The organism is Pseudomonas sp. NFX183, from assembly GCF_047943075.1.
In the GTDB taxonomy this organism is placed as follows: Bacteria; Pseudomonadota; Gammaproteobacteria; order Pseudomonadales; family Pseudomonadaceae; genus Aquipseudomonas.
This window is the reverse complement of sequence record NZ_CP181333.1, coordinates 4,930,209-4,984,601: the sequence shown is the minus strand read 5'-3', so window position 1 is coordinate 4,984,601 and position 54,393 is coordinate 4,930,209. Positions and strand designations below refer to the sequence as shown.

The window sequence follows — 54,393 nt, the reverse complement described above, 5'->3', positions numbered from 1 at the left end:
CGGCAGCGCGCCGCTCGGTTGCGGCGCGGCCGTCGGCCTGGACTGGCACGCCGGCTTGCTGCGCGTGTTGGCGGCAGATGAGGTGCACGCATGAGTCGCGGTTATCTGCTGTCGTTGCCGGCCCTGGCGCTGTTCACCGGGCTGTTGATTCTGCCGCTGGTGATGACGCTTGTGCTGTCGTTCAACGTGTTCGACTACCAGGTGGGCGTGAAGGCGGATGAGTGGACCTTGGCGCATTACCTGTCGCTGTTCAGTGATGCGTACTTCTATGAAATCTTCTGGCGCACCTTCTGGATCAGCGCGCTGGTGACCTTGCTGTGCGTCGTGATCGGCGTGCCCGAGGCTTACATTCTGAGCCGCATGGGCACGCCGTGGCGCTCGATCTTCCTGATCCTGATCCTCACGCCGCTGCTGATTTCGGTGGTGGTGCGCGCCTTCGGCTGGAGCCTGTTGCTCGGCGCCGACGGGCTGGTCAACCAGGTGATCCAGGCCCTCGGCGGGCGTCCGGTAAAGCTGCTGTATACGCCGTTTGCGGTGATCATCGCACTGGTGCACGTGATGCTGCCGTTCATGATCATTCCGGTGTGGACCTCGCTGCAAAAGCTTGACCCGTCGGCAGAACAGGCGGCGCTGTCACTGGGCGCCAGCCAAGCCACGGTGATGCGCAAAATCGTATTGCCGCAGGTCATGCCCGGCGTGCTGTCCGGCACGTTGATTGTGTTCGGGCTGGCGGCCAGCTCGTTTGCGATCCCCGGCCTGCTCGGCGGGCGCCGCCTGAAAATGGTCGCCACGGTGGTGTACGACCAGTACCTCTCGGAACTCAACTGGCCCATGGGCGCGACCATCGCGGTGGTGCTGCTGTTGGTCAACCTGCTGATCATGCTGAGCTGGAACCGCATGGTTGAAAGCCGCTACAAAAAGTCCCTGGGGGTTTAAGCGCATGTCCAGAAACGGTCCTTTGGCCCTCGGCTTTCACGGCCTGGTGGTGCTGTTCATGATGGCGCCGCTGGTGGTGGTGTGCCTGGTGGCCTTCACCCCGGAAAACACCTTGAGCCTGCCCACATCGGGCTTCTCCCTGCGCTGGTTTCGCGCAGTGTTCGAGCGTGCCGACTTTATCCAGGCGTTCTATAACAGCCTGATCCTGGCGTTTACCGCCGCCACGTTGGCCACGCTGATCGCTGTGCCGGCGGCCTTGGCGATCAGCCGTTATCAGTTTCCGGGGCGCAACTTTTTCAGTGCGTTGTTCCTCTCGCCAATCATCATCCCGCACCTGGTGCTGGGCGTGGCGATGCTGCGTTTGTTCGCGCTGATGGGCGTGAATGGCAGCTTCACCTGGCTGATGCTCGCCCACGTGGTGATCATCACGCCGTACGTGCTGCGCCTGGTGCTGGCGGCGGCAATCGGCATTGACCGCAGCGCCGAACAGGCGGCGGAGTCGCTGGGGGCCGGCCGCTTTACGCTGTTTCGCCAGATCACCTTGCCGATGATTCTGCCCGGTGTGGCCGGCGGCTGGTTGTTGGCGTTCATCAACAGTTTCGATGAGGTGACCCTATCGATCTTCGTCAGCTCGCCGGCCACGCAAACCCTGCCGGTGCGCATGTACGTGTACGCCACCGAGTCCATCGACCCGATGATGGCGGCGGTGTCGGCGCTGGTGATTGCACTGACCGCAGCAACCATGATTCTGCTCGACCGGGTCTACGGCCTGGACCGCGTGCTGGTGGGGAAACATTGATGGCGTTGTTCAAACGATTGGCCGAAACCCAACGCCCGGCTGTGGCCTTCACCCTGGATGGGCAACCGGCCACGGGCTTGCTCGGCGACACGTTACTGACCGCCGTGCTGACCTGTGCCGAGCACCTGCGCGGCAGCGATTTCAGCGCCGAACGCCGCGCCGGGTTCTGCCTGATGGGCGCCTGCCAGGATTGCTGGGTGCGCCTGGCAGATGGGCGCCGCGTACGCGCCTGTGCGACGTTATTGGAAGAAGGCCAGGCGATCAGCCGTGACCCGGGGCGCCAGGCATGAAGCGAACAGTGATTGTGGGCGCAGGCCCGGCCGGCATCAGTGCGGCGCGCACCCTGCTCGACCACGGCGTCACGCCGTGCCTGGTGGATGAAAGCCTGCGCGGCGGCGGGCAGATTTACCGGCGCCAACCGGCCAACTTTCAGCGCTCGGCCAAGCAGCTTTACGGGTTTGAAGCCAGCAAGGCCGAGGCCGTGCACCGCACCATGGATGAGCTGGCGCCTTTGGTCGACTATCGGCCGGAAACCCTGGTGTGGAACGCCGAGGACGGTCGCCTGGACCTGTTGAATCGCGGCCACGCCGAGAGCATCGAGTACGCGCAGCTCATCGTCGCCACCGGCGCCACCGACCGCATCCTGCCCGTACCGGGCTGGACCTTGCCCGGTGTCTATAGCCTCGGGGCGGCGCAGATCGCCTTGAAGTATCAGGGCTGCGCCATCGGTGAGCGCGTGGCGTTTTGCGGCAGCGGGCCGTTGCTGTATCTGGTGGCTTATCAATACGCCAAGGCTGGGGCCAAGGTGGTGGCGGTGCTCGACAGCGCGCCGTTCAGCGCGCAATGCCGCGCCTTGCCTGCATTGCTCAGGCAACCGGCGACGCTGGCCAAGGGTGTGTATTACCGCGCCTGGCTCACGGCGCATGGCATTCCCGTACACCAGGGCGCGACGCTCACGCAGATCGACGGCGAACAACGGGTCAACGGTATTCGTTGGGGCGAGCACACGTTGGAGTGCGATGCCGTGGCCTTCGCCCATGCCTTGCGCAGCGAGACACAGCTGGCGGATTTGCTCGGCTGCGAGTTTGCCTGGAACAGCTTGAACCGCGCCTGGTTGCCCGCGCGCGACCGCGCCGGGCGCAGCAGTGTCCACGGCGTGTACCTGGCAGGCGATGGCGCCGGGATCATGGGCGCCGACGCGGCGCACATGGCCGGCGAGCGCGCGGCGCTGGCGGTGCTGGAAGACTCAGGCATTGCCGTCGACCCTCGCCGCACGGCCGTCTTGGAACAGCAACTGGCGAGCATCCAGCGCTTTCGCCACGGCCTGGAAACCGCATTCCCCTTCCCCGAACACTGGGCCGCGCAGGCGCCGGATGAACTGATGCTGTGCCGCTGCGAAGAAGTCAGCGTCGGCGAAGTGCGCGCGGTGGTGGATGAAGGCCACTGGGAAATCAATCGGGTCAAGGCGCATTGCCGCGTCGGCATGGGCCGCTGCCAGGGGCGCATGTGCGGGCTGGCAGCAGCGGAAATTGTCGCCGAGCGCAGTGGTCGCGGAATTGAACACGTCGGCCGCCTGCGCGGCCAGGCGCCGATCAAGCCGCTGCCGTTTGGCGTCGAGGTGCAGCCATGATCGACGTGATCGTGTTGGGCGGCGGTATCGTCGGTGCATCGGCGGCCTTGATGCTGGCGCAAAAAGGTCAGCGCGTGGCGTTGGTAGAGCGCGACTTTTGCGGCTCGCATTCCAGCGGTGTGAACTACGGCGGCGTGCGCCGTCAGGGGCGGCCGCTGCATCAGTTGCCGCTGTCGCAGCGCGCCCATCAGTTGTGGGCCGACTTGCCGGGGTTGATCGGCATCGACGGCGAGTACGTGCGCTCCGGGCATTTGAAGTTGGCGCGCAGCCATGCGGACCTCGACGCGCTGCAGGCCTATGCCAAGCAAACCCGTGGCTTTGGATTGGGTTTGCAGGTGTTGGATCACGCTGAACTGCGCGCGCGGTTCCCTTGGGTCGGCGATATCGCGGTCGGCGCTTCGCTGTGCCCTGAAGACGGGCACGCCAACCCGCGGCTGGTTTCGCCCGCGTTTGCCCGCGCCGCGCAGCGCCAGGGTGCTGAGGTATACGAGCAGGCCGAAGTGATGCGCATCGAACACGCTGGCCAGCAGTTCCAGGTGCACTGCGCCAACGGTCTGCACCTGCAAGCACCGTGGCTGCTCAACTGCGCTGGCGCCTGGGCCGGGATCGTCGCAGCGCAATTCGGCGAACCGGTGCCGATGACGTCGGCGCACCCGGCGATGCTGGTCACCGAACCGCTGCCGGTGGTGATGAACGTGAGTACCGGCGTTGAAGGCGGCGGCATTTATGCGCGCCAGGTCGCCCGTGGCAATTGCATTCTTGGCGGCGGCCGGGGCTTTGCGCTTGGCCCGCTGACGGCGCGTCCGGGGCAGGCGGCGGTGTTGGAGATTTTGCGCAACGCCGGCGAACTGTACCCGTTTCTCAAAGGTGCCCAGGCGATACGTACCTGGAGCGGTACCGAAGGTTACTTACCCGATCACGAACCGGTGATCGGCCCCAGCAGCACCCAACCTGGCCTGCTCCACGGTTTCGGCTTTGCCGGCGCCGGGTTCCAGCTCGGCCCTGCGGTCGGTGAAGCCCTGGCAGAGATCGTCTGCAGCGGGGCCAGCCGGCAGCCCATCGAAGCGTTTTCCATCCGTCGTTTCCAAGCCTGAGAGGAAAAACACCCATGCACACACGTATCGCGCTGTCCTGCTTGTCCCTCGCGTTGCTCGCCTCCACCGCGCATGCCGCGCCCACGCTGTACCTGGGCATGAACGGCGGCACCATGGAGCGGGTGTACGCCGACAAGGTGCTGCCCGCGTTCGAAAAGGCCAACAACGTCAAGGTGGTGATCGTGCCCGGCACCTCGTCGGACATCCTCGCCAAGGTCCAGGCCAACAAAGACAACCCGCAAATGCACGTGATGTTCCTCGACGACGGCATCATGTACCGCGCCATCTCCATGGGCCTGTGCGACAAACTCGCACCGAGCGCGCCTCTGGACCAGATCCCGGCCAAGGCCAAAATCAAGGACGAAGCCGTGGCCGTGACCCTGGGCGTGACGGGCCTTGGCTATAACGCCAAGATGTTCAAGGAAAAAGGCTGGGCCGCGCCCACCTCGTGGATGGACCTGGCCGACCCGCGCTTCAAAGACAAGGTGGTGTTCCAGTCTCTGGCCTCCTCCACCTTCGGCCTGCACGGTTTCCTGATGTTCAACCGTATCCAGGGCGGCTCCGAAACAGACGTAGAACCAGGCTTCAAGGCCTGGCCGAAAACCATCGGCCCCAACGTGCTGGAATACATCGCCAGCTCGGCGAAGATCTCCGAGATGGTGCAAACCGACGAGGCTGCGATTTTCCCCTTGACCCCAACCCAGGTCACCACGCAGAAATTGCTCGGCATCCCGATGGAATACGCGCAACCCAAGGAAGGCGCGGTGGTGTTGAACGTGGCCGAGTGCGTGATCGCGCGTAACGACCAGCCGGAGCTGGCACAGAAACTCGCAGCCTTCTTGCTGACCGCGCAAGCCCAGGCACCAGCGCTTGAAGAAGGCGATCAGATCCCTTCCAACCCAACCACGCCGACCACCGATAAAACCCGCGCGCGGGTGGAGGCCATGCAGGGTTACTTGCAGACGGCGATTTCGATTGATTGGGACCAGGTGAACCAGGCGCGGCCGGAGTGGAATGCGCGGTGGAGTCGCTCGATTGAGCGCTAGAGCCTCATAACGCCGCCTAGCGCCGAACTTTTTGGCGCTGGGTGCGGATTATTCTGCTGATGCGCTGGCGTTTTTGCCGCAGCTTAACCCATTCGTGGCGGGCTTCGCGGTGGCGTTTGCTGTTGAGCAGGAGCAGAGCCAACAACGGGAACAGAATGCCTAGTACATAGAAGACTTTGTGAGGGCGATATTCGATGGTGGGTAAAACGCCTAGCAAGCACAAAAACATAATGACCACCGAAATCCATAGCCACGAGGGATAACCACGGACCAGCATGAGGTTGCAGTGGGCAACTATCAAAACGGAACCAAGCATTGAAAAGAAGGAGTATTTGAGGTTTTCGCCGACTGGAAGTGCATCAAAATAACTGTCGAACATCATCGGAATGCCAATTCCCAAAGCAAGTATCTGGGCAAAATTCGCCGCCGCAAACACGGGGAAATAACGCTTCAGGAAGCTCCAAAGTTCTTCAAACGTCATCAGGTACATCATTCGTCAAATTCCTCATACAAGCCCACGGCAATTGTTCTAAGGTTTCCCGACATGCCGCTACCCGTCACAGCCATAGAGGCTCCAATCACATCCTTGATCTGTAGGAGCGTTGAATGCCGCAGCTCGGCTTGCGAAAACCGCTTGGGTAAGTCTGCGGACAGCTGCTTCAACTTAAGAAGTTTTGAGCTTAAGTGCGGGTGATTGAGGCTAAGTAACTCCTTCGTCAGCTTTGCTCTCTCTTGTCGATTCAACCCTCGGAGCACATCGCGCCAAGTCTTCCCGGTAGACGTTTTGGTTGCGCGTGCCAACTTGACAGTCGCCAGGAACGAAGTGCTCGTCCCAATCAACGAAACAGCATCCAGAATAGCCGTCGTGTGCTGATACCAAGGTTCGCTATCCAACCAATCGATCAGCGATGGTTCTGTAGCTTCCTTGTATGTTCGATAGAGGCCGTTGGCGCATTGACCGAAGCTTGCAACGAATGCGGCTCTGCCAATCACCGTTACCACACCACTCCAGCCAGCAGTAAACGGAGTCAGCGTTGAACTGCCTACCATCACCAACCAGCTCAGTAATGCGCTACCGCATGCGAATCCCATCCCCAACGCCTCGAATACCAGCTGCGACTCCCGCGGCTCATGCTCCAATCGCCGCACAAAATCCAACCGTGCCATCGACGCTGGCATCTCGCGCAAAATCACGCGCTTGGGCAAAACGCTGCAAATCGGCTGAAACTCGCGCAACGTCACCGGCCATAACTGTGAATCGAGATACACCACCCCTGCCCCGGCAATCGCCGGGTCGGCATCAATGGCGGCAAACAGCCGACGCAGGTCCATGCTGCGTTCTACCCGTTCACGGGTGGTGCGGTGGGCGCTGGGGAAACCGTCCTTGAATACGCTGGAAGCCATTCCGTTTTTGCTCCTGATTTCGCAAGAGCGCAGAGCGTATCTGCCAAGAATGTCGGAAAGTTTCCTTTTTCCAGAAGGCCGCTTCCTGTTGTCACCTTGGAGCCTTGTGGACAATCGTAGGAATCGGAAAAGTACGCCCGCGCCAGTTCCGGCGAACGATCAGACATGGGGCGAGCATGGCAACGGATATGTTTTTAAAGCTTGGCGATATCAAGGGCGAGTCCAACGACCAGACACATCGTGATGAAATCGATATATCGCGCTGGGGTTGGAGGATCACGCAAGCAGGGTCGATGCACAGCGGAACTGGCGGCGGAGCCGGCAAGGTCGATATGGGCAATATCGCTATCGAAAAGCCCCTGGATAAATCCACGCCGAATCTGATGGCCTGCGCAACGGGCAAGCACTATCCGGGAGCCCGAATTGTGGTGCGCAAAGCGGGAGGCGCCAGCAATGTGGAGTATCTGGTGATCACCTTGAGGGACGTCATGGTGGCCTCCTATGAGACGCGCGCAGCAGCAACCAATGATGTACTGACAGAGGAAATCAGCCTTAACTTTGCCAAGGTTGAAGTCAGTTACCAGCCGCAGAAAGCCGATGGCGGCAAGGAGGGTGGACCTGTCCGGTTCGGCTGGAACATTCGCGAAAATATCAAAATTTAGATAACGAGTGATCCCCGACTTAGTCGGGGATCACGGGCAGCGCACGTTTGTGCGCTGTCTTGCGGTAGGCCCCTTCAACAATCGCGCGCACCCGCTCACTCACCGGCTCGCCCATCAGGTAGGCGTCGATTTCTGCATAAGTGCAGCCGTAGGCCTGCTCATCCGCCTTGCCCGGCGCCAATTCTTCGAGGTCGGCGGTCGGTAATTTGTGCACCAGGTTACCCGGCGCACCGAGGGCGTTGGCCAGCAGACGCACCTGGGTCTTGGTCAGGCCCGACAGCGGCGCGAGGTCGCAGGCGCCGTCGCCGAATTTGGTGAAGAACCCCATCAACGCTTCGGCACCATGGTCGGTACCGACCACCAGGCCGTTGTGCAGGTTGGCCACGGCGTATTGCGCGATCATCCGCGTGCGGGCCTTGACGTTGCCCTTGATGAAGTCGACATGCGCCGCGCTGGCTTCAGTGGCCGTCAAGCTGGCCATCAGGCCGTCGACGCTGGCGGCGATATTCAAGGTGTCGATGTGGTCCGGCTTGATGAAATCCAGGGAGGCCTGAGCATCACTTTCATCGGCCTGGGTTTTGTACGGCAGGCGCATGGCGATAAAGCGCGCAGCGTAGTCTTCGCTGCGTAACTGCTCCACCGCCAATTGGCACAAGCGCCCCGCCGTCAGGGAATCGACACCGCCGCTGATGCCCAACACCAGCGCCTGGCAGCCGGAGCTACGCAAGGTGCTTTTGATGAAATTGATGCGCCGCTGAATCTCCTGCGGTTCGCCGCCCTTGACCAGCTCGCGGTTGATGTTCAGTTCTTGGGCGATACGTGCCTGAGTTTGCATATCACACCTCTCTCTATGACTTGGATTGACCTGTGGGAGCGGGCTTGCCCGCGAAGACGGCGTGTCAGTCAACACCGTCAGTGCTGATCCACCGCTTTCGGAAGCAAGCTCCCTCCCACCGAAAACACTTTTGCCGCGTACTGCAAAAACGAGGCGTCTTCACAGACGTTCTTGATCGGGTCATCGGAAAACTTCACCACCGGCTCGCCGTGTACGCGCACCAGTTTCATCACGATGCTCAGCGGTTCCACACCCTCCACATCGCAGGCCAGGCTGGTGCCCATGCCGAAACCGAACTTGGCCTTGCCACGGATGTGCCGCAGGATCGGCAGGCATTTTTCGAAATTCAGACCGTCGGAGAACATCAGGTCCTTGGTCATCGGGTCGATGCCCAGTTGCTTGTAGCGCGCCAGGACTTTGTCGGCCCAGGCGATAGGGTCACCCGAGTCCTGACGCAGGCCGTCGTAAAGCTTGGCGAAGTACAGGTCGAAATCCTTGAGGAAAAAATCAGTGCTGATGCAGTCGGTCAAGGCGATGCCGAGGCGGCCGCGGTATTCGCGCACCCAGTTTTCCAATGCGGCGTTCTGGCTCTCGCGCAGGCGCCCCAGTTGCTGGTGCACCATCAGCCATTGGTGGGCCATGGTGCCGATCAGCGGCAAGTCGAATTCGTAGGCCAGGTGCGCGTTGCTGGTGCCGATGAACTGCCCGGGAAAGTCGCGGCGCATGATGTCCACCACTTCGCGCTGGGCCTTGAACGACAGGCGCCGGCGTGTGGAAAAGTCCGAGACGCGCAGGTCGGCCAGCTCTTCACGGCTGAGGTTTTTCTCCAGCCAGTCGAACTTCTGGTAGAGCTTGCGGGTGACATCTTCCAGGCTCACGTCGGGGTATTTGTCGCGGTTGCGCAGCTCACTGACCAACGCCAGCACCGGCTGTTCGAACATGATGCAGTGCAGCATCGGCCCGACCACGCGGATGTTCAGTTGGCCATCGACTTCGCTGACGTGGATGTAGCGCAGGTTGAAGCGGAACAGGCCCAGGAAGCGCTCGTAGTCCGGGGTCAGGTATTCGCGAAAGCGCGGGTTGAACAGAAAGCGTAGTTCGCCTTCGCGCATCTGCAGGCCGGCGAGTTTCTCCAGCTCGTCGCGCAATTGCGGGATCAGGTGGCCGAGTTTTTCCTTGGCGCGGACGATGAAGTTGTATTCCACGTCGACATTCGGGTGCTGGTGCAACACGGCCTGCATCATGGTGAAGGTGTAGTAGTCGGTGTCGAGCAAGCCCTGGATGACCGGGGATTCGTAGTCGTAGGCACTTTCCATGGTGTTTCTCCTTAGCGCGTGGCCATCGCGGCCAGTTCTTCGCGGGTGCTGCTGATGGCAGCACCGGCCTTGAGCAACTCATTCACCGCCTGTACGCCGCCCTCTTCGCTGATACCTCGGCAGGCCGGCAAGTGCAGGACCACCTCCAGGCCAGCCTTGAGCAGTTGCAACGCGGTGGTCTTGACGCAGTAGTCCAGGGCCAGGCCACCGACGATCACGCGGCGCACGCCTTGGGCGTTCAAATACTCGATGACGCCAGTGGACAGTTTGTCGTGCAGGTCGTGGTAGCAGGCACCGTAGGGGTGCAGATCGGGTTCGACGCCTTTCCAGATGAAGTAGTCGTAGTCATACGGCGTGGGCAATTCGTCCAGCAGCGTAAAACCCTCGGTGCCCGGCACGCAGTGGCTGACCCAGGTGACATCGGCGTGGGCCAGGCCGGTGGGTTGCAGCATCTTACTGTGCTGCGTGACCACCCACGGGGCGTGCGGGGTGTGTGCGTCTTTGCTGCCGACACGGTGGCCGGCGAGGCTGGCCATGTAGTTGAGTTCGGCACCGATCTGGTCTCCGCCAACCACCGGCAATTCGTTGGGGCACAGCGGCGTGAAGCTCTTCTGGGCGTCGACGTCGAATGAAGCAATGGCAGTTTTCACGAGGGTCATAGTGATTCTCCGGTGGCCTGGAAACAAAAGTACACGTCATGTACTTTCATTGCAAGAAACATTTAGTTATCTATGCTGGAGCAAGTACATGACATAGCTGTTCGATCCGTTAGACTGTGCCCCACCGCTGTTCAGAAGGATTTCCCATGCCACTCAGTGCCTACCTCCACACCGTCGACCTGTGCGTGTTGTTCTATTGCCGTGCCGCCGGAGAATTGAAGCTGCTGCTGAACAAGCGCGAAGCCGAGCCCTTTGCCGGCCATTGGGCGTTACCGGGCGTGGTGGTTAATGGCGGCGTGCAAGATCTGAGCCTCAAGGATGCCGTGGAGCGCTTGCGGGCGAGCGACAAGGTCGGTTTTGATTTGGCCTGGAGTGAGCAAGTCGGCACGGTGGGCGATGCGTTTCGCGACCCGCGCTGCTGGTCGTCGTCCACCTACTACTTGGCGATCGTGGCCGATGACGTGGCGTTGGGTGAGCATCAGGCCTGGTTTTCGCTGAATGCAGTGGCCGATGGCAGTATCAAACTGCCCTTCGATCACAACCTGATCGTCGCCGCCGTGCAGGAGCGGCTGTTTTCCAAGTCGCTGTACAGCAACTTGCCGTTGATGTTTTTGGGCAACGAATTCAGCGCGCCGCAAGCGACCACGATCTTCTCGCGGGTGCTGGCGCGGCCGGTGTTGAAGACCAGTATCCGCCAGCGTTTGTTGAAGCTGACTGAGGCGGGGTATTTGCGTGAGACGGGGCGCAAGAAGAATGGCGAAGGCGGCCGGCCCCAGGCGACGGTGGAGAACCTGAAGCCTGGGGAAGTGTATTTTTTTGATCGCAGTTTTGCTGAGTAGCCTGGCACTTAAGAACAACAAAGATCCAATGTGGGAGCTGGCTTGCCTGCGATAGCGGTGGGTCAGACCCTAAAGCTGTCACTGACAGACCGCCATCGCAGGCAAGCCAGCTCCCACATTCTTAATCGATGCTCGGCTTTAGTTCATCCAGTTGCCGCCATCGACGTTATAGGTCTGGGCCACCACATAGTCGGCGTCTTTGGAAGCCAGGAAGACAGCCATCCCGGTCAAATCCTCCGCCGTGCCCATGCGCCCAAACGGCACTTCGGCCCCCACCCGCTTCTTCTTCTCGCCGGGCGCCAAGCCCTCATGCTGGGCAAACAACGCGTCCACGCCATCCCAGTGCTCGCCATCCACCACGCCGGGGGCGATGGCGTTGACGTTGATGCCCTGCTTGATCAGGTTCAGCCCCGCCGATTGCGTGAGGCTGATCACCGCCGCCTTGGTCGCACAATAGATCGCCACCAATGGCTCGCCTCGCCGCCCGGCCTGGCTGGCCATGTTGATGATCTTGCCGCCGTGGCTCTGGCTGATCATCTGCCGGGCGGCGGCCTGCAGGGTGAACAGCGTGCCGGCGACGTTGATCGAGAACAGCCGCTCGTAGCTGTCGCGGGTAATGTCGACGATGGGCGCCAGGTCGAACAGTGCAGCGTTATTGATCAGGATATCGAGCTTGCCGGCATGGGCCACCACGGCGGCAAGCGCGGCGTCGATGGAGGCTTGGTCGGTGACGTCCATCGCGACGGCATACGCCTGTGGGCCCAGCTCAGCCGCCGTGGCCTGGGCGCGTTGCAGGTTGATGTCGGCGATGGCAACCGTTGCGCCTTCGGCGATATACGCCTGGGCAAAGGCGCGACCGATGCCACGCGCCGATCCGGTGATCAGCGCGCTCTTACCTTCGAGTCGTTTCATGGGGCTGTCCTGTAGAAATTATTTCGGGTAGCCGGCGCGTTTCATCTCGCGCTCGGTGGTGGACTGAGCGTCGAGCAGCGCCTGATCAACCGTCATGCCGCCGGTAAGCGCCGCCGAAAACAACTTGCCGACGGAGGTGCCGATGGCCTGGAACTCAGGAATGGTCACGTACTGAATGCCCACGTACGGCACCGGCTTGGCCGACGGGTGCGCGGGGTCGGCGTGCTTCATCATTTCCAGGGTCACCTGGGCAAACGGCGCGGCCTTCAGGTAAGCCTCGCTGTAGGTGGACTGGCGGGTGCCCGGCGGCACGTTGGTGATGCCTTCTTTGTCGGCGACCAGTTGGATGTAGTCCTTGGACGTTGCCCAGGTGATGAAGGCCTTGGCAGCGTCTTTGTGCTTGGAGGTCGCCGGGATCGCCAGGGACCAGGCGTACAGCCAGGAAGAGCCTTTGTCGGTGACCTCGGTGGGTGCCGCAGCAAAACCTACGTCGTCGGCGACTTTGCTTTGGCTTTTGTCGGTGGTGAAGGAGCCGGCGACGCTGGCGTCCACCCAGATCGCGCACTTGCCGCTGTTGAACAACGCCAGGGTTTCATTGAAGCCATTGCTGGAAACACCGGGCGGGCCGTAATTTTTCAGGGTGTTGACGTAATAGTTGGCGGCGGCGGTCCACTCGGGACTGGTCAATTCCGGCTTCCACTGTTCGTCGAACCAGCGCGCGCCGAAGGCGTTGGCCATGGTGCTCAGCAGCGCGATGTTCTCGCCCCAGCCGGCCTTGCCGCGCAGGCACATGCCGTATTGGCCTTTGTCTTTGGCCGTGAGTTTGGCGGCGAACTCCCCCAGCTGGGTCCAGGTGGGATGCGCGGGCATGCTCAGCCCGGCTTGCTTGAACAGGTCGGTGCGGTAGTAGGTCACGGTGCTTTCGCCGTAGAACGGCAAGGCGTACAGGGTGTTATTGACCGACAGGCCCTGGCGCACCGACGGGAAAATATCCTCGGCGTCGTAGTCAGCCGGCAGTTGGGTCAGGGGTTCCAGCCAGTGCTTGGCGCCCCATAACGGCGTCTCGTAGGTGCCGATGGTCAGCACGTCGAACTGGCCGCCCTGGGTGGCGATATCGGTGGTGAGGCGTTGGCGCAGCACGTTTTCTTCCAGTACCACCCAGTTGAGCTTGATGTCCGGGTGCTGGGCCTCGAAGACCTTGGACAGGCGTTGCATGCGGATCATGTCGCTGTTGTTGACGGTGGCGATGGTGACGGTATCGGCGGCGTAGCTGGGCAGGGCCAAGGCCAGGCCGGACAGCAGGAAAAGCGCTTGCGGAAGCTTGAACATGGCGGTTTCCACCTGTTGTTTTTGTTGTAGAGCGCCGATTACAGCAGCTTGGCCAGGCCCTCACAAACGCATGGCGAATGCTCGGCTGATACTTTTTTAACCTGGGCTCGCGGATCAAAAAAGTATCAGTGCCAGGCAAAACCGGGGTAGCGTGCCTGTTGTCAACCGGCGTATTTTGCAGAGATTCCATAAGTAAAAGAGGCATCAGCATGCCCATCAACCGCGCCAAGCTGTTCGAGCATCGCCCTGCCGAACTGGAAGTCATCCTGCCCGAGCCGGACCACTGCTTCCGCTGGTTCGAACACGATTACCCGTATGACCTGGCGCGCTGGAACCACCACCCCGAGTTCGAAATCCACCTGATCCGCCAAGGCAGCGGCAAGCTGGTGGCCGGCGACTACATCGGCGCGTTCAGTGCCGGGCATGTCGCGCTGATCGGCCCGGACTTGCCCCACGACTGGATCGGCGAGCTGGCCCCCGGCGAGTACCTGACCGGGCGCGACGTGGTGCTGCAATTCGACGGCGCAGCCCTCCTCGCCCTGCGCAAAACCCTGCCGGAACTTGGCGACTTGCAGCCGCTGTTCGAACACGCCCGGCGCGGCCTGCAATTCAGCGGCGACACCGCCGTGCACGCCGCGCGCTTGCTCGAAGACATCGGCAAGGCCCACGGCCTGCAACGGCTGATCCTGTTCCTGCAACTGCTCGACACCCTGAAAAACGCCCCGACGCCAAACGTGCAGGCGCTGGCCAGCCCCTGCTACGCCCCCACCCTGGATGCGCGCAGTGCCGAGCGCATCAACAAAGCCTTCGATTACCTGATGACGGAACTGACCGGCGACCTGCGCCTGTCCGTCATCGCGCAACGCTTGGACATGAGCGAGCCGGGCTTCTCGCGCTTCTTCAAGCGCAACACCGGTCACGGGTTTATCGACCTGATGCGCAAATTCCGCGTACAGCGCGCCTGCCGGCTGTTGCTGCAAAGCGACATGTCGGTGGCGGATATCTGTTTTGAAGTGGGCTACGCCAACCTGTCCAACTTCAACCGGCATTTTCGGATCGAGATGAACCAGACGCCGAGTGAGTATCGGCGGGAGACGGCAATGCATTTGTTTAACCGCATCGAGAAAATGACACCCAGTCATTTTTGATCAAACCGTCGATTAATTTCGGTTTTTTCCCTTTTATTCAAGCCATTGAGCAAAGTTGGTACAGCCTGTGCAAACGTTTGCGGAACGAACTTGGTAGGCAAGTTCTCCTTAACCCGAGGAATCGGGTCTAACCGCGTACGAATAGGGATTTTCAATGCACCCCACCTCAAGGCGTCCTGCTTCCTTTGGTGTTTCCTTGCTACTGGCCGCCGTTACGGGAGTACTCAGCGCACCCATTTTGGCGCAGGAAAAACCCGCCGATGATTCAGCACAGGGCGAAACCCTGGCCCCGGAAGCCAGCCCGACGAAAAAAGGCGCGTACCTGTCGGAATGGTTCAACCAGGACCTGACGCTGATCGGCAGCAAAGACATCAGCTTCGGCCCCAAGCCGCAAGATGACGTGTACCTGGAATACGAGTACTTCGGTCGTAAAGGCCCGTTCGAGTTGTACGGCTATATCGACGTGCCGAAAATTCTCGGCATCGGTAACAGTAATGACAAAGGCGCGTGGGACCATGGCTCGCCGGTGTTCATGGAGCACGAGCCGCGCATCTCCATCGACTACCTGGCCGGTCGCAGCCTGGCCATCGGGCCGTTCAAGGAATGGTACGTGGCGTTTGACTGGATCTACGACCATGGCAGTAACAAAGCGAACCGCGCCAACACCCTCTACAGCGGCTTGGGCACCGACATCGACACGCACTCGCGGGTCAACCTGTCGGCCAACTTCTATGGGCGTTACCAGTGGGAAAACTATGGGGCGAGCAATGAATACCAGTGGGACGGCTACCGTGCGCAAATGAAGTACATCGTGCCCATCAGCAAGTTCGACAACGGCGCGTCGCTGACCTACATCGGCTTTACCAACTACGACTTCGGCTCGGACCTGCACAAGGACAACCCGGCACGCACCGCCAATTCGGTGGTGGCCACCAACGTGCTGCTGTACTCGTTCACCCACCTGCGTTTCACCCTGGTCGGCCGTTACTTTCACAACGGCGGCAACTGGGAGGACGGCAGCGAGCTGAATTTTGGCGAAGGCAACTTCCGCGCCCGCTCGGATGGCTGGGGCTACTACGCCGGTGTCGGCTACCAATTCTGATCAAGGAGTATTAGATGAACGTATTAACCCGTCTTTCGCTGGCCGTCGGCCTGGCTGTGTTGCCCCACGTGGTGCTCGCGGACACCGCGCCGATCAAGCCTAAAGTGATGCTGATCACCATGTTCGCCCCCGAAGCGCAAACCTGGATCGATCGCCTGGAACTCAAGCAGGAAGTGCGCGTGCCCGGCCTCTCCGCCGAATACCCGGTGATCCGCTGCAACACTCAGGACGTGTGCCTGTTGGTGACTGGCATGGGCCAGACCAACGCTGCCGCCTCGACCCTTGCCCTGGCCCTGTCACCCAAGTTCGACCTGCGCCAGAGCTATTTCCTGATTGCCGGGATTGCCGGCATCAGCCCCAAACACGGCACCATCGGCACCGCCGCCTGGGCGCACTACCTGGTGGAGTTCGGCACCCAGTGGGAAATCGACTCGCGCGATGCGCCTAAAGACTGGCCGACCGGTTACATCGGCATCAACACCAAAGGCCCCAACGAAAAACCGCCGCTGGACTACAAGACCGAAGTGTTCGAGCTCAACCCCAAGCTGCAAGCCAAGGCATTTGCCCTGTCGCACAAGGTTGAGCTGAGCGAAAGCAAGGAATCCAGCGCCTGGCGCAAACACTACCCGGCCGCCCCGGCCAACCAGCCGCCGCAAGTCACCCAGTGTGACACCCTGGCGGGCAACACCTGGTTCTCCGGCACCCGCCTGAGCGAGCGCGCCGAAGTCTGGACCAAGCTGCTCACCGACAACAAAGGCGAGTACTGCACCACCCAGCAGGAAGACAACTCCACCTATGAAGCCCTGCTGCGCGCCAGTCGCGAAGGGTTGGTGGATATCCAGCGCCTGGCGGTGGTGCGTGCCGGGTCCGATTTCGACCGGCCGTACCCTGGCTACAGCGAAGTGGACAATTTGCTGAAATACGCCGATCAAGGCGGGTTCGTGCCGGCGTTGGAGAACCTGTATCGCACCGGCAATCCGCTGGTTCAAGCGATCCTGAAAAACTGGTCCGCCTGGGAAAAAGGCGTCCCAGAAGCCTAGTGAAAATCAAACTGTGGGAGCGGGCTTGCCCGCGATAGCGATCTGTCAGCCAGCGAATTATTGACTGATCCACCGCCATCGCAGGCAAGCCAGCTCCCACATTTTTTGACCGTGTTAACAATCCTTATGCCGCCGGGTGGGCCACATTCAGCGCCTTATCCACCAACAACTGCACCCCTTCCAGCATTCGGCAGATGCCCAGCGCGACATTACGTTGCGACCCTTCGATTTCAAACGCCATATGGTTAGCAATCTGGCTGATGGACGCCAAATCCTGGGAAGCATTGACCAGCAAGGTTTCCGTGCCCAGGTCGGCGCGCACGGTGAAAAGCCCGTCGGTGGGTTCGGGGATGGGTTTTGCGGGGCTGAGGTAGTGGTTGATCGCGCGGTAGGCCACTTCGTGCAGGGTGCTAGTATCGAAGTCGGGTTGGCCGGGTGGATTTGGGCTGTCTTTGATCATGGTGGAACTCCGTCGACAAGTGGAGCTGCCAACGCTCGCGGTCAAGCGAGTTAAGGTGGCAGCTGTACGCGGGTTGACCGACCGGTTGTCAACGAACCCGGCATACCCAAAGGTATCCCGCGCACAACTGCCGCGACACAATACCTCAGGCATAAAAAAAACGCCTGAGATAGGTACAGGGCGTAGCGTTTCGTTAACAAGGTCGGACGGTCAAATCCGGTCGCTGAATGGTCAGCGACGGCAGTGAGGTTAGTCAGCGCCCTTCCGACCGACAACCTGAAACCCTTGTGGGAAACGTCCGAGTCAAACCCGTTCCCAAAGCCTGATGAAGATCAAACTGTGGGAGCGGGCTTGCCCGCGATGGCGGTGTGTCAGTCAGCTTATTTGTCACTGGCCCACCGCATTCGCGAGCAAGCCCGCTCCCACATGTTGAGCTCAGTACATCAGGTAAAGGTGTGTACTCGGTCAAATGTGGGAGCTGGCTTGCCTGCGATGCAGACAACTCGGTACATCAGCCATAACCAGTTGATGCCATCGCAGGCAAGCCAGCTCCCACCTTTTATCAGCGCATTAAGGCAGGAAGATGATCTTGTCCGCGCTGCCCGTGTTCACTTCTTCGTAGCACTGCACGCCATCCGCCAACGCCACTTCGCGCAAGCCGGTGGGCAGCGGCAACGACCCTTCATCAAAGAAGCGCCCGAACTGCTCCAGCATCACCGCGCACTGCTCGCAGTTGTAGAGCAATGAGTTGATCCCCACCACCGAACCGCCTTTGCGATACAACGCCAGGGCCGGCAGTTGCACATGCCCATCCACCGGCGCGGCGATGATTGCGATACGGCCGAACGGCGCCAAACCAGCGACAGCCGCCGGCAACCAGAAACCGGTGGTGTCGAAGATCACATCCGCGCCGCCCTTGAACACCGTGTTGACCTGCGCGCCCAACTCTTCCGGCTGGCCCAGCGTAATCGCGTCAAACCCTTGAGCCTGCAGCACCTCAACCTGATCCGCCTTGCGCACCGCCCCCAGTACCTGCGCACCCCGGATCTTCGCCAACGCCAACGCCGCGCTGCCCACGGCGCCATTGGCACCAATCACCAACAACCGCGTGCCTTTGGCCACACCGCTACGTTCCAGTGCATCCCAGGCGGTGGTATAGGGCACGCCAAGGCTGGCGGCTTGGGCAAAACTCAAGTGGCTCGGCTTATGCGCCACGCCCTTGGCCGACACGGTGAGGTATTGAGCGTGGGAGCCATCGGCGAAAAAGCCCAGGTCGCGTCCGGTGCCCCAGACCTCTTGACCGACCAGTGCCTGCGGCCCCTCGACCACAACCCCGGCGAAATCCCGGCCGGGAATCCGCGGCAATGTGGTGTAGGGAAAACGGCCGAGCACGTTTTTAACGTCGCTGGGGTTCAGGCCGGCAGCTTTGACCTGCACCAGTACTTCACCGGCAGCCGGCACCGGCTTGGCAACGTCAACGAAACTCAGGGCGGCGAGGTCGCCGGTGGCGGAAAATTGCAATGCTTTCATGGCCAATATCCATCGAAGGGAAAAAGGAAATCAGGACAACCAACCGCTGACCCACTCGCGCCCCATGGGCCAGAGTTTCTCGCCGAGCAACATGCCCATCAGGCCCACCAGGGCAATGGCAGGCGGCGCGGGTGAGCGGAAGTCCAAGGCGCCGTAGATCACGCCGACAAACAGGCCGATGGCGAGGGAAATCAGGTAGTTCATGGGGGCGGCGCCTTGTAGGTTGATGGGCTCAGTGTAGTGAGCGCCTGCCTGAAACATCGGCCAAGTGCTTCAGGATTTCGGCCAACCCCTCAACCCGCGTAGTGCGACGGCGCCACGCCGAGTTCACGCCGGAACATGTCGCTGAAGCTGCTCGGCGAATAGCCCAAAGACCGCGCAATGCCACTCACCGACTGGCCCTGGATCAGCTCCGCCACCGCCGTGGCCAGTTGCACCTGGCGGCGCCATTCGGCAAAGCCCATGCCCAGGTGGTTCTGGAACAGCCGCGCCAGGGTGCGCACACTGGCCCCGGCCGCCTCGGCGTGTTGCTCGAACGGGATCTCCAGCGACGGCGCCGCCATCACCGCCTGGCAGGCGTTGATCAAGCGACGGTCGGCGCCCACCGGCATGGCGATGCGGATCTGCGAACGACGGGCCCGCTGCAATTCCAGCAGGGCCAGGCCGACAACGGCGTCGTAGTAGGCCGTATCGCCGTTGTCGCCCTGGTCGACCAACGTGACGATCAGCTCGCGCAACAGCCCGCCGACTTCAATCACCTGCACCTGGCTGTCCAGCGTCGCCGCCAGGGCCGGGCGCAGGTAGATATTGCGCATCTGCAGGTCGGAGACCACGCGAATGCCATGTTCCACGCCCGGCGGCAGCCACACCGCACGCTGGGGCGGCACAACCAGCGCTTCGCGAGGCGTTTCGACCCACATCACGCCGCTCATGGCGTACAGCAACTGGCCCCAGTCGTGGCTGTGCGGTTCTACATACAACCCACGCGGGTAGGTGCGCGCCAAGGGTTGCACGGGCACAGCGTGATCACTGAGGTCGGGGGGCGCGGCCAGGGCCATGGGCTACACATCATCAAGGGTGAGCCGCCATGGTAATGACCGCCGCGCCACAATCCGAGTGAATTTTTACTGCCCGCAACGATCACTTGCTTACACATTGAGAGTAGGGAGCTCTAACAATGGACGGATCAGAACCGGTCAATGGCAAGGCGCGCATTGACTACACCCAGGACACATTATTCGGCCCGATGGCCAAGCATGCCGAGTGCCAAGTGAGTGTTCAGCGCACACCGGAACGCACCGTGTTGCGGGTGTTCCAGCCGCTGCCGGAGGATCTGCACGCGGCGCAAACCGTGGTGTTTGCGCTGGAGGGGCGGCGGATCAGTGCGGTGGTCAAAGGTCGTCAGCGCATGGCCGACCACAGCGTCAGGTTCGAACTCAAACCCCAATAAAAAGAGGCCGGTAACACCGGCCTCTCGCTGACACGCTTAGCCGTGAGCCGACTTGGCGCACTCACAGCCCGTTGGCGCCATACACGGCTCACCGTGGGCATGGTGCTCGGCACAGCCTTGGCAGCAATAGCCTTTACCGTCCTTCATTACCGCGTCGGCGCCCAGTACACATTTGCAGTGTGGGCAAGCACAGGTTTCATCTGGCATGGTCAGACTCCTTTTCATGGTCGTCCAAGTGCTGCGAACGCAACACCTTAAGCAATGACTCCCGGCAACGCAGCAAGGTTCAGCCCATTAATCGGCTTGACGGGTATTGCTGCGGTACATGAACACCAGCGCCAGCGCCAGACAGAGCATCGCCACGATACGGCTGCCCGACAGTTCAATCGCCGGGTTACCCAGCCAGCCGAAGTTGTCGATCAGCATGCCCATGCCCAACTGCCCGACGATCACCGCCACCGTCGCCACCGCCGTGCCGACGATGGGCACCGCGCCGACCATTACCATCATGTACACCACGCCGAACAGCGCGCCGGTCAGTTGCCACTTAGGCACCTCGAGCAGGCTGACGGACTGGGCCGGCTCAAAAAAGAAGATCAACAGCGCCGTGGTGATTGCGCCCACCGCAAAGGTCAGCAGACTGCTGCGCAATACGCCCACCGCCTGGCCCAGGCGGCCGTTGATGGCCGCTTGCACACTCAGCACCGCACCGGCGGCAATCACCAGTACCAACAACAGAATCAGATTCATCGCCTTACCCTCGTGCAATCAGAACAAGTGCCGCCACAATCAGCGCCAACGCAATCCAGCGCTCACCGTTGACCCGCTTGCGCGCCGTGCCGAACCAGCCGAAATGGTCGATCAACACACTCTTGCCCACCTGGCCCGAGAGGATCGCGATCATGGTCATGGCAATGCCGATATGCGGCGTGGCCAACGTCAGCACCACCACGTACATCGGCCCCAGGAAGCCGCCGATCAACTGCCAGCGTGGCAGGTCGGTCAGCGCCGGGCCTGTCTGCGGGCCGCTGAACAGCAGCAGCAAAAACAGGATCGCCGTGCCCACGCCGAAGATGCTCAAGGTCGCCCACAAGTGGCCCACCTGTACGCCCAGCGGCCCGAGCAAACCAGCCTCCACCGACAGGCCCATGCCTGCCAGGATCACCAACGGCAACAACAGCAACCGTAAAAGGTTTTTCTTCGGCGTGGCCTGGGCCACACCTTCGATCGAACGTGCCTGCATACATCACCTGCGCTTTATAAAAACATGGCGCGCATTATCCGGTGGCCGTGCTGTGCGATAAATGGGAGCATACGGATAACACCTTTGCGCATAACGCACAGCTTGGAGGCCATGATGCAGGGCTTGAATGAATTGAGTTTCAAGGCGTTGCGCCTGTTTGTCGCCGTGCTGGATCACGGCAGCTTTTCTGAAGTCGCGCGCCGTGAAAGCCTGGCGCCCTCCTCCATTTCTCGGCAGATCCAGTTGATGGAGCAGGCACTCGGCCAACAGTTGTTGTACCGCCACACCCGCGCCGTGAGCCCTACCGAGGCCGGGCGCCTGCTCGGGCACCATGCGCGCTTGATGCTGGAACAACTGGAAACAGCCGGCCAGGCGTTGCAGGAACAGGAAAGCGAACCCAGCGGCCTGGTACGCATCAATGCGCCGATGGTGTTCGGCCAGCGCCACCTTTCACCGTGGCTGGGCGAGTTGTGCCGCCGCTATCCAAAGTTGCAACTGGATATCCAGCAAACCGACACCTACGTCGACCCACTGCAAGACGGCACCGACCTGCTGTTTCGGATCGGCGTGCTCAACGATTCCGGCATGCAGCCCCGCATCTTCGCGCCTCAACGCTTTCGCATCGCCGCCAGCCCTGCCTACCTGGCCCGGCATGGCACACCGCGCCACCCCGATGAGCTGGTCAACCATCAATGCCTGGCCTACAAGGGCATCACCGGCCAGCAACGCTGGTTTTTCCGCCGCGACCAGGGCGACTGGACGCCCTACAGCGTCAAAGGCCCGATCACCGGCAACCACGCCGACACCCTCACCCACGCCGCCGAACAAGGCCTGGGGCTGGTGGTGTTTCCGTCCTGGCTGATCGGCGAAGGCTTGCGCGCCGGCACCTTGCAGGCGGTGCTGAGCGAGTACGACGTGGCCACGACGCTTGAGCCGCAGCAGATTGCCGCGTTATGGCCCGGCAGCCGCCGGCTGTCGCTGAAGGTTCGCACGGTGATTGATTATTTTGTCGAGTGTTTTGGCGCGGTGCCGTATTGGGATCGGTGAGCTGGCTCGGGGTTAGGAGGTAAAAATTCCTCGGCGAAAAAGTAGGCTCGTTCTGATTTTGCGGGCCACCATTCCCCGGCACAGTATGCTGCGCCAGACTCTGGTCACTTCCGCACAGGAGAGACACCATGAAGTCACCGCGCACCGCAATCCCTGTCTCGTCGGACCAGGCCAGCGCCGATCTTTCAAAGCGGTTTCATCAAGCCAGTACCGGCCAAACCATCATTATTACCGAGGATGGATGTGCCCTTGCCCGGCCTGCGCCAGCCGGGCAATTTCACGGGAAGCGAATCGGTTCCATGAGAGGAAAACTGGTTATTCCGGACGACCTGGATGCGCCACTGCCTGACGAGTTGCTGAACGCGTTTGAGGCAGGCTTATGAACAGAACTCTGATCAAAACAACCACTGCCCAATCAACCACGCATTCGCCCCACTGATCAGCGCAAACAGAAACCACGCCAATAGCCGCGTGGGCAGCCTGTTAACAAACGGCCCCATCAATTGCTTGTCATCGGTCATGCGAATCAGCGGATAAAGAGCGAACGGCAACTGCAGGCTGAGCACGACCTGGCTCAGAATCAGCAGCTTGCCGATAGCATCGTCGCCCATCAGCCATACCCCGAGAAATGCCGGGATCAGTGCCAAGCCACGGGTGATCAGGCGGCGCTGCCAGCAAGGGATACGCAGGTTGAGATAACCCTCCATGATCACTTGCCCAGCGATCGTGCCGGTAAACGTCGAGCTTTGCCCGGAGGCCAGCAACGCGACACCGAACAGGACACTGGCAAAAGCCCCGCCCACCAGTGGGTCAAGCAGGTGGTAAGCATCCTGGATCTCGACCACGTCGGTGTGGCCGGTCTTGTAGAACGCGGCGGCGGCCAGCACCAGGATCGCCGCATTGACCAGCAAGGCCAGGGCCAGGGAGCCGATGGTGTCGATGCGTGCCAGTTTCACCGCGTCCTGTTTGCTGGCGAGGTCTTTGCCGATCAGGCGGGTTTGCACAATCGAGGTGTGCAGGTAGAGGTTATGCGGCATGACCGTGGCGCCGAGTATGCCGATGGCCAGGTACAACGGCGCCGCATCGCTGATGGCCGACAGTGACGGAGTAAAACCGCTCAGTACGTCGGGCCAGTAGGGTTTGATCAGCACCAACTCGATGAAGAAGCACACGCCGATGGTTGCAACCAACGCCAGCATGATCGCCTCGAGGCGGCGGAAGCCCCGGTTTTGCAGGGCAAGGATCAACAGTGTGTCGAAGGCGGTAATGACGATGCCGGTGGTCAGCGACACACCCAGCAGCAAGTGAAACGCCAGGGCGCAGCCAAGCACTTCGGCAAGGTCGGTGGCGATGATCGAAATTTCCGCCAGCAGCCACTGCGTGCGGGCCGAGCGTTTGCTGTAGCGCTCACGGCACAGTTGCGCCAGGTCTTTGCCGGTGGCGATGCCCAACCGTGAACACAGGCATTGCACGGCCATGCCGGCCAGGCTGGCCAGCAGCACCACGAATAACAGGCTGTAGCCGTAGCGTGAACCGGCCTCAATGGCCGTGGCCCAGTTGCCGGGGTCCATGTAGCCGATGGAAATCAGCAGACCGGGGCCGGCGAACATCAGCGCCCGTTTGAAAAACGAAGCCTTGGGGTCAACGATGACGGAGCCGGCCACTTCCGGCGGGCAGAATGGGGCGGTAGCGATTTTCGGCAGGCTGAATTTCACGCGGTATCCCAGGCAAACATACAAGTCAGAGCCGCAGCTTATCAGTCCGACACGACCGTGCGCATCACCGTCTCCCGGGGCAGGTCAAAGGTGTCGACCACTTGCACCACCAGGTCCAGCTCCTGGTTCAGCGCTTCGCGTTCCATACGCTGGCGAATCATGCCGATCATCAGCACCGACAAGGTGGTAATCGAGTACGCCGGGCCGGAGAACGCTCGCACACCCGTGACGAGCAACATCGCCGCCGCCAATGCCTGGCCCACTACCGGAATCGCTGAGGCGGCGCCACGGCGCACGATAAAACCGGTAAACCCCGCCAACGCCGTGCCACTCAAGGCGGTGGTGGCCGAGCGGCTGATATCGATACGGTTGAACACGCCCTGCTCTTTTTGCGCGGCGGCCTTGAGTTCGGCGTCGAAGGCTTGGCGGTCGGCACGGCTGAGTTTGTCCTTGTATTGCTCGATCAACCTCTCAGCAACCAGCGCCTCAATGTCCGCCAGTGCCACGGTTTCAACCGGTTCATCGAACTTGATCCCCAACCGCTGCGCCACATCTTCGGCGATCTGGCGGTAACTCACGCCGTGGCCACGGGCAACGTTCATAAAGCTGTCACCGCCCATGCGTTGCAACTCGATGGCCAGTTTCAGCGGTTCGCGCACACTGGCATCGATTGACGCACTGCGCTTTTGCGCCATCAACTCGGCTAGGAACTTCAACTCGTCCGGCCGCGCCTGCACCAACGCGGGGAACAGTTCTGCGTCCTCTTCGGCAAAGCGCACTTCAGTGCTGCGCTGATCGGCGCGGATCATGCCGCGCCGTTCCTGCAACAGGTCGGTGTATTGCACCACCGTTTTCAGCTGCGGCCAGTAGGCGGCATGGTCGAACGTCGCCAGGTGCACATTGGTGACCTTGGCCTTGAGCGCGGGCGTGACCTCAATGGCATAACGGCCAATGCAACGTTCGGTGTCCGGTTTCATGGCCAGCGCCCAGTCCTTGCTGGAGTGGCAATTGATCACCCGGCCCTTGAGCGGCGCCGACACTTCATCCCACGGGCTCGACGTACAAATCGCCCCGCCCATCAGCAACAAGTTGTTCAGCGGCAGTTCACGAGCCACCTCGGGGCTGGCCAGCACGCTCTTGACCAGGATGCGCGCGCCCAGGGAATGCCCGATCAGGTTGATGTGCCGTACCTGCAGCGACTCGGCGTGCAGGTAACTGGCCAGTTCAGGCAACAGGGTCTTGGCCACTTCATCGACGCGCGCCTCGACACTTTTGTAATGGTCGAGGAAATAGGCAATCGCCTTGCCCACGCCCACCGTCGCTGCGCCCAGGCCGCCACCGCCGAGCATCGAGGTGATCACATCCTTGAAGGGCGCAAACAGGTTTTCGAGAAAATGCCCCGCCGGCCAGAACAGCATCAGGTTGGTCGAGCCTTCGATGCTCGCCAGTTGCTGCTTGAAATTGCCCAGTTGCTGGCGGTTGAAGAAGGCCGAATAACCGTGAACGTAGAGATTGAGCACATCCCCCTGAGGCTCGCCGCACAGTACAAACGTGGGCTTGCGGGTGCGGTGCATTTCATCCCACTGGTGTTGCATGGGCCGGTGACTCCTGGTGACGATGGACGGCGATAGTAACAAAGCATGACGCTGGGGAAGGTGAATCCTGACCGACGTGTGCCGTTTTCAGAACGCTGACGCCGCCCTGGATTTGGCCAGGTAGCGCGCGGGCGCCTCTCCCAGGTTTCGGCGGAACACCGCGGTAAAGGCGCTGGAACTGCTGAAACCCAACCCCAACGCCACCTCGGTAATGGAGGCGCCATGACTGAGCCGCGCAGTGGCTTCAAGCAGGCAGACCTGCTGACGCCAGGCCACAAACGTCATGCCGGTGCCTTCGTGAAAATGGCGGGTGAAGGTGCGTCGGCTCATGTTCGACCAATGGGCCATCTGATCAAGGGAGATGGTCTGCGCAGGAGCCTGCAGAAAACGCTGGCAAGCCTGGGCCAGACGTGGCTCGGCAGGCAACGGCGCGCTGAGGGGCACTTCGGGCATGGCGCTGATTTCATCGATCAGCAGCGTCAATACGCACTGCTGACGGACCGTGGTCGCCGCCGACGGCGCGATAGCCAGTGCCGCTTCCAACAGATGCCTGAGCAACGGCGACACCTCGAATACCTGACAACGATCCCGCAGCCCTGCCCGTTCGGCAGCCTGGTCATCAAGGTAGGTATTGAGCATCACCACATCGCCGCGCATGTGCATTTCATGGGGCACGCCGCCCGGCACCCAGATCGCCCGCTGCGGCGGCACCACCCAATTGCCGAGGTCGGTGAACATCCTCAATGCACCGGTGGAGGCATAGGCGAATTGCCCGCGCGGGTGTGTATGCCGCGTGAACACGGTGCCAGAGGGGTATTCACGCAGAGTGACCAGCGCTTCGGGGTCGTTGTCATCAAAGGTCGGCAGCATGGCCCGATATTGTCAAAGTATGACCTGACAAAGCAAGCGGGCCATCGCCCTGCGCCCTAGCATTCACGCCTTTGAAGAAATCTGCTCAAAGGAACGTCCATGCAGAAGAAACACTTGGCGCTTGCCCTGTTGGTCACCTTGGTCTGGGGGCTGAATTTTCCCATTACCAAACTGGGCCTGCGCTCAATCGACCCCTTTGCCCTCACCGGCATCCGCTTTGCCCTGGCCGCCCTGCCGCTGGTGTTCATTATCAAGCGGCCGGTCGTCCCATTCCGCTACGTGGCCGCTTACGGCGTGATCTTCGGGCTGGGCATGTGGGGCGTGATCAACTACGGCATCCATATCGGCGTCAGCCCGGGGATCGCCTCGCTGATCATTCAACTCAGCGTGTTTTTCACGCTCGGCTGGGGCTACCTGCTGTTCAAGGAAAAAATCCGTGCTGCACAGTGGGTCGGCGCTTTTCTCGCGTTGATTGGCCTGGCGGGAATCATCGCCAGCCAGACCGGCGAGCACGCGGTACTCGGGGTTTTGTTCATTGTGTTCAGTGCCCTGGCATGGAGTATCGGCAACGTCATCATCAAGGCATCAGGGGTGAAGGAAATCTTTTCGTTCATGGTATGGGCCAGCCTGTTCCCGCCGATCCCACTGTTCCTGATGGCGTGGTGGCTGCACGGCAACGCCGCCTTCGCTCACCTGCCCGAGCGCCTTGACCTGACCGTCGTGTTGTCGATCCTGTTTCAGGTTTACCTGGCGACACACTTTGCCTACTGGGGTTGGAATTCCCTGCTCAAGGTCTACCCCGTATCGACCGTGGCGCCGCTGTCGCTGTTGATTCCGGTATTTGGCATTGCCAGTTCAGTGCTGATGCTGGACGAGCACGTATCCCTACCCAACCTGATCGCGATCGCTTTGATTATTGTCGGCTTGGCAGTCGGGCTTTACCGCAAGCCTCCAAGGCGATGCTGATATCCGGGAACCTTGCGCAGCTCGTGCAGCGGCATTTGTTGCAGATGCTGGCGGAACAGGCGCTTATTTCCAGATAGCCCCCCCCCTCGTGGCGAGCGGGCTTGCCCCGCGTTGGGTTGCGAAGCAGCCCCATCAAGGAAAATGCGGTGTGTCAGGCGTACCGCAGCGTTTGGCTTTGGGGCTGCTGCGCAACCCAGCGCGGGGCAAGCCCGCTCGCCACAAAGAGCGTGCAGCAGCAAGTCTTCTGTCCACGTCCAACTCCTTCGTGGTCCAAGCCTTCATCCATGAATGCGCAGAAGCCCAACGCTATTGACCCACACGCATCGAATTCGAAATACCTGACCGTGGTGACAACTGATTTAGTTTGTCGAAACGGCAGTAGACCTACAGAAAAGTCATTGAATTAAATGGTATTAATACTTTCGTAAGCCCCCGGTAAGAACGGGACTACAGCCAACACCCATTGCCTGTCGCGTCAAAAATACAAGTTTCAAAATGTAAAAAAGCGCTCTAATGGCGCCCTGTTGATTGGCTTTAAAGATCCTGGAGTTCGCAATGCCCCATGAAGGCAACCTGTTACAAGCAGCCGTGGTGTTCCTGCTCGCCGCCGTGCTGACCGTGCCGTTGGCCAAGCGTCTGCAACTGGGCGCAGTGCTGGGTTATCTGTTCGCGGGGGTGATCATCGGCCCCTCTGTGCTGGGCCTGATCGGCAACCCGCAAAGCGTGGCGCAGTTCTCTGAATTGGGCGTGGTGTTGCTGCTGTTCATCATCGGTCTGGAGCTGTCGCCCAAGCGTTTATGGGTGATGCGCAAGGCGGTGTTCGGCGTGGGCCTGGCCCAAGTGTTGCTGACCGGGCTGGTGATGGCGGTGGTGGCGTTGTGGCTATTTGGCCAAGCCTGGAACAGTGCGATTGTGCTGGGCCTGGGCCTGGCGCTTTCCTCCACCGCGTTTGGGCTGCAAAGCCTGGCCGAACGCAAAGAGCTGAATCAGCCGCACGGGCGCCTGGCGTTTGCGATTCTGTTGTTCCAGGACATCGCCGCGATCCCACTGATCGCGATGGTGCCGCTGCTGGCCGGCAGTGATCACCCCACCACCGAAGCCCAGGGCTTGCAACACGTGTTGCAGATACTCGGCAGCATCGCGGTGGTGATCATCGGCGGACGCTACCTGCTGCGTCCGGTGTTTCGCATTGTCGCCAAGACCGGCCTGCGCGAGGTGTCCACCGCCACCGCGCTGCTGGTGGTGATCGGCACGGCCTGGTTGATGGAGCTGGTGGGCGTGTCGATGGCCCTCGGCGCCTTCCTCGCCGGGCTGCTGCTGGCGGACTCCGAATACCGCCACGAACTCGAAGCGCAGATCGAACCGTTCAAAGGCCTGTTGCTCGGCCTGTTTTTCATCAGTGTGGGCATGGGCGCCAACCTCAGCCTGCTGCTCAGTTCGCCGCTGGTGGTGATCGGCCTGACGCTGCTGTTGATCGGCTTGAAGCTGCCGCTGCTGTATGCGGTGGGCCGGATGGTCGGCGACCTCAATCGCGAGAGCGCGCTGCGCCTGGGCGTGGTGCTGGCCGCCGGCGGTGAGTTTGCCTTTGTGGTGTTCAAGATCGGGCGCGACCAGGGCCTGTTCGAACCGCACCTCTACGATGTGCTGGTGCTGACCATCACGCTGTCCATGGCCGTGACGCCGCTGCTGCTGTTGGTGTGCCCAAAGCTGTTCAAGCCCAAGGTCAAGCCGGTGGAAGTGCCGGAGGAATACCGCGCCATCGAAAGCGATGCGCCGCGTGTGGTGATTGCCGGCATGGGCCGTATGGGCCAGATCGTGGCGCGGATTCTGCGTGCGCAAAACATCTCGTTTATCGCCCTCGACACCTCGGTGGAAACCATCGAACTGACCCGCAGTTTCGGCGGTATGCCGGTGTTCTACGGCGACCCGCAGCGCCCGGAAATCCTGCACGCGGCCAAGGTCGATCAGGCCGAGTTCTTCGTGATTGCCATGGACGACCCGGAGATCAACATCAAGACCGCCGAACTGGTGCGCAACCTCTACCCGCACATGAAAATCATCGCCCGTGCACGTAACCGCCAACACGTCCACCGCCTGGTCGACCTGGACGCGTCACCGGTGCGCGAGACGTTTTACTCCAGCCTGGAAATGAGCCGCCGCACCCTGGTGGGTCTCGGTTTGAGCCAGGCCCAGGCCGATGCGCGCATCACCCGTTTCAAAAACCACGACCTGCAGGTGCTCGCTGCGCAACACGCGGTATATGACGATGCCGCCAAGGTCATGCAAACCGCCCAGGAAGCGCGTACGGAACTGGCGCGGCTGTTTGAGATGGACCGGCTTGAGGAAGAGTCCGACAAAGTGTGAGGACAGGGATGAACGATCTGGCGAGTTTTCTGACAGAATACGCCGCAATTTCGTTCATCCACTGGAGCGCTTCATGGCCACTTTCACCAAGACCGCCGTGCTGCTGGCCCTGGCGCTTACCGCCGGCGGCGTGTTTGCAGCAACCAAGCCAACCGCGACACAAACCATCTCGACGTTGGGCGGCAAGTTCACCTTCAACTTGCCCAAGGCTTACGTCGCCGACACGCTGCCGACCGGCAAGGTTGAGGACGGGACCGCCGACACCCAAGGCACGCTGTACGCCAACTCGACCACGAAAAGTGTGGTGATCGTGGCTGAAACGGTGCGCAACGATGGGGCCACAATTAAAGACAATGACGCGCAGTTTCTGGATGGCGCCGTGGCTGATTTCGTCAAGGACCAGAGCGCTGCCCTGCCTGATTTCAAGAAGCAGAACGAGAAGAAACTGACCTTCAAAGGTCTTGGCCTGCGTCAGGTCGACAGCACGGCCACCCAGGGTGGCGGCAAGACTTTGAACTCGACATTCCTGGGTGGCTCGGGCAATCACTTGCTGGTGATTCAGGCGATTTCGCGGGCGGATGATGTGAAGGGGCATGCGGAGTTGGTGAAGCAGATTACTGGGGGTAAGTAGTCTGGTTTTGCGGGTGATGGGGGACTGGGTACATATCCGTTGTGGGGGTGATGGCTGATAGCGGTTCCGCTCTTACAGCGGGTCACTTTTGAAAAGCGCAAAAGTAACCAAAACGCTCTTGCCCCACCACTCGGCACCTCGCCTAGGCTCGGTGTGCCCTCACGCAGGCATTACTCCGCGGGCCGCCGCGACGGGCCGTCCCTGCCCCGTCGCGGCTAAACCGGCGTCCTGCCGGTTTACCCGCTCCGTACTACCTGCGTTCGGCCAGCGTGGTTTAACGGGGCGCTGAGATCAAGATCAAAAGCACGGCGGCCTAGTAGCCGACCTGAGTGGTTAGATCAAAAGCGGAAGCGAGGCGGCCTGACAGCCGACCTGATTCTGGAAGCTGAACTCAATCAACTGTGGGAGCTGGCTTGCCTGCGATAGCATCAACTGGGTGTCACTGATAGACCGAGGTGCCTGCATCGCAGGCAAGCCAGCTCCCACAGAAAAGCAATGCAGTGCGGTGCTGGCAGATGCACTCGCTCCCACAGTTGGATCTCTGTGCATTAGATAGATGGGTGTCGTGTGTACTCGGTCAAAGGTGGGAGCTGGCTTGCCTGCGATGGCATCGACTGGGGATGTCTGATGTACCGAGGCACCCGCATCGCGGGCAAGCTAACTCCCACAGAAAAGCCACTAGTGCAGCAACGGACAGGCACTCAAGCTACCAAACGAAAAATAACCATCGCAGCAACATTCACCCGCTAGTTCACTTCAGGCTTTTCTCCAGCCAGGCCTTAAGGTCCTGCACTTCGGTCTCACTGACGGTATGCGGCATGCCCGGATACCCGTGAAACTCCGGCGTCAACCCAAGGCCCACCAGTACCTCGTTCGCCCGGGTCGCCGAGGCATACGGCAGTGCCTGGTCGAGAGTGCCGTGGCCGATAAAGATCGCCAATTTGCCCAATGATTCGCTGGGCTTAAGCTCAGCCTTGAGCACCGGCAATACACTGCCACTCAAGGCCGCGATGCCGCGCACCAATGCGGGCTTTCGCAGGCCCACCTCGTACGACATGATCGCGCCCTGGCTGAACCCCACCAGAAACACCCGATCGCTTTGCGTGTGGTATTTAGCAGTGGCCTTGCCCACAAAGTCTTCGATCAGCGCGGCGCTGCGTTGCAGGTCGGCGGTTTCGCCATTGTAGTCGCCGTCACCCGGTGTCTTGGTAAACCAGCGATAACCCTGTGGGTCCACGGGCATCGGCGCACGTGCCGACAGGTAGGTCCAGGTGGACGGCAGCGCGTCCTTGATGCCAAACAGGTCTTCCTCGTTGCTGCCAAAACCGTGCAGGAAAATCACCAACGGCTGATTGCGCGCATCGCTCTGGGTCTGTTCCAGATAAGACAGGGGCAAATCGGTGTGCAGCGTGGAGTCGGCGTGGGCGGCGCTGGCCATCAGGGTCAGTGCCAGGGCAAACAGTTTGAGCATGGGAAAGTGACCTCAGGGTTTGCGCAACAAGTAAGTGTCCATGATCCAGCCATTTTCCAGGCGCGCCGCCTTGCGCACCTGTTGGATTTGCTCAGCCACTTCGCTGACTTTGCCGCTGATGAGGATTTCGTCCGGCGTGCCCAGGTAGGCCCCCCAGTAGATGTCCATGTCCTGATCGGCCACGCTGCGGTAGGAATCTTCGGCGTCGAGCATGACCACCAAAGTGTCCGCATCACTCGCCTGCCCCGCCGCCAACCGGCGCCCGGTGGTGATCTCGATGGAGCGACCGATGCGGTTCAGCGGCACTTTGTGCTGGGCCGCCAGGGCTTGCACGCTGGTGATGCCGGGGATCACTTCGAACTCGAATACGCTGCGGCCACTGGCCAGGATCGCCTGCAGGATGCGGATGGTGCTGTCGTACAGCGCAGGGTCGCCCCAGGCCAGGAACGCGCCCACTTCACCGTCAGCCATCTGCTCATTGATCATGTGCTCGAAGGTCTGCTGCTTGTCGCGGTTCAGGTCCTGCACGGCGGTGGTGTAGTCGATATCGCCGCGCACGCGCTCGGGGCAGTCGGCCTCGACGAAACGGTAACCAGGCTCGGTGATGTAGGTTTCGCAAATCTCGCGGCGCAGGTCGATCAGCTTGTCTTTGCTCTGGCCCTTGTCCATCAGGAAAAACACGTCGGTGCGGTTCAGCGCTTTGACGGCCTGCATCGTGATGTAGTCAGGGTTGCCGGCGCCAATGCCGATGATCAGGATGCGTTTCATGGGTTGCTCTCATTGCGGGGCGTGGATTTTGCCATGTTCACGCGCTCAGGCGTGAGTTTCCAGACGCAGGCGCCACACCTTGTTAAAGCGCAGTTCGGTGGCGGACAGCGGCTCGACATCAATCAGGTAGAACATCGAGACAGGGAACTGCAACACGTACAGCATCGCGGCGCGAATCACAAACGGGTGGGTGATAGCCACCACATGCCCGGGTTGGGTTTCGAGACTTTTCATCCAGTCAGCGACGCGCACGCAAATCTGCTCCACCGACTCACCGCCGTGAGGCGCGCTGGCGCTGTTGGTCAGCCAGTCACTCAATGCATGGCTGTCGAGCTGGGCGATGGCCTGGCCTTTCCAGGCGCCGAAATCACCGTCGCGCAACGCGTCTTCGACCTGCGCGTTATCGCCGAACAAGCCGGCGGTTTGCCGGGTTCTGGCCTCGGGCCCACATACCAGTCGCGGGCTTTTCTTGAAACGACCCGCCAGGGACAAGGCCGCGGGTTGCCATTGCATCGCTACCGATTCGTCATCGGGAAACCGCCCCTGTTTTTGCAACGGCGTGGCGGCATGGCATATCAAGGTCAACCGGGTGGCCTGCATCACAATTCACTCTGTTTCGACGCGCAGTCGGCGTAGACTGGCAAAGTTGTTTCAACATGTTACAACGAACATGAAAGAGGAAGCCGGTTCGAATCCGGCGCGGTCGCGCCACTGTATTCGGCCTTTTAGCCGTAAGCCAGACCCTGTTTCAGCCCAATCGCAATCCATTTCGGGACGCGTCATCCCTGGAGGTTTTCATGGCTAACACTGCTGCAACGAATCCTGATGTGCATTTACCCACCCTGCCCTTGGGCGACATTCTGCCTTGGGCGATCTTCGGCGGCCTGTTGTTGCTGCTGGCGCTCTATTTTGTCGGCGCAGAGCAAGGCGCCACCGCGGTGTTCAAAGGCATGTATGTGCATGAGTTTGTGCACGACGGCCGCCACCTGCTGGGTTTCCCCTGCCATTAATCGATAAGCGAGACACGACATGACAGGGCATTTACTCCTGCGCGGGATGCTGGTGGGCTTGCTCGCCGGCGTGCTGGCTTTCGGCTTCGCCAAGACCTTTGGTGAACCGCAGATCGACAAGGCCATCGCCTTTGAAGACCACATGGCACAGATGCACGGCGATGCGCCGGAAGAGGAGCTGGTGAGCCGCGAGGTGCAAAGCACCTTCGGCCTGTTCACCGGCGTGGTGGTGTACAGCGTGTCACTGGGCGGCCTCTTCGCCCTGGTGTTCGCTTACGCCCTGGGGCGCATCGGCAAGGTCGGCCCGCGTGGCCTGGCGGCGCTGCTGGCACTGGCGGCATTTGTGGCAATTACCCTGGTGCCAGGGCTCAAGTACCCGGCCAACCCGCCCTCGGTGGGCGACCCCGAAACCATCGCGCAGCGCACCAAGTTGTTTTTCCTGATGCTGCTGGTGTCAGTGGCGGCCGCGGTGATTGCGATCAACGCCGCGCGCAAGCTGATTGCCCGCCGTGGCATCTGGGCCGGGGCGATCCTGGGTGTGGCGTTGTACATCGTGATTGTGTCGGTGGCCGGCAGCCTGTTCCCGGTGATCAACGAAGTGCCGGAGGCGTTTTCGGCCGCGCTGCTGTGGAAATTCCGCGTAGCGTCGCTGGGTATCCAACTGGTGCTGTGGACCACCCTAGGCCTGGTGTTTGGCGCGGTGGCCGAGCGCAAGCTCAGCCAGCCAAAAGCGCGTTTCAACCCTTGAACTGAACCCCGGGACGGGCCAGGTACAACACCTCATAGCCCGTTCCGGGATGCGCCGCATCCAGCGCCTTGCTTGACAAGGTGATGCGCACCAGCCGCCACGCCTGCACATCCAGCGCCAGGCATACTGCAAACGTGTCACCGCTGTCAGCCAACTGCTGATTGCGCCGTTTTTCCTCGGCGACGATCCCCGCCCGATCCGCCCCCGGCACCAGCGGCCACTCCTCTCGGTACAGGCTCAACGCGTGCTGCGCGGGCCCACGCTGCACATCCAGCGGCAACCAGCTTTCGATGTGCGGACGGCCAAAGCTGTCGAGCACCTTTTGAAAACGCTCGCCGAGTAGAAAGTCGGCGGCCTGCAACGGGTCGGCCCACAGGTACACCGACGCATACACATTGCCCGGCGCCTGCCCACGGGTCTGCGCGATAAACGCCTTGAACAGCAGCCCTTGCGTGTCATCCCACAACGGCCCCAATTGCGCGGCGCGCCGGCGTATCACGTCCATGTCGTAGTCGGCAGGCAGGCGGTGTGAATACTGTTTGGCAAACATGGCAAAGCTCCTGTGCAAGATGTGGACAGAGCTTGCGCACTGGCAATGATTTCAACAAGATATGACCGAATATAAGTGCGATAAGGATTGGATATGACTGACGCGCTCAAACCCCTCGACATCGACACCGTGCACGCCTTTGTGCTGGTGGCTGATTTCGCCAGCTTCACCCGCGCCGCCGAGGCGCTCGACACCTCCCAGGCCGCCATCAGCCTGAAGCTCAAGCGCCTGGAAGAACGCCTCGGTTATCGCCTGTTGGTACGCACGCCTCGCCATGTGCAGCTGTCGCCCCAGGGCGAGCGCTTCATCGTGGCCGCGCGTGCCCTGCTCAATGCCCATGAGCGGGCGCTGGCTGACCTGGGCGCCCACGCGCCTCGGCGTTTGGTGATTGGTATCAGCGACCACGTGGCCGGGCCGGACTTGCCCACCTGGCTCAGCCGACTCGCGGCCTACGACCCGCTGGTGATTCTTGAGGTGCGCATCGCCTCGTCCCGCGACCTGGTGGCCGCGTTTGATCGCCATGAACTGGACGCGGTGATCGTGCGCAACGAAGGCGATCGCCAGGACGGCGAAGTGCTGGCCGTGGAACGCTTTGGCTGGTTCGCGGCGCCACACTGGCAACACAGCCCCGGCGCACCGCTGCGCATGGCGACCATGGCCGCGCCCTGTGGCGTTCGGCACCTGGCGGTGAGGGCATTGGAGGCCGCGCGTATCGACTGGACCGAAGTGTTTGTCGGCGGTGGCGTGATGGCAGTAGGCGCGGCAGTGAGCGCCGGATTGGGGGTCGCCGCCCTCGCCCACCGCGTGGCCCCGGCCGGGGCGGTGGACGTGAGCGAGCAATACGGCCTGCCCGCATTACCCGTCAGTGAAGTGCTGCTGTATAGCCGGATCAGTGATGCGCGCTCGCGCGAAACGTTGCGCGCGTTGAGTGCAACGTTTCGTGGCGTGCTGCAGCGCTGAGTGTCAGGCTTTTTGGGGTAACGCTGTTGAGCAGTTCACTCATGGTCAGGTCTTTCTTGTTGATCAATGATGAGACCTGAAACAGCGTAGCCGGGTTTGCGAAAACCGCAGTCGATCAGGCGGCTGGGGCCAACACGGCCCCCGCCGGCGCCACCATCGGGCTGCCACTGGCGACGAAATCTTCCTTGCGCAGCACCACCAGTGCGATCAACGACACCACACCGGTTGCCACGTAGAAATACCAGGGTGAAGTGATGTCGCCCGTCACCTTGATCAGCCAGGTGGAGATCAGCGGCGCGCTGCCGCCAAACACTGCGACCGGGACGTTGTACGCCACGGCAATCCCGGTGGAGCGAATGCGCGTGGGCAGCAGCTCGCTCATCAGCGCATAGGTCGAGGAGGCATACAGCCCGAACAGGATCGCCACCGCCATCAATGGCGCGAAGAACGACGCGGCAGTGGCGGTTGGCGCCGACTTGAACAGCCAGAACATCGCCAGCGTGGCCAGGGTGCCGATCACCATCAGAAACGGCTTACGTCCGTATTTATCGGTGAACGCGCCGCCAAACGGCATCACGAACGCAGCCGAGAAACTCGCGACGAACACATAGAGCAGCGTGGTGCCGCTGTCGAACTTGAGGATCTTGGCCATGTAGGTCGAGGCGAAGGTCAGCACCAGGTAAAAGATCGAGCTGTGCAAGGTGATGATGAAAAACACCAGGGCAATCGCGCGCTTCCACTGCCAGACTTCGCGCAGCGGTGCACGGGAAGTCTGCCCGGCGCGCTGCAAGGCGAGAAATTCCGGGCTGTCTTCCAGCTTGAGGCGGATGTACATGGAGATAAAACCCAACGGTGCGGCGATCAGGAACGGCACGCGCCAGGCCCATTCCTGCATCACCTCGGCGCCCAGGACCCAGGTCATGCCATTGGCCACAGCGCCGCCCAGCAGCAGGCCGAGCACGGCGGTGACCATCAGCCAGCACGTGGCAAAACCGCGTCGGCCGGGGCCGGCGTATTCGGAGATAAAGCTGGTCACTGTGCCGATCTCGCCGCCCGCCGAGAAACCCTGCACGCAGCGCACCAGAATCAGCAGCATCGGCGCAGCAATGCCAAGCGTTGCATAAGTGGGCAACAGGCCGAGCATGACGGTGGAGCCGGTCATCATCACCAGCGCCATGATCAGGGTTTTGCGGCGGCCGATCTTGTCCGCCAGCGGACCGAAGAACAGCCCGCCCAGAGGCCGGATGAAAAAGCTTAGGGCAAACGCCGCGAAGCTGGCCAACAGGCTGGTGGTGGGGTCATCGGAGACGAAAAAGGCCTGGCCGATGTACACGGCGAGAAAGCCGTAGACGCCGTAGTCGTACCACTCGATCAAGTGACCGGAAGTGGCACCGAGAAACGCACGGCGCCGCTTGCGGACCGTGTCTTGCGCTTGATTGCCCATCAAAGGGACTCCTTGTCTGATGTTCTGTCCATGAAAAACGGGTCTAGGAAAGCGCGGCGATACTCGCTGCTTTCAGCCACTGCCGCAAGTCAGTCTTGAGGATTTTGCCGTAACTGTTCTTTGGCAATTCGCCGGGAAACAGGTACTTCCTGGGTTTCTTGAACGAGGCCATGCGCTGTAAAAACCAGGCCGTCAGCTCGGCTTCATCGAGCGGTTGCCCGCTGCGCGTCACCACAAACGCCACCACCGATTCGCCCCATTGCGCATCCGGCTCTCCCACGACGCACACCTCGAACACCTCGGGATGTTGCGCCAGCACTTCCTCGACTTCACGCGGGTACACGTTGCTGCCGCCGCTGATGATCACGTCCTTGGAACGGTCCGTCAGGGTCAGGTAACCCGCCGCGTCGAGAAAGCCGACGTCACCGGTCAACAGCCAGCCCTCGACCAGGGTCTGACGCGATGCCTCGGGGTTGCGCCAGTAGCCTTGCATCACCGTGGCACCGCGCACGGCGATTTCGCCGCGCTCGCCCGTCGGCACCGGCTGGTGCTGTGGGTCGAAAATGCGGATTTCAACACAGGATTGCGCATGGCCGACGGAGGCGGCCAATGTGGCCCAGTCTGCGCGTTGGCGGTCGGCGATCAGCGCGCGAGGCAGCACGCTGATGGTCATCGGGCTCTCGCCCTGGCCGTAGATCTGCACCAGCCGCGGGCCGAAGGTGTCGACGGCCTCACACAGATCGGCCAGGTACATCGGGCCGCCACCGTAAACGATGGTTTTGATGCCTTCGCCGCGATAGCCCTGGCGCCGCGCCTGTTCGACCATGCGCTTGACCATGGTCGGCGCCGCAAACAGTGAAACATTGCCCAGCTCGGCCGCCAGGCCAAACAGCTCGGCGGCGTCGAAACCGTGGGAAGCCGGCACCACATGCCGCGCGCCGCAGCGCACATGAATGAAGTTGTAGAGCCCGGCGCCATGGGACATTGGCGCGGCATACAGCACTGCGTCATCGGCGCTGACCGGATCCACGTCTGTGGGGTAACACAACGACATCGCCATCAGGTTGCCGTGGGACAGCATCACGCCCTTGGAGCGCCCGGTGGTGCCGGAGGTGTAAAACAGCCAGGCAAGATCCTGGTCCTGGCGGGGCTCCGGCTGCGCCAGGGTCGGCCAGCCACGCGTCGGCGGCAGCGTGTGGCCGTCCAGTTCCTTGCAGTGCTGAGGCAAGTCGCGCGACGCCGAAAATACCCGGCCGCCGTCGGTAAAGATCAGGCGCGCCTGGGCGTTATCGGCGATCCACGCGGCCTCAGCCGGGTGCAATTTGGCGTTGATCGGCACAGCCACTGCGCCCAGCCACCAGATGGCGTAGAGCACTTCCAGGTAGTCGCAGCTGTTCTTCATCAGCACGGCGACCGCATCACCGGCGACCACGCCGTGCTGGTCCACCAAGTGCGCGGCGCGCTGGCGAACATGCGCAGCAAAGGTCGCGTAGTCGGCCACTTGCCGCGTGCCTTCGAACAATGCCGGTCGCTGCGGGTCGCGGCGCTGGGTGTCGTGCAACCAGTTGGCAATGTTCATGGGTCAGTACCGGCGCGCGTGCAGGACCGAGGCGTAGTTGGCCACTGCCATGCCGCCCATGTTGAACACCAGGCCAAACTCCGGGTTGGGCACCGCCAGGCCAATCGGTTCGCCGGTCAATTGGCGGAACGCCAAGGCGTGCATCGACACGCCGGTGGCACCCACCGGATGCCCCTTGGCCTTGAGCCCACCCGAGAGGTTCACCGGCAGCCGCCCGCCGGCGCGCACCACGCCACTGTCGAGCACGCGATGGCCCTCGCCCTTGGGCGCCAGGCCCATGGCTTCGTAGATCAGCAGTTCGGCGATGGTGAAGCAGTCGTGCACCTCGGCGAAACTCAGGTCGGCCAGGGTGATATTCGCCCCGCGCAGCGCCGAGTGGATGGCCCGTTGCGGGCCTTCAAACGCCAGGATGTCGCGCTGGGCAATGGGCAAGCAGTCGTTGACCTGGGTCATCGCACGAATCTGCACATCTCGACGAAACGCGCGCGCTCGCTTGGGTGAGGCCAGGATGATCGCGGCGGCGCCGTCGCTGATCAACGAGCAATCAGTCAGGCGCAGGGATTCGGCCACAAACGGGTTGCTCTTGGACACGTTGTTGCAGTGTTCGAAATCCATCACCCGGTGCATTTGCGCCAGCGGGTTGGCCATGGCATTGGTGTGGTTCTTGGTGGCGATGGCGGCCATCGAGCCCAGCGGGCAGTGGTAGCGCTCGGTGTATTGGCGCGCCGCACGGCCGAACAACTGCGGGAAACTCAAGCCGGCTTCGGCCGGGTCGTTCTGATAACCGGCGCCGGCCAGGGCCTGGGTGACCTCGGCGGTGGACGTGTGGGTCATCTTCTCGGCGCCGACCACCAGCACCAGGTCGGCGCTGCCGGAGAGGATCGCGTTGATCCCAGCCTGAATCGCGGCCGAGCCCGACGCACAGGCGTTTTCACACCGCGTGGCGGGTTTGAAGCGCAAGCCCGGGTCGGCCTGCAACAACAAGGAGCTGGCAAACCCGTCAGGCACCAACCCCGAGTTGAAGTGCCCCAGGAACAACGCATCGATTTGCGACGCATCAATGGCCGCATCGGCCAGGGCTTCGCGGGTAACCTGCACGATCAGGTCTTCAAGGGTGGTGCCTTCCAGGCGACCAAAACGCGAATGACCGGCGGCAACAATGGAGACGCAATCAGCTGGCATAATCAATTTCTTCTATTTTTGATGCGGACATTTACCTACAATGACGCACCGCTGAGCGCTCGCCAATTCGTGTAACTACTTACATGGATAAGTAGCCCGGTGAGAAAAGCAACGAGGCAGGATGCCCAATGAACGCGTTTACCCAGCAACTTCAAGATATCGAACGCCTGGCGTTCCAGCTCTCCCCGGCCCCGCAACTGGTCACGCGCAACCGCGTGATGGTCGATTGCAATGAGGCCTTCCTGCAGTTGTTCGGCTATTCGCGCGACGAATTGGTCAACCAACTGACCCTGCTGATCTACCCGTCCCAGGCCGATTATCACGCCATCGGCAAGCGTAGCCACGACTGGCTGCTGGAGAGCGAGAACGGCTTCTACTCCGATGAACGCTTCATGCAGCACAAAAGCGGCGAGGTGTTCTGGGCCAAGTCCCACGGCTACACCCTCACGCCCAGAGACCCGTTCAAGCTGATGATCTGGCACTTCGAGCGCCTGGACCGCACGCACCAGGGCACCGGCGACCTGACGCCACGGGAGCGGGAAATCGCCATGCACATCGTCAACGGTCTTAAATCCAAGGAAATCGCCCAGCGCCTGGCGATCTCTCACCGTACGGTGGAAGTGCACAGGGCACGGCTGATGAAGAAACTTGAGGTGAAAAACATCGTGGAGCTGGTGTCAAAAATGATTTTCGTCGGCGGGCGCGCCTGGTTATAGCCAACCATTACAAACCCCGGTCCCACGCTAGCTACGCTGAGAGTGCTCAAAAGGAGCTTTCCCACGCAGTTACGTTTAAAGAACTAATGATATGGCGCACTCCGATCGTTCTTCGCCCGCTACCCAACCTCGCAAGACTCCGTCGCCCTCGCCGCCCAGCGCGTCGGCATGGTGATCCACGGCGCCGACGTCGGCCAGAGCGTATGGAGCGCCGCCCACCGGTATTTGAAGGGCGTTAACGGAATTTTCATATTTGGCTGTCTATGATGCGCCCCTTCGTTGGGGAGTAACCGGCTTCTGACCCGCTCAGAAGCGTTCGTATCAACATATTCGGCAACCTGCCGTGGTACGAACACCGTTGAGGTTGGTGAGACCAGCGACACATCCATGCCTAAAGTCGGGCGTGTGGTTGTGTCGTTGACTCATACAGCCCGACTGGAAGCCTCACCGTGAACCCCATTTCCCTGATTTTTCTCGCCCTGGCCATGTCCACGGACGCCTTTGCGGCGGCCATCGGCAAAGGCTCCAGCCTGCACAAACCGCGTCTGATCGAAGCACTGCGCGCCGGCCTGATCTTTGGTGTGATCGAAGCCATCACGCCGATGATCGGCTGGGCCATCGGCCATGCAGCCACGCGTTGGGTGGAGGACTGGGATCACTGGATCGCCTTTACCCTGCTGGTCGCACTGGGCTTGCACATGATCTACAACGGGCTCAAGGCGGACGATGAGGAGGCGGAAAAGCCGACCCAGCATTCCTTCATGATCCTGGCCATTACCGCCTTTGCGACCAGCATTGATGCGATGGCCGTCGGCGTGGGCCTGGCCTTTATCGATGTGAATATTCTGGTGGCGTCGGCAGCCATCGGCCTGGCGACCATGACCATGGTAACCATCGGCATGATGCTCGGTCGGGTGCTGGGCACGGTGGTGGGCAAGCGCGCCGAAATGGTCGGCGGCGTGGTGTTGATGCTGGTGGGTGCGACGATTCTCTACGAGCACTTGTCGGCTTAACGGCTCGCACTGAACAAATGTGGGAGCGGGCTTGCCCGCGAAGGCGATGGATCAGTCGATGACTCTGTTGACTGTCAATGCGCTTTCGCGAGCAAGCTCGCTCCCACCGTAGGCCTGCCGCGTTTCAAGCCGCGTGACTTTCCTTCTTCAAGCTCTCCATATCAATCACGAAGCGATACTTCACATCGCCCTTGAGCATCCGCTCGTACGCCTCGTTGATGCCCTGGATGTCGATCATCTCGATGTCCGAGACAATCTTGTGCTTGGCGCAGAAGTCCAGCATGTCCTGGGTTTCCTGGATGCCACCAATCAACGAACCGGCCAGGCTGCGGCGTTTGAAGATCAGGTTGAACACCGTCGGCGACGGATGCGGGCTGTCGGGTGCGCCGACCAGCGTCATGGTGCCATCGCGCTTGAGCAGATTGAGAAACGCATCGAGGTCGTGCGGCGCGGCAACGGTGTTGAGGATGAAGTCCAGGCTGTTGACGACCTTGGCCATCTCGTCCGGGTTCTTTGACACCACCACTTGGTCGGCCCCCAGGCGCAGGCCGTCTTCGCGCTTGTTCGGCGAGGTGGTGAACAGCGTGACATGCGCGCCCATGGCATGCGCGATCTTCACCGCCATATGCCCTAGCCCGCCGAGGCCGACGACCCCGACTTTTTTGCCGGGCCCCACCTTCCAGTGGTGCAGCGGCGAGTAAGTGGTAATGCCCGCGCACAGCAGCGGCGCCACGGCCGCCAGGTTCGAATCGTGGGAGATGCGCAGCACGAACTTCTCCTTGACCACGATATTGTCCGAGTAGCCGCCAAAGGTGTTTTCGCCGCCGAACACCGGGCCATTGTAGGTGCCGGTAAAGCCGTTCTCGCAGTATTGCTCCTCGCCCTCGGCGCAGGATGCGCAGTGCTGGCAACTGTCGACCATACAACCGACACCGGCCAGGTCACCGACCTTGAATTTTTTCACGTTGGCACCGACGGCCGTGACGCGGCCGACGATTTCATGGCCGGGCACCGACGGGTACAAGGTGTTGTGCCATTCGTTACGCGCGGTGTGCAGGTCGGAGTGGCACACGCCGCAATAGAGAATATCGATCTGGACGTCGTCCGACCCCGGCGCGCGGCGCTCGAAGGTAAAAGGCTTGAGTGCATCCTTGGAATCCCGAGCGGCGTAGCTGTAAGTCTTGGCCATTTGGTTCACCTGTTGAACTGACGGTAGAGGTCAGTGGACCAATGCAGACGCGCAAGCGTTCAACCGAGCACATCCGTACAAGCCCCTGGGCCGGTTTAACGCGATAGTGAGACTGAGCTTTTGCCCCCTGACCCCAAGGAGTTTTCCATGAGCACATTCGTTGCCAAAGACGGTACCCAGATTTATTTCAAGGATTGGGGCAGCGGTAAGCCCGTGCTGTTCAGCCACGGTTGGCCACTGGATGCCGACATGTGGGAATACCAGATGGAATACCTGAGCAGCCGTGGCTTTCGCACCATCGCCTTCGACCGCCGGGGCTTTGGCCGCTCGGACCAACCGTGGACCGGTAACGACTACGACACTTTCGCCGACGATATCGCCCAACTGATCGAACACCTGGACCTCAAGGAGGTGACCCTGGTGGGCTTCTCGATGGGCGGCGGCGATGTGGCGCGCTACATCGCTCGCCACGGCAACTCGCGTTTGGCCGGCCTCGTGCTGCTGGGCGCCGTCACGCCGATCTTCGGCCAAAAACCGGATTACCCGCAGGGCGTGCCTACCGCGGTGTTTGATGGCATCAAGGCCGGGCTGCTGAAGGATCGCGCGCAATTTATCAGCGACTTCAATGCCTCGTTCTATGGCATCAACAAGGGCCAGAAAGTCTCCCAGGGCGTGCTGACGCAGACCTTGCAGGTCGCGCTGCTGGCGTCGCTTAAATCGACCGTGGATTGTGTCACCGTATTCTCCGAGACCGACTTCCGCCCGGACATGGCCAAGATCGAGGTGCCCACCCTGGTGATCCACGGTGACGGCGACCAGGTCGTACCGTTCGAAACCACCGGTAAAGTCGCGGCCGAGATGATCAAGGGCGCACAGCTGAAGGTGTACAAGGATGCGCCGCACGGTTTTGCCGCCACCCACACCCAGCAGCTGAACGAAGACTTGTTGGCGTTCCTCAATCGCTGAAGCGAGTGAATCACCCTCTCCTTATTTTGCCGGGCTTGCCCGGCTTTTTTTCGACACGCGCTGACCCTGGGTATGATGCGGCTGAACCGGCGACTGCCCGACGCGGTCCCAACTCATACGCTCATCGTTGCAGGTAATCGCACATGTCACTGCCAAAAGAAATGACCCTGATCGAAATCACCGCCCCTGGCGGCCCCGAGGTCCTGCAACCGCGCCGGGCCGATGTGCCGGTGGCAGGGCCCGGTGAAATCCTGATTCGCGTGCACGCGGCCGGCGTCAACCGCCCGGATGCGTTGCAGCGCGCCGGCAAGTACCCGATGAAACCTGGCATGAGCCCCATTCCAGGCTTGGAAGTGGCGGGTGAAGTGGTTGCATTGGGCGAGGGTGTCAGCGAGTACGCGCTGGGTGACAAGGTGTGTGCCCTGACTAACGGCGGTGGGTATGCACAATTTTGCGCGGTGCCTGCCAGCCAGGCCTTGCCGATTCCGGATGGCATGGACTGGATTCAAGCCGCCGCCGTGCCGGAAACCTTCTTCACCGTCTGGGCCAACCTGTTTGGCCTGGGTGATGCTCATACTGGCCAGAGCGTGCTGATCCACGGCGGCACCAGCGGCATCGGTACCACCGCGTTGATGCTGTGCCGCGAATACGGTATCCAGGCGTTCGCCACCGCCGGCAGCGCCGACAAATGTGCGGCGATCGCCAAGCTGGGCGCCGAGCCGATCAACTACCGCGAGCAGGACTTCGCCGAGGTCATCGCGCAGAAGACCGACAACAAGGGCGTGAATGTGATCCTCGACATCATGGGCGCCTCGTACCTGAACAATAACCTCAAGTCCCTGGCCATGGACGGGCACCTGGTGATGCTGGGCTTCCTCGGCGGCGGCAAGGCCAATGACGTCGACCTGCTGACCATCCTCGGCAAGCGCGCCGTGATCACCGGCTCCTTGCTGCGCGCACGCACCAAGGACGAAAAGGCTGCCATTGCCGAACAGCTGCGCGAATACGTGTGGCCGGTACTGTCCGCCGGACGCTGCCTGCCGATGATCGACAAGGTGTACGAATACACCGACGCCGCCCAGGCCCATGCGCGGATGGAAGGCGGCGATCACATTGGCAAGATTGTGTTGCGCGTGGAATGACGCTCATCCGCCCTGCTGAAGATCAACGCTGGCAGTTGTAGAGCTCCAGCGAGGCTGCGATGGCGGCGGCACGGTCACCATGTTGTTGCCTGCCCCACCGCCTTCACCGCCGCGCCACTGCTCGACGGCCCCGACAACGGATCCGCGCCGGGGCATCGACTAGTTACTCGGCGAACGCCGGGTAATCGGTGTAGCCCTCTTCCGAGCCGCCGTACATGCCCTGCGCCCGCAACGGGTTCAGCGGCCAGCCGTTGAACAGTCGCTGCGGCAGGTCCGGGTTGGCAATGAACGGACGGCCGAAGGCAATCAAGTCTGCCAGCCCCGCCTCCACCAATTTTGCCCCGCGCTCAGCGGTGTAGCGACCGGCGTAGATGATGCGCCCGCTGAACGTGCTGCGCACCGCCTGACGGAAGGTTTCGGGCAGGTCGGGAGCGTTGTCCCAGTCAGCCTCGGCGATAGACACATAGGCAATGCCCGATGCCTCGAGCACCTTGATCGCTTCAATGTAGGTGTGATGCGGATCTTCCTCGACCAGGCCGATGTACACGCGGTCCTGATCCGTGCCGCTGAACAGCGGAGAAAAACGCACACCCAGGCGCTGCGGGCCGACCACGGCGGTCACGGCCTCAACGATCTCGCGCAGAAAGCGCAGGCGGTTGTGCAGCGAGCCACCGTATTCGTCGTCACGCTGGTTGGCGTGAGCCGAGATGAACTGGTTGACCAGGTAACCATTGGCGGCGTGGATTTCCACCCCATCAAAACCGGCATCCAATGCATTGCGCGCCGCCTGTGCGTAGTGCCCTACCAGTTCTTCAATTTCCAGCCTGCTCAACGCACGCGGCACGGGCGGCTGCATCAGCTCGCCGACGCCAGGCCCGGTTTCGATAAAGGCTTTTGCCTGCTCCGCCGCAATGGCCGACGGCGCGACCGGTGCGGCGCCCTCCGGTTGCAGCGCGTTATGGGACACGCGCCCCACATGCCACAGCTGGGCGAAGATCACGCCACCTTCGGCATGCACGGCGTCGGTGACTTTGCGCCAGCCGTCGATCTGCGCCGGGCTGTAGATACCCGGCGTCCAGGCGTAACCCTGGCCGCGCGGTTCGATCTGCGTGCCTTCGCTGACCATGAAACCGGCCGTGGCGCGCTGGCGGTAATACTCGGCCATCAGGTCGGTGGCGATATCGCCGGGTTGCGCGCTGCGTTGACGCGTCAGAGGCGGCAAGACAACACGGTTATTGAGCGTGTGATGGCCCAGTTTTACCGGGGTATTTAAATGATGAGTCATGTGAAATTTCCAAATTCAGGGCGAGCAAAAGCATTGGCGGCTCCAAGGAGCCGCCAATCAATAACGTGTGTGATTAATTCAGGCGGTGAGTGTGAGCAGGGCCTTGGCCACAGCACTGGAACTGGCAGGATTCTGCCCGGTCACCAGCAAGCCGTCTTCGAGCACAAAGGACTGCCAATCAGCGCCCTTTTCATAGTGGCCGCCGAGCGCCTTGAAATCATCTTCAATCAGGAACGGCACCACATCGGTCAGGCCAACCGCAGCTTCTTCAGCGTTGGAAAAACCGGTAACACGACGGCCCTTGACCAGCGGCTCGCCATTCACGGCCTTGACATGACGCAGAGCGCCCGGCGCATGGCAGACAAAACCGATCGGCTTGCCGGCACGCTCAAACGCTTCGATCAGTGCGATCGACGTTTGCGATTCGGCCAAGTCCCACAGCGGGCCATGGCCGCCTGGGTAGAACACGGTGTCGAAGTCGTCGGCGTTGACCGTGTCCAGCTTGACGGTGCTGGCCAGGGCCTGTTGGGCCGCCGGGTCGCCAGCAAAGCGACGGGTTTGCTCGGTCTGTGCATCCGGCTGATCGCTGACCGGGTCCAGCGGTGGCTGGCCGCCGGCCGGGGATGCCAGCACCAGTTCGGCACCCGCGTCTTTGAAGGTGTAATAGGGCGCCGCAAATTCTTCGAGCCAGAAGCCGGTTTTACGACCGGTATTGCCAAGCTGGTCGTGAGAGGTCAGTACCATTAATACTTTCATTTTCCAGTGCCTCGATCGATGGTTTCAGTAGGTGTATGCATCAGCAGGTTCAGGGCAACCCAATAACTGTCGGGTCAGCAGCAGCGCCTCGTCAAAAGGCGCGGATGTTCGGGTGATCTTGCTCATGACGCTGGTCCCCAACCACAGCGCGTACAAGCGCCGAGCCAGGCTTTCGGGGTGTTGCTGAACCGCCAGCGAGCCGTCCTGGATGCCGTGCTGCAAGGCCTCGGCCAGCAAGGCGATGGTGCGAGTGGTGCCGCGCTGCAGGGACAAACGCATTGGTTCTGAAAGGTCTGACACCTCGGCACCGAGTTTGACGGCAAGGCATTTGCCCGCGTCGGTGCAGCCGGTCTGGTTGTCGATCCAGGTGTGCCAATAGCGCATCAACCTGGCGGCCCAGGGCAGCCCGGGTTGCTGGAACAGTTGCTCCATGCCTTTGAGGTATTGGTCGAAATAGGTATCGAGCAAGACCACGCCGAATGCATCTTTGGAATGGAAGTAGTGATAAAACGACCCCTTGGGTACATCGGCGGCTTGAAGTATTTCGTTCAACCCCACGGCAGAAAATCCTTTGCGGCTCACAATCAATTGCGCCGTATCCAGAATGGTCTGCCTTGTACTGTTAGTCGCGTTAGTCATCATTCATCTCGTCCCGATTAGACCAGTCGTCTAGTTCGTTGAGGAGATGTTAGGCGTCGAGAAAAACTTCAACAATGTCATATCCGCAAGGATTTCGGACATGGCACAAAGTCGGTTGCCGTTTGCCTGGCACCCGTCGACAATCCCCTCTCCCACGCCCCTTGGAGAATGACGATGCACAGCGTTGCGCTGATGGTTTACCCGAACTTCCAGTCCCTGAGCCTCAGCCTGGGTTCGGTGTTCGAGTGCGCGAACCTGCTGCGCGGTGAACCGGCTTATGAGTTTCATCTGGTCTCGGAGAGCGGCGGCGCCGTCATGACCTCTCAGGGTTTTTCGGTGAATACCAGCCCGATTCGGCCACAGGGTTATGACACGCTGATCGTCAGCGGCTACCTGGAATTTCGCCTGCCCGAGGCCAACCTGCTGGAAGTGGTCAAAGCCGCCTCTGCGCAGTCGCGGCGCGTGGCCTCGCTGTGCATGGGCATTTTCGTGCTGGCCGAAGCCGGTTTGCTCGAAGGCAAGCGCACCACCACCCACTGGATTCACGCGCCGGCATTTCGCAAGCGCTACCCGGATATTCAGCTCGAAGAAGACAAACTGTTCGTGGTTGACGGCCAGGTCTGGACCGGCGCCGGCATGAGCGCCGGGGTGGACCTGGCATTGGCCATGGTGGAAGCCGACCTGGGCAGCGACCTCGCCCGGCGTATCGCCCGCAAGCTGGTGATTGCCCAGCGCCGCGGCAGTGAGCAATCGCAATTGTCGGCGTTACTGGAACTGGACCCCAAGTCCGACCGCGTGCAACTGGCCCTGGCCTATGCCCGCGAAAACCTGACCCACGACCTGTCGGTGGAAGCCCTGGCCGAGGTGGCTCGGCTGAGCCCGCGCCAATTCAGCCGGGTGTTCCGCGAAGAAACCGGGCAGACACCGGCCAAGGCCATCGAGTCGCTGCGGGTGGAAGCTGCCCGGGCGATGATGGAAACCAGCCGTCACCCGGTCGAAGTGGTGGCCCGCGAAACCGGCTTCGGTGACCGCGAGCGCATGCGCCAGGCGTTTCTGCGCGCGTTCGGGCAACCGCCGCAGGCGATGCAGCAAGTGTTGTTCAACGCGGGTGCCTAGCGGCAGTGATTAGGGCTTTGGCATTTGAGTTGTTTACCCGTACCCAGGCCACGGCGGGTCACCGTGCCCTTCGGATATTCAGGCAAAAAGCGCTGCGAATAGAGTAGATGCCACGGCCTTGGCCTGTGCCATTCAGGGCGAAACCGGCCGACGAGTCCAAGTGCCGCCGTGCCCGGCTAAGTTCAACATCGTGTTTAGTGCAGCGCGGTCCGCGTAATCAAATAACTGACCAACTGCGGATCGTCATCCAGCTCAAGCATCTGCACCGGGCGCGGCAGGTCATCGAGCACCGCGCGCCAGAACGCCTGGGACACTTCATCCTGATCGTAGAACCGCACCAGCCAATTGGTCTCACCACTGCGCAGCACTTGGGTGGCGATAGCGCGGCCAATGCCTTTGCGGCGGTAGCGCTTGAGGATGAACAGGTCGGCCAGTTCCAGTGCGTCGATGCCCGGCAGCTCGCTGCCTTCGATCAGCAGGAAGCCGGCGATGTAGCCATCCACCAGCAGCAGGTTGGCGCTCCATTGCGGGTCTTGCCAGTAGCGGGTCAGGTGCTCGTCATGGATATAGAAACGGCCATCCGACTCCACATCTTCCTGCTCCCAGTCTGACGACTCATAGGCATAGTACTGGTAAAGATTACGGATCAGCTCAGACGCATCGGGGCCGGTCTGGATCAATTCGACGGTGGTTTCAGGCATTGGGCTCTCGGTGAAAATACGCAAAGCCCCATTGTTCACAAAAGTGATACACACGCCAATACATTGCATAACCTTTCTGTTTGCTGAACCGATTGCGGATTTGCTACTCCGCGTCCAATATCCTGAAACATTTAGAATAAACTTCGCCTACTGCTTCTTCTAAAGCCCCTTTTTCAAGGACACGTATTGTGACAAACGTCTGTTCCGCCGGCCTGGATGTGGGCTTTGCCTCTCTGGACTACCTGCAGATCTTCATCCTGGGCGTCATCCAGGGCATTACCGAGCTATTGCCGGTGTCGTCCACAGCCCACATGCGAGTGGTGCCCGCCCTGCTCGGCTGGCAAGACCCGGGTTCGGCGTTTTCCGCGGCCATGCAGTTGGCGGCGCTGGCGGCGGTGGTCAGTTACTTCTGGCGTGACGTGCGCCAGGTGACCACCGGCAGCATCAGTGCGGTGCGCCGGGGCGACTACAACGACCGGTGGTTCAAACTGGCCGTGGCGATTGTGTTGGCCACTATCCCGATTGGGATTGCCGGCCTGGCGCTGTCTTCGACCCTGAATACCTGCAACTCGCCGTTACGCGGCCTGATGGTGATCGGGATTGCCTGCGTGGTGATGGCGGTATTGCTGGCAGTGGCCGAAGTGCGCGCGCGCCACACCCGTGAGATGAGCGAAATGCGCCTGCGCGATGCGCTGATTGTCGGTATCGCGCAGATTGGCGCGCTGATCCCTGGGGTGTCGCGCTCCGGTTCGACACTCACCGCCGCGCTGTTCCTGAACTTCAAGCGTGAAGAAGCTGCGCGCTTTTCCTTCCTGCTGGGCCTGCCGGCCATCGCCCTCGCCGGCTTGAAAGAACTGTGGGTGCTGCTGCACGCCGACATGCCCGCCCACGCCTGGTCGCACTTGATCTTCGGGCTGGTGGTCGCCAGCGTCTCGGCGTTCTTCGCCATCTGGGGCCTGATGAAGTTTCTGGAGCGGTTCTCCACCTGGCCGTTCGTGATCTACCGCGCGCTGCTAGGGATTTTCCTGATCGTGGCGGTCAGCACCGGCTTTTTAAGTTAAACCGTGCGGAGCCAAGCCCCAGGCTGGCGGTCGGCCCAAAAGTAACCAAAAGGCTCTTGCCCCACCACTTGGCACCTCGCTTGGGCTCGGTGTGCCCTCACGCAGGCTTTGGAGCGTGGGCTGCCTAAGATCAAAATCAAAAGCAAAGCACGGCGGCCTAGTAGCCGACCTGAGTGGTAGAAGCCAAACCGAGGCGGCCTGACAGCCGGCCTGATTCTGGAACCTGAACTCAATCAAAGGTGGGAGCTGGCTGCCTGCGATGGCATCAGCTGGGTGTCACTGATACACCGAGGTGTCTGCATCGCAGGCAAGCCAGCTCCCACAGAAAAGCAAAAGCAGTGATGTGCTGGCGGCTGAACTCGCTCCCACATTTGGAGCTCTGTGCATCAGATAGAGGTGTGTTGATCTGCTGTTGATCTGCTTTTGCTTCTACCACTCAGGTCGGCTACTAGGCCGCCGTGCTTTTGCTTTTGATCTTGCTTGTGATCTAACAGGCCCCGTCAACCACGCTGGCCGAACGCAGGCTTGAATCCGTGGGTAACCCGGCAGGACGCCGGGTTAGCCGCGTTGGGCCATGGATGGCCCGTCGCGGCGGCCCACGGATTCAAGCCGGAGTGAGGGCACACCGAGCCTAGGCGAGGTGCCGAGTGGTGGGGCAAAGACCTTTTGGTTACTTTTGGGGCGTTTGCCAAAAGTGACCCGCTGTAAGAGCGGAACCGCCAGTGGCCGTTACCGCAGCAACGGATATGTACCCCCCCAAAAAAAAAGTCAGTCCAAATCACTCGCATCATGCCGCTCACGCAACTGCTCCGAAACCTCCCCAGAAACCCGATTCACCCTGCGCCCCCGCTGCACCGCCGGCCGCGCCTCAATCGCGTCCGCCCAACGCAGCACATGCTTGTACTCATGCACCGACAAAAACTGCGCCGAAGCCCCATACAACCGGCCTTTGACCAACCCGCCATACCAAGGCCAGATCGCAATATCCGCAATGGTGTACTCATCCCCGGCAATGTACTCACTCACCGCCAACCGCTGATCCAGCACATCCAGCTGGCGTTTGGTCTCCATGGCAAACCGATTGATCGGGTACTCCATCTTGCTCGGCGCATACGCATAAAAATGCCCAAACCCGCCGCCCAGGTACGGCGCACTGCCCATCTGCCAGAACAACCACGACAAACACTCCGCACGCGCCGCCGGCTCAGTGGGAAAGAACGCCCCAAACTTCTGCGCCAGGTACTGCAAAATCGCCCCCGATTCGAACACCCGAATCGGCGTATCCCCACTGCGGTCCAGCAACGCCGGGATCTTCGAATTCGGGTTCACCGCCACAAACCCGCTGCCAAACTGATCACCGTCACCGATCTTGATCAGCCAGGCGTCGTATTCCGCGCCGGCGTGCCCCAGGGCCAACAGCTCTTCCAGCAGGATCGTGACCTTCTGGCCATTGGGCGTGGCCAGCGAATACAGCTGCAACGGGTGCTTGCCAACCGGCAATTCCTGCTCGTGAGTCGCACCGGCGATTGGCCGGTTGATACTGGCAAAGGTGCCGCCGCTTTCAGTGTCCCAGGTCCAGACTTTCGGGGGTACGTACTCGGTCATGCTCACTTCTCCTTGGTTTCATCAGGGGTCGACGCAGCCAATTGAGCCACGTTCCATCCGCCGCCCAGCGCCTTGATCAGGCCCACATTGGCGCTCAATTGCTGAGTTTGCAATTGCAACACGCTGCGCTTGGCTTCCAGCGCCGCCACTTGCGCAGTTACCACATCCAGGTACGCCACGGCGCCCTGGCGATAACGCGAGGTGGACAGGTCTTCGGCGTATTGCGCTGCAGCCGCCGCATCACGCTGATCATCCAGGGCCGTGCCCAGGCCGGCGATTTGCGACAGGTTGTCCTCCACCTGCTCGAACGCACCCAACACCACGCCCCGGTATTTGGCCGCCGCTTCATCGGTGGAGGCCTTGGCGATATCCACCTGGGCCTGGCGCGCGCCGCCGTCAAACAGGGTGCCCACCAGTGATGGGCCGATGGCCCAGAACAGGTTGGGCGCGCTGAGCAAGCGGGCAAACTCGTCACTCTGATAACCGCCTTGGGCGCTCAGCGTGATCTGCGGGAACCACGCCGCCTTGGCGACGCCAATCCGCGCATTGGCCGCAGCAATACGACGCTCGGCAGCCGCAATATCCGGCCGACGCTGCAACAGGCTGGAAGGCACGCCGGTCGGCACGTTCGGCAAGGCAATCGGCGCCACGTTCACGGCGACGCTATAAGTGGAAGCCGACTCACCGAGCATCGCCGCTATCGAATGCTCCAGCAGCGCCCGTTGCACCTGGCTCTGGCTGAGCTGCGATTTAACCGTCGACAACTGCGTACGCGCCCGCGCCACATCCAGGCCGGAGACGATACCGCCGCCATGCAAACCTTCGGTCAGGCCAAGGGCCTTGGCGTAAGCGTCGCGCGTCTGCGCCAGCAACTGGTTCTGCCAATCGATACCGCGCAGGCGGATGTAGCTGTCGGCCAGTTGCGCCTGCAGGCTCAAGCGTACCGACGCCAGGTCTGCCTTGGCCGCATCAGAGTCGCTGGTGCCGGCGGCCACGGTGTCGCGCACGCGGCCCCACAGGTCGACTTCATAGTCGACTTCAAGGCCCAGGGTCGCGGAGTTGTAGACATCCGGTGAAGTGGCCGAGCGCAACGGCTTGGTGTCTGACTGGCGAATGCGCTGGCCGTTGCCAATGGCCGAGATCTTCGGGAACAGCCCCGAACGGTCCTGGGCCAGGAACCCTTGAGATTGCTGGTAATGCGCGAGCGCCGCGCTCAGGTCGGCGTTGTTTTTCAGCAACTGCTGCTGCATCGCATCCAGCTGCGGGTCGTTGTACACGTGCCACCAGCCATCCCGGTTGGCCTGATCGTTCGGCGTGCCGACCGTCCAGGGCCCTTGGGTGTGAAACTGCGCGGCCATTGGTGTTTGCGGCACGTTCAGCGGTGGCGCCAACGAGCAGGCGCCCAGGCTCAACGTGGCGATCAAACCCAGCACATTGCGCTTAGCCATGGGGTTTGACCTCAGTGGCAGCGACCGCCAGCTGCACCGAATCATCATCAGCCAGGCCATCGGGCGGCGTGTCGATCACGCGGTCGGCAGCTTGCAGGCCGCTGGCGATTTCGACGCTGTCACCAAAATCGCGAGCGATGCTGACGGTCTTGAAGTGCACATGGTTGTTGGCGTCCAGGGTCGCGACGCGCATGCCCTTGTCATCGAACACCAAGGCGCTGGACGGCACGCGGATGACGTCGGCCTGCACCGGCAGGTCAAACTGCACGCTGGTGTAGCCGCCGGGCAGCAAGCGGCCACCGGGGTTGTCCACCAGCAATTGCACGAGTGTGCTGCCGGAGGCGGCGTTGACCGCGTCGGCGGTGGCAATCACTTTGCCGGTGAAGGTTTCGACGCGGTACTCCGGCACGCTGAGGCGCGCG

At 61.3% G+C, this 54,393-nt stretch carries 58 protein-coding genes, 1 pseudogene and 1 riboswitch (2 of these 60 running past the window's edge); of the genes and pseudogenes, 27 read left to right on the top strand and 32 right to left on the bottom strand.

The window, feature by feature from the left end; translation table 11 throughout:
- The 7 genes in view from ACM530_RS23455 to ACM530_RS23425 are tightly spaced (at most 14 nt apart) and all read left to right on the top strand, a layout consistent with a single transcriptional unit that may run on beyond the window.
- Window positions 1-94, top strand: partial view of an ABC transporter ATP-binding protein gene (locus ACM530_RS23455; protein ID WP_416363281.1) — the 3' portion only. The gene continues 935 nt to the left of window position 1, outside the view; 94 of the gene's 1,029 nt are visible here — the last part of the coding sequence; its start codon lies off the left edge, out of view; it ends in the stop codon at window positions 92-94.
- Window positions 91-936 carry an ABC transporter permease gene (locus ACM530_RS23450; RefSeq protein ID WP_214248528.1) on the top strand — a complete coding sequence of 282 codons (846 nt, stop codon included), beginning with the start codon at window positions 91-93 and terminating at the stop codon, window positions 934-936. The genes ACM530_RS23455 and ACM530_RS23450 overlap by 4 nt, the downstream gene beginning before the upstream one ends.
- 4 nt (window positions 937-940) lie before the next feature.
- On the top strand, window positions 941-1,735 hold the full coding sequence (locus ACM530_RS23445; RefSeq protein WP_065932095.1) for an ABC transporter permease: 795 nt from the start codon (window positions 941-943) through the stop codon (window positions 1,733-1,735).
- Window positions 1,735-2,025, top strand: a complete 291-nt coding sequence (locus ACM530_RS23440) for a (2Fe-2S)-binding protein (RefSeq protein WP_145166111.1) — start codon at window positions 1,735-1,737, stop codon at window positions 2,023-2,025. The genes ACM530_RS23445 and ACM530_RS23440 overlap by 1 nt, the downstream gene beginning before the upstream one ends.
- Entirely contained in the window at window positions 2,022-3,365 is a 1,344-nt protein-coding gene (locus ACM530_RS23435) for an FAD-dependent oxidoreductase (RefSeq protein ID WP_416363280.1), read from the top strand. Before ACM530_RS23440 ends, ACM530_RS23435 begins: the two co-directional genes overlap by 4 nt.
- Window positions 3,362-4,459 (top strand): NAD(P)/FAD-dependent oxidoreductase, encoded by a 1,098-nt coding sequence (locus ACM530_RS23430; RefSeq protein WP_416363279.1) that lies wholly within the window; start codon window positions 3,362-3,364, stop codon window positions 4,457-4,459. The genes ACM530_RS23435 and ACM530_RS23430 overlap by 4 nt, the downstream gene beginning before the upstream one ends.
- A gap of 14 nt (window positions 4,460-4,473) precedes the next feature.
- Window positions 4,474-5,505, top strand: coding sequence for an ABC transporter substrate-binding protein (locus ACM530_RS23425; protein WP_119736011.1), 1,032 nt, complete (start codon window positions 4,474-4,476; stop codon window positions 5,503-5,505).
- Window positions 5,506-5,521: 16 nt separating this feature from the next.
- Here ACM530_RS23425 and ACM530_RS23420 read toward each other — a convergent pair whose 3' ends face one another.
- A complete protein-coding gene (locus ACM530_RS23420) occupies window positions 5,522-5,998 on the bottom strand; it encodes a hypothetical protein (protein ID WP_416363278.1) in 477 nt (158 codons plus the stop codon).
- On the bottom strand, window positions 5,995-6,909 hold the full coding sequence (locus tag ACM530_RS23415; RefSeq protein WP_416363277.1) for an NAD synthetase: 915 nt from the start codon (window positions 6,907-6,909) through the stop codon (window positions 5,995-5,997). Before ACM530_RS23415 ends, ACM530_RS23420 begins: the two co-directional genes overlap by 4 nt.
- 176 nt (window positions 6,910-7,085) lie before the next feature.
- Here ACM530_RS23415 and ACM530_RS23410 point away from each other — a divergent pair, with 176 nt between their 5' ends.
- Window positions 7,086-7,571 (top strand): Hcp family type VI secretion system effector, encoded by a 486-nt coding sequence (locus tag ACM530_RS23410; RefSeq protein WP_416363276.1) that lies wholly within the window; start codon window positions 7,086-7,088, stop codon window positions 7,569-7,571.
- Between the two features lie 19 nt (window positions 7,572-7,590).
- Here ACM530_RS23410 and nadE read toward each other — a convergent pair whose 3' ends face one another.
- The 3 genes from nadE to ACM530_RS23395 form a co-directional block, all read right to left on the bottom strand.
- Window positions 7,591-8,406, bottom strand: coding sequence for an ammonia-dependent NAD(+) synthetase (nadE, locus tag ACM530_RS23405; RefSeq protein WP_416363275.1), 816 nt, complete (start codon window positions 8,404-8,406; stop codon window positions 7,591-7,593).
- Window positions 8,407-8,483: 77 nt separating this feature from the next.
- The gene (gene pncB / locus ACM530_RS23400; RefSeq protein ID WP_416363274.1) at window positions 8,484-9,722 is read right to left on the bottom strand and encodes a nicotinate phosphoribosyltransferase; all 1,239 of its coding nucleotides are present in this window, start codon (window positions 9,720-9,722) and stop codon (window positions 8,484-8,486) included.
- An 11-nt stretch (window positions 9,723-9,733) separates the two neighbouring features.
- Window positions 9,734-10,381: a nicotinamidase gene (locus ACM530_RS23395; RefSeq protein ID WP_416363273.1), complete on the bottom strand. Its 648-nt coding sequence runs from the start codon at window positions 10,379-10,381 to the stop codon at window positions 9,734-9,736.
- A 146-nt stretch (window positions 10,382-10,527) separates the two neighbouring features.
- On the opposite strand from ACM530_RS23395, the gene ACM530_RS23390 reads away from it, so the two are divergent.
- Window positions 10,528-11,220, top strand: coding sequence for an NUDIX hydrolase (locus ACM530_RS23390; RefSeq protein WP_416363272.1), 693 nt, complete (start codon window positions 10,528-10,530; stop codon window positions 11,218-11,220).
- 138 nt (window positions 11,221-11,358) lie between these two features.
- On the opposite strand, the gene ACM530_RS23385 is transcribed toward ACM530_RS23390, so the two are convergent.
- Complete coding sequence (locus ACM530_RS23385; protein ID WP_416363271.1) at window positions 11,359-12,132, bottom strand: L-iditol 2-dehydrogenase; 774 nt, start codon at window positions 12,130-12,132, stop codon at window positions 11,359-11,361.
- Window positions 12,133-12,150: 18 nt separating this feature from the next.
- Complete coding sequence (locus tag ACM530_RS23380; protein ID WP_416363270.1) at window positions 12,151-13,461, bottom strand: ABC transporter substrate-binding protein; 1,311 nt, start codon at window positions 13,459-13,461, stop codon at window positions 12,151-12,153.
- Between the two features lie 209 nt (window positions 13,462-13,670).
- Here ACM530_RS23380 and ACM530_RS23375 point away from each other — a divergent pair, with 209 nt between their 5' ends.
- The 3 genes from ACM530_RS23375 (at window position 13,671) to ACM530_RS23365 (ending at window position 16,751) form a co-directional block, all read left to right on the top strand.
- A complete protein-coding gene (locus ACM530_RS23375; RefSeq protein ID WP_262209013.1) occupies window positions 13,671-14,609 on the top strand; it encodes an AraC family transcriptional regulator in 939 nt (312 codons plus the stop codon).
- Between the two features lie 154 nt (window positions 14,610-14,763).
- Entirely contained in the window at window positions 14,764-15,711 is a 948-nt protein-coding gene (locus ACM530_RS23370; protein ID WP_145166099.1) for a nucleoside-specific channel-forming protein Tsx, read from the top strand.
- A 14-nt stretch (window positions 15,712-15,725) separates the two neighbouring features.
- A complete protein-coding gene (locus ACM530_RS23365; protein WP_416363269.1) occupies window positions 15,726-16,751 on the top strand; it encodes a purine-nucleoside phosphorylase in 1,026 nt (341 codons plus the stop codon).
- Between the two features lie 124 nt (window positions 16,752-16,875).
- Here the strand turns inward: ACM530_RS23365 and ACM530_RS23360 are convergent, their stop codons facing one another.
- The 4 genes and pseudogenes from ACM530_RS23360 to ACM530_RS23345 all read right to left on the bottom strand — a co-directional run bounded on the left by ACM530_RS23360 (window position 16,876) and on the right by ACM530_RS23345 (window position 19,799).
- Window positions 16,876-17,211, bottom strand: coding sequence for a DUF6124 family protein (locus ACM530_RS23360; protein WP_416363268.1), 336 nt, complete (start codon window positions 17,209-17,211; stop codon window positions 16,876-16,878).
- A gap of 570 nt (window positions 17,212-17,781) precedes the next feature.
- Complete coding sequence (locus tag ACM530_RS23355; RefSeq protein ID WP_416363267.1) at window positions 17,782-18,741, bottom strand: quinone oxidoreductase family protein; 960 nt, start codon at window positions 18,739-18,741, stop codon at window positions 17,782-17,784.
- Between the two features lie 30 nt (window positions 18,742-18,771).
- Window positions 18,772-18,945 carry a DUF1427 family protein gene (locus tag ACM530_RS23350; protein ID WP_145166095.1) on the bottom strand — a complete coding sequence of 58 codons (174 nt, stop codon included), beginning with the start codon at window positions 18,943-18,945 and terminating at the stop codon, window positions 18,772-18,774.
- Window positions 18,946-19,014: 69 nt separating this feature from the next.
- Window positions 19,015-19,799, bottom strand: a pseudogene (locus tag ACM530_RS23345) (AraC family transcriptional regulator).
- Window positions 19,800-19,918: 119 nt separating this feature from the next.
- On the opposite strand from ACM530_RS23345, the gene ACM530_RS23340 reads away from it, so the two are divergent.
- Complete coding sequence (locus ACM530_RS23340; RefSeq protein ID WP_369302059.1) at window positions 19,919-20,191, top strand: hypothetical protein; 273 nt, start codon at window positions 19,919-19,921, stop codon at window positions 20,189-20,191.
- Window positions 20,192-20,227: 36 nt separating this feature from the next.
- Here the strand turns inward: ACM530_RS23340 and ACM530_RS23335 are convergent, their stop codons facing one another.
- From ACM530_RS23335 to ACM530_RS23325, 3 genes are all read right to left on the bottom strand, one after another.
- Window positions 20,228-20,398 (bottom strand): metallothionein, encoded by a 171-nt coding sequence (locus ACM530_RS23335; RefSeq protein ID WP_145166092.1) that lies wholly within the window; start codon window positions 20,396-20,398, stop codon window positions 20,228-20,230.
- 87 nt (window positions 20,399-20,485) lie between these two features.
- Window positions 20,486-20,941, bottom strand: coding sequence for a DMT family transporter (locus ACM530_RS23330; protein WP_145166091.1), 456 nt, complete (start codon window positions 20,939-20,941; stop codon window positions 20,486-20,488).
- Between the two features lie 4 nt (window positions 20,942-20,945).
- Window positions 20,946-21,434, bottom strand: a complete 489-nt coding sequence (locus tag ACM530_RS23325; protein ID WP_145166090.1) for a DMT family transporter — start codon at window positions 21,432-21,434, stop codon at window positions 20,946-20,948.
- Between the two features lie 114 nt (window positions 21,435-21,548).
- On the opposite strand from ACM530_RS23325, the gene ACM530_RS23320 reads away from it, so the two are divergent.
- Together ACM530_RS23320 and ACM530_RS23315 are read left to right on the top strand one after the other, a co-directional pair.
- Entirely contained in the window at window positions 21,549-22,481 is a 933-nt protein-coding gene (locus ACM530_RS23320) for a LysR family transcriptional regulator (RefSeq protein WP_416363266.1), read from the top strand.
- A 128-nt stretch (window positions 22,482-22,609) separates the two neighbouring features.
- Window positions 22,610-22,864, top strand: coding sequence for a type II toxin-antitoxin system Phd/YefM family antitoxin (locus ACM530_RS23315; protein WP_145166088.1), 255 nt, complete (start codon window positions 22,610-22,612; stop codon window positions 22,862-22,864).
- 12 nt (window positions 22,865-22,876) lie between these two features.
- Here the strand turns inward: ACM530_RS23315 and ACM530_RS23310 are convergent, their stop codons facing one another.
- The 3 genes from ACM530_RS23310 to ACM530_RS23300 form a co-directional block, all read right to left on the bottom strand.
- Entirely contained in the window at window positions 22,877-24,196 is a 1,320-nt protein-coding gene (locus ACM530_RS23310; protein WP_416363265.1) for an Nramp family divalent metal transporter, read from the bottom strand.
- 41 nt (window positions 24,197-24,237) lie between these two features.
- Entirely contained in the window at window positions 24,238-25,791 is a 1,554-nt protein-coding gene (locus ACM530_RS23305) for a DUF726 domain-containing protein (RefSeq protein WP_416363264.1), read from the bottom strand.
- Between the two features lie 87 nt (window positions 25,792-25,878).
- A complete protein-coding gene (locus tag ACM530_RS23300) occupies window positions 25,879-26,661 on the bottom strand; it encodes an AraC family transcriptional regulator (protein ID WP_404483159.1) in 783 nt (260 codons plus the stop codon).
- Window positions 26,662-26,760: 99 nt separating this feature from the next.
- Here ACM530_RS23300 and ACM530_RS23295 point away from each other — a divergent pair, with 99 nt between their 5' ends.
- The 3 genes from ACM530_RS23295 (at window position 26,761) to ACM530_RS23285 (ending at window position 30,622) form a co-directional block, all read left to right on the top strand.
- A complete protein-coding gene (locus ACM530_RS23295; RefSeq protein WP_416363263.1) occupies window positions 26,761-27,627 on the top strand; it encodes an EamA family transporter in 867 nt (288 codons plus the stop codon).
- A 555-nt stretch (window positions 27,628-28,182) separates the two neighbouring features.
- Window positions 28,183-29,991 carry a monovalent cation:proton antiporter-2 (CPA2) family protein gene (locus ACM530_RS23290; protein WP_145166083.1) on the top strand — a complete coding sequence of 603 codons (1,809 nt, stop codon included), beginning with the start codon at window positions 28,183-28,185 and terminating at the stop codon, window positions 29,989-29,991.
- Between the two features lie 73 nt (window positions 29,992-30,064).
- Window positions 30,065-30,622, top strand: coding sequence for a hypothetical protein (locus tag ACM530_RS23285; protein WP_262208992.1), 558 nt, complete (start codon window positions 30,065-30,067; stop codon window positions 30,620-30,622).
- 751 nt (window positions 30,623-31,373) lie between these two features.
- Here ACM530_RS23285 and ACM530_RS23280 read toward each other — a convergent pair.
- The 3 genes from ACM530_RS23280 to ACM530_RS23270 are packed head-to-tail and all read right to left on the bottom strand — an operon-like array spanning window position 31,374 to window position 33,461.
- A complete protein-coding gene (locus ACM530_RS23280) occupies window positions 31,374-32,093 on the bottom strand; it encodes an alpha/beta hydrolase (protein ID WP_242198486.1) in 720 nt (239 codons plus the stop codon).
- Between the two features lie 12 nt (window positions 32,094-32,105).
- Window positions 32,106-32,861: a precorrin-6A synthase (deacetylating) gene (gene cobF / locus ACM530_RS23275; RefSeq protein ID WP_242198489.1), complete on the bottom strand. Its 756-nt coding sequence runs from the start codon at window positions 32,859-32,861 to the stop codon at window positions 32,106-32,108.
- 45 nt (window positions 32,862-32,906) lie between these two features.
- Window positions 32,907-33,461 (bottom strand): histidine phosphatase family protein, encoded by a 555-nt coding sequence (locus ACM530_RS23270; RefSeq protein WP_416365116.1) that lies wholly within the window; start codon window positions 33,459-33,461, stop codon window positions 32,907-32,909.
- Between the two features lie 38 nt (window positions 33,462-33,499).
- A riboswitch (cobalamin riboswitch) is annotated at window positions 33,500-33,624 on the top strand.
- Between the two features lie 34 nt (window positions 33,625-33,658).
- Here ACM530_RS23270 and ACM530_RS23265 point away from each other — a divergent pair.
- On the top strand, window positions 33,659-33,871 hold the full coding sequence (locus tag ACM530_RS23265; protein WP_145164912.1) for a CbtB domain-containing protein: 213 nt from the start codon (window positions 33,659-33,661) through the stop codon (window positions 33,869-33,871).
- Window positions 33,872-33,890: 19 nt separating this feature from the next.
- A complete protein-coding gene (locus ACM530_RS23260) occupies window positions 33,891-34,619 on the top strand; it encodes a CbtA family protein (RefSeq protein ID WP_416363262.1) in 729 nt (242 codons plus the stop codon).
- Here ACM530_RS23260 and ACM530_RS23255 read toward each other — a convergent pair.
- A complete protein-coding gene (locus tag ACM530_RS23255; RefSeq protein WP_242198491.1) occupies window positions 34,609-35,169 on the bottom strand; it encodes a DUF4865 family protein in 561 nt (186 codons plus the stop codon). The two genes, ACM530_RS23260 and ACM530_RS23255, sit on opposite strands and share 11 nt — an antisense overlap.
- A 93-nt stretch (window positions 35,170-35,262) precedes the next feature.
- Here ACM530_RS23255 and ACM530_RS23250 point away from each other — a divergent pair, with 93 nt between their 5' ends.
- Complete coding sequence (locus ACM530_RS23250) at window positions 35,263-36,129, top strand: LysR family transcriptional regulator (protein WP_416363261.1); 867 nt, start codon at window positions 35,263-35,265, stop codon at window positions 36,127-36,129.
- Window positions 36,130-36,244: 115 nt separating this feature from the next.
- Here the strand turns inward: ACM530_RS23250 and ACM530_RS23245 are convergent, their stop codons facing one another.
- Genes ACM530_RS23245 through ACM530_RS23235 form a run of 3 tightly spaced genes read right to left on the bottom strand, consistent with a single transcriptional unit; the run spans window position 36,245 to window position 40,334 of the window.
- Entirely contained in the window at window positions 36,245-37,573 is a 1,329-nt protein-coding gene (locus tag ACM530_RS23245; RefSeq protein ID WP_416363260.1) for an MFS transporter, read from the bottom strand.
- A gap of 43 nt (window positions 37,574-37,616) precedes the next feature.
- Entirely contained in the window at window positions 37,617-39,152 is a 1,536-nt protein-coding gene (locus ACM530_RS23240) for a class I adenylate-forming enzyme family protein (RefSeq protein ID WP_416363259.1), read from the bottom strand.
- Between the two features lie 3 nt (window positions 39,153-39,155).
- The gene (locus ACM530_RS23235; protein ID WP_416363258.1) at window positions 39,156-40,334 is read right to left on the bottom strand and encodes an acetyl-CoA acetyltransferase; all 1,179 of its coding nucleotides are present in this window, start codon (window positions 40,332-40,334) and stop codon (window positions 39,156-39,158) included.
- A gap of 128 nt (window positions 40,335-40,462) precedes the next feature.
- Here ACM530_RS23235 and ACM530_RS23230 point away from each other — a divergent pair, with 128 nt between their 5' ends.
- Both ACM530_RS23230 and mntP read left to right on the top strand, forming a co-directional pair.
- Window positions 40,463-41,050, top strand: coding sequence for a LuxR C-terminal-related transcriptional regulator (locus ACM530_RS23230; RefSeq protein ID WP_119736077.1), 588 nt, complete (start codon window positions 40,463-40,465; stop codon window positions 41,048-41,050).
- Between the two features lie 449 nt (window positions 41,051-41,499).
- Window positions 41,500-42,063: a manganese efflux pump MntP gene (mntP, locus tag ACM530_RS23225; protein WP_145164895.1), complete on the top strand. Its 564-nt coding sequence runs from the start codon at window positions 41,500-41,502 to the stop codon at window positions 42,061-42,063.
- A 124-nt stretch (window positions 42,064-42,187) separates the two neighbouring features.
- Here the strand turns inward: mntP and ACM530_RS23220 are convergent, their stop codons facing one another.
- The gene (locus ACM530_RS23220) at window positions 42,188-43,252 is read right to left on the bottom strand and encodes an NAD(P)-dependent alcohol dehydrogenase (protein WP_242198500.1); all 1,065 of its coding nucleotides are present in this window, start codon (window positions 43,250-43,252) and stop codon (window positions 42,188-42,190) included.
- A gap of 147 nt (window positions 43,253-43,399) precedes the next feature.
- Here ACM530_RS23220 and ACM530_RS23215 point away from each other — a divergent pair, with 147 nt between their 5' ends.
- Complete coding sequence (locus tag ACM530_RS23215) at window positions 43,400-44,218, top strand: alpha/beta fold hydrolase (RefSeq protein WP_145164891.1); 819 nt, start codon at window positions 43,400-43,402, stop codon at window positions 44,216-44,218.
- A gap of 143 nt (window positions 44,219-44,361) precedes the next feature.
- Window positions 44,362-45,360: an NAD(P)H-quinone oxidoreductase gene (locus tag ACM530_RS23210; protein ID WP_242198502.1), complete on the top strand. Its 999-nt coding sequence runs from the start codon at window positions 44,362-44,364 to the stop codon at window positions 45,358-45,360.
- Between the two features lie 163 nt (window positions 45,361-45,523).
- Here ACM530_RS23210 and ACM530_RS23205 read toward each other — a convergent pair whose 3' ends face one another.
- The 3 genes from ACM530_RS23205 to ACM530_RS23195 all read right to left on the bottom strand — a co-directional run bounded on the left by ACM530_RS23205 (window position 45,524) and on the right by ACM530_RS23195 (window position 48,040).
- The gene (locus ACM530_RS23205) at window positions 45,524-46,645 is read right to left on the bottom strand and encodes an alkene reductase (protein WP_145164887.1); all 1,122 of its coding nucleotides are present in this window, start codon (window positions 46,643-46,645) and stop codon (window positions 45,524-45,526) included.
- A gap of 78 nt (window positions 46,646-46,723) precedes the next feature.
- On the bottom strand, window positions 46,724-47,401 hold the full coding sequence (locus ACM530_RS23200) for a type 1 glutamine amidotransferase domain-containing protein (protein ID WP_145164885.1): 678 nt from the start codon (window positions 47,399-47,401) through the stop codon (window positions 46,724-46,726).
- Window positions 47,402-47,425: 24 nt separating this feature from the next.
- Window positions 47,426-48,040 carry a TetR/AcrR family transcriptional regulator gene (locus ACM530_RS23195; RefSeq protein WP_262206589.1) on the bottom strand — a complete coding sequence of 205 codons (615 nt, stop codon included), beginning with the start codon at window positions 48,038-48,040 and terminating at the stop codon, window positions 47,426-47,428.
- Window positions 48,041-48,214: 174 nt separating this feature from the next.
- Between ACM530_RS23195 and ACM530_RS23190 the strand changes: the two genes are divergently transcribed.
- Window positions 48,215-49,156: a GlxA family transcriptional regulator gene (locus ACM530_RS23190; protein ID WP_145164881.1), complete on the top strand. Its 942-nt coding sequence runs from the start codon at window positions 48,215-48,217 to the stop codon at window positions 49,154-49,156.
- A 194-nt stretch (window positions 49,157-49,350) separates the two neighbouring features.
- Here the strand turns inward: ACM530_RS23190 and ACM530_RS23185 are convergent, their stop codons facing one another.
- Window positions 49,351-49,857, bottom strand: a complete 507-nt coding sequence (locus ACM530_RS23185) for a GNAT family N-acetyltransferase (RefSeq protein ID WP_416363257.1) — start codon at window positions 49,855-49,857, stop codon at window positions 49,351-49,353.
- Between the two features lie 188 nt (window positions 49,858-50,045).
- Between ACM530_RS23185 and ACM530_RS23180 the strand changes: the two genes are divergently transcribed.
- Window positions 50,046-50,918, top strand: coding sequence for an undecaprenyl-diphosphate phosphatase (locus ACM530_RS23180; RefSeq protein WP_106579591.1), 873 nt, complete (start codon window positions 50,046-50,048; stop codon window positions 50,916-50,918).
- A gap of 768 nt (window positions 50,919-51,686) precedes the next feature.
- On the opposite strand, the gene yghU is transcribed toward ACM530_RS23180, so the two are convergent.
- The 3 genes in view from yghU to ACM530_RS23165 are tightly spaced (at most 2 nt apart) and all read right to left on the bottom strand, a layout consistent with a single transcriptional unit that may run on beyond the window.
- A complete protein-coding gene (gene yghU / locus ACM530_RS23175) occupies window positions 51,687-52,523 on the bottom strand; it encodes a glutathione-dependent disulfide-bond oxidoreductase (RefSeq protein WP_404483179.1) in 837 nt (278 codons plus the stop codon).
- Window positions 52,524-52,525: 2 nt separating this feature from the next.
- Window positions 52,526-53,971 carry an efflux transporter outer membrane subunit gene (locus tag ACM530_RS23170; protein ID WP_416363256.1) on the bottom strand — a complete coding sequence of 482 codons (1,446 nt, stop codon included), beginning with the start codon at window positions 53,969-53,971 and terminating at the stop codon, window positions 52,526-52,528.
- Window positions 53,964-54,393, bottom strand: partial view of an efflux RND transporter periplasmic adaptor subunit gene (locus ACM530_RS23165; RefSeq protein ID WP_416363255.1) — the 3' portion only. 740 nt of this gene lie beyond the right edge of the window; only the last 430 of its 1,170 coding nucleotides appear in the window; its start codon lies off the right edge, out of view; it ends in the stop codon at window positions 53,964-53,966. The genes ACM530_RS23170 and ACM530_RS23165 overlap by 8 nt, the downstream gene beginning before the upstream one ends.

Excerpts from the sequence above, each read along its gene's own strand:
- ACM530_RS23450 (WP_214248528.1), top strand. The coding sequence starts at position 91 with ATGAGTCGCGGTTATCTGCTGTCGTTGCCGGCCCTGGCGCTGTTCACC.
- ACM530_RS23445 (WP_065932095.1), top strand. The coding sequence starts at position 941 with ATGTCCAGAAACGGTCCTTTGGCCCTCGGCTTTCACGGCCTGGTGGTG.
- ACM530_RS23440 (WP_145166111.1), top strand. The coding sequence starts at position 1,735 with ATGGCGTTGTTCAAACGATTGGCCGAAACCCAACGCCCGGCTGTGGCC.
- ACM530_RS23435 (WP_416363280.1), top strand. The coding sequence starts at position 2,022 with ATGAAGCGAACAGTGATTGTGGGCGCAGGCCCGGCCGGCATCAGTGCG.
- ACM530_RS23430 (WP_416363279.1), top strand. The coding sequence starts at position 3,362 with ATGATCGACGTGATCGTGTTGGGCGGCGGTATCGTCGGTGCATCGGCG.
- ACM530_RS23425 (WP_119736011.1), top strand. The coding sequence starts at position 4,474 with ATGCACACACGTATCGCGCTGTCCTGCTTGTCCCTCGCGTTGCTCGCC.
- ACM530_RS23420 (WP_416363278.1), bottom strand. The coding sequence starts at position 5,998 with ATGATGTACCTGATGACGTTTGAAGAACTTTGGAGCTTCCTGAAGCGT.
- ACM530_RS23415 (WP_416363277.1), bottom strand. The coding sequence starts at position 6,909 with ATGGCTTCCAGCGTATTCAAGGACGGTTTCCCCAGCGCCCACCGCACC.
- ACM530_RS23410 (WP_416363276.1), top strand. The coding sequence starts at position 7,086 with ATGGCAACGGATATGTTTTTAAAGCTTGGCGATATCAAGGGCGAGTCC.
- nadE (WP_416363275.1), bottom strand. The coding sequence starts at position 8,406 with ATGCAAACTCAGGCACGTATCGCCCAAGAACTGAACATCAACCGCGAG.
- pncB (WP_416363274.1), bottom strand. The coding sequence starts at position 9,722 with ATGGAAAGTGCCTACGACTACGAATCCCCGGTCATCCAGGGCTTGCTC.
- ACM530_RS23395 (WP_416363273.1), bottom strand. The coding sequence starts at position 10,381 with ATGACCCTCGTGAAAACTGCCATTGCTTCATTCGACGTCGACGCCCAG.
- ACM530_RS23390 (WP_416363272.1), top strand. The coding sequence starts at position 10,528 with ATGCCACTCAGTGCCTACCTCCACACCGTCGACCTGTGCGTGTTGTTC.
- ACM530_RS23385 (WP_416363271.1), bottom strand. The coding sequence starts at position 12,132 with ATGAAACGACTCGAAGGTAAGAGCGCGCTGATCACCGGATCGGCGCGT.
- ACM530_RS23380 (WP_416363270.1), bottom strand. The coding sequence starts at position 13,461 with ATGTTCAAGCTTCCGCAAGCGCTTTTCCTGCTGTCCGGCCTGGCCTTG.
- ACM530_RS23375 (WP_262209013.1), top strand. The coding sequence starts at position 13,671 with ATGCCCATCAACCGCGCCAAGCTGTTCGAGCATCGCCCTGCCGAACTG.
- ACM530_RS23370 (WP_145166099.1), top strand. The coding sequence starts at position 14,764 with ATGCACCCCACCTCAAGGCGTCCTGCTTCCTTTGGTGTTTCCTTGCTA.
- ACM530_RS23365 (WP_416363269.1), top strand. The coding sequence starts at position 15,726 with ATGAACGTATTAACCCGTCTTTCGCTGGCCGTCGGCCTGGCTGTGTTG.
- ACM530_RS23360 (WP_416363268.1), bottom strand. The coding sequence starts at position 17,211 with ATGATCAAAGACAGCCCAAATCCACCCGGCCAACCCGACTTCGATACT.
- ACM530_RS23355 (WP_416363267.1), bottom strand. The coding sequence starts at position 18,741 with ATGAAAGCATTGCAATTTTCCGCCACCGGCGACCTCGCCGCCCTGAGT.
- ACM530_RS23350 (WP_145166095.1), bottom strand. The coding sequence starts at position 18,945 with ATGAACTACCTGATTTCCCTCGCCATCGGCCTGTTTGTCGGCGTGATC.
- ACM530_RS23340 (WP_369302059.1), top strand. The coding sequence starts at position 19,919 with ATGGACGGATCAGAACCGGTCAATGGCAAGGCGCGCATTGACTACACC.
- ACM530_RS23335 (WP_145166092.1), bottom strand. The coding sequence starts at position 20,398 with ATGCCAGATGAAACCTGTGCTTGCCCACACTGCAAATGTGTACTGGGC.
- ACM530_RS23330 (WP_145166091.1), bottom strand. The coding sequence starts at position 20,941 with ATGAATCTGATTCTGTTGTTGGTACTGGTGATTGCCGCCGGTGCGGTG.
- ACM530_RS23325 (WP_145166090.1), bottom strand. The coding sequence starts at position 21,434 with ATGCAGGCACGTTCGATCGAAGGTGTGGCCCAGGCCACGCCGAAGAAA.
- ACM530_RS23320 (WP_416363266.1), top strand. The coding sequence starts at position 21,549 with ATGCAGGGCTTGAATGAATTGAGTTTCAAGGCGTTGCGCCTGTTTGTC.
- ACM530_RS23315 (WP_145166088.1), top strand. The coding sequence starts at position 22,610 with ATGAAGTCACCGCGCACCGCAATCCCTGTCTCGTCGGACCAGGCCAGC.
- ACM530_RS23305 (WP_416363264.1), bottom strand. The coding sequence starts at position 25,791 with ATGCAACACCAGTGGGATGAAATGCACCGCACCCGCAAGCCCACGTTT.
- ACM530_RS23300 (WP_404483159.1), bottom strand. The coding sequence starts at position 26,661 with ATGCTGCCGACCTTTGATGACAACGACCCCGAAGCGCTGGTCACTCTG.
- ACM530_RS23295 (WP_416363263.1), top strand. The coding sequence starts at position 26,761 with ATGCAGAAGAAACACTTGGCGCTTGCCCTGTTGGTCACCTTGGTCTGG.
- ACM530_RS23290 (WP_145166083.1), top strand. The coding sequence starts at position 28,183 with ATGCCCCATGAAGGCAACCTGTTACAAGCAGCCGTGGTGTTCCTGCTC.
- ACM530_RS23285 (WP_262208992.1), top strand. The coding sequence starts at position 30,065 with ATGGCCACTTTCACCAAGACCGCCGTGCTGCTGGCCCTGGCGCTTACC.
- ACM530_RS23280 (WP_242198486.1), bottom strand. The coding sequence starts at position 32,093 with ATGCTCAAACTGTTTGCCCTGGCACTGACCCTGATGGCCAGCGCCGCC.
- cobF (WP_242198489.1), bottom strand. The coding sequence starts at position 32,861 with ATGAAACGCATCCTGATCATCGGCATTGGCGCCGGCAACCCTGACTAC.
- ACM530_RS23270 (WP_416365116.1), bottom strand. The coding sequence starts at position 33,461 with ATGCAGGCCACCCGGTTGACCTTGATATGCCATGCCGCCACGCCGTTG.
- ACM530_RS23265 (WP_145164912.1), top strand. The coding sequence starts at position 33,659 with ATGGCTAACACTGCTGCAACGAATCCTGATGTGCATTTACCCACCCTG.
- ACM530_RS23260 (WP_416363262.1), top strand. The coding sequence starts at position 33,891 with ATGACAGGGCATTTACTCCTGCGCGGGATGCTGGTGGGCTTGCTCGCC.
- ACM530_RS23255 (WP_242198491.1), bottom strand. The coding sequence starts at position 35,169 with ATGTTTGCCAAACAGTATTCACACCGCCTGCCTGCCGACTACGACATG.
- ACM530_RS23250 (WP_416363261.1), top strand. The coding sequence starts at position 35,263 with ATGACTGACGCGCTCAAACCCCTCGACATCGACACCGTGCACGCCTTT.
- ACM530_RS23245 (WP_416363260.1), bottom strand. The coding sequence starts at position 37,573 with ATGGGCAATCAAGCGCAAGACACGGTCCGCAAGCGGCGCCGTGCGTTT.
- ACM530_RS23240 (WP_416363259.1), bottom strand. The coding sequence starts at position 39,152 with ATGAACATTGCCAACTGGTTGCACGACACCCAGCGCCGCGACCCGCAG.
- ACM530_RS23235 (WP_416363258.1), bottom strand. The coding sequence starts at position 40,334 with ATGCCAGCTGATTGCGTCTCCATTGTTGCCGCCGGTCATTCGCGTTTT.
- ACM530_RS23230 (WP_119736077.1), top strand. The coding sequence starts at position 40,463 with ATGAACGCGTTTACCCAGCAACTTCAAGATATCGAACGCCTGGCGTTC.
- ACM530_RS23220 (WP_242198500.1), bottom strand. The coding sequence starts at position 43,252 with ATGGCCAAGACTTACAGCTACGCCGCTCGGGATTCCAAGGATGCACTC.
- ACM530_RS23215 (WP_145164891.1), top strand. The coding sequence starts at position 43,400 with ATGAGCACATTCGTTGCCAAAGACGGTACCCAGATTTATTTCAAGGAT.
- ACM530_RS23210 (WP_242198502.1), top strand. The coding sequence starts at position 44,362 with ATGTCACTGCCAAAAGAAATGACCCTGATCGAAATCACCGCCCCTGGC.
- ACM530_RS23205 (WP_145164887.1), bottom strand. The coding sequence starts at position 46,645 with ATGACTCATCATTTAAATACCCCGGTAAAACTGGGCCATCACACGCTC.
- ACM530_RS23200 (WP_145164885.1), bottom strand. The coding sequence starts at position 47,401 with ATGAAAGTATTAATGGTACTGACCTCTCACGACCAGCTTGGCAATACC.
- ACM530_RS23195 (WP_262206589.1), bottom strand. The coding sequence starts at position 48,040 with ATGACTAACGCGACTAACAGTACAAGGCAGACCATTCTGGATACGGCG.
- ACM530_RS23190 (WP_145164881.1), top strand. The coding sequence starts at position 48,215 with ATGCACAGCGTTGCGCTGATGGTTTACCCGAACTTCCAGTCCCTGAGC.
- ACM530_RS23185 (WP_416363257.1), bottom strand. The coding sequence starts at position 49,857 with ATGCCTGAAACCACCGTCGAATTGATCCAGACCGGCCCCGATGCGTCT.
- yghU (WP_404483179.1), bottom strand. The coding sequence starts at position 52,523 with ATGACCGAGTACGTACCCCCGAAAGTCTGGACCTGGGACACTGAAAGC.
- ACM530_RS23170 (WP_416363256.1), bottom strand. The coding sequence starts at position 53,971 with ATGGCTAAGCGCAATGTGCTGGGTTTGATCGCCACGTTGAGCCTGGGC.